Annotated in this window: 47 protein-coding genes, 2 pseudogenes and 1 riboswitch (2 of these 50 running past the window's edge); of the genes and pseudogenes, 28 read left to right on the top strand and 21 right to left on the bottom strand. The window is 54.3% G+C overall.

Features of this window, described 5'->3' with window-relative positions:
• The 3 genes in view from pdxA to lptD are tightly spaced (at most 53 nt apart) and all read right to left on the bottom strand, a layout consistent with a single transcriptional unit that may run on beyond the window.
• Window positions 1-80, bottom strand: partial view of a 4-hydroxythreonine-4-phosphate dehydrogenase PdxA gene (gene pdxA, locus K8W53_RS18765; RefSeq protein ID WP_000093001.1) — the start only. 910 nt of this gene lie to the left of the window's left edge; 80 of the gene's 990 nt are visible here — the first part of the coding sequence; it begins with the start codon at window positions 78-80; its stop codon lies beyond the left edge, outside the window.
• On the bottom strand, window positions 80-1,366 hold the full coding sequence (surA, locus tag K8W53_RS18760) for a peptidylprolyl isomerase SurA (RefSeq protein ID WP_000800482.1): 1,287 nt from the start codon (window positions 1,364-1,366) through the stop codon (window positions 80-82). Before surA ends, pdxA begins: the two co-directional genes overlap by 1 nt.
• A 53-nt stretch (window positions 1,367-1,419) precedes the next feature.
• Entirely contained in the window at window positions 1,420-3,780 is a 2,361-nt protein-coding gene (gene lptD, locus K8W53_RS18755) for an LPS assembly protein LptD (protein ID WP_000746119.1), read from the bottom strand.
• 253 nt (window positions 3,781-4,033) lie between these two features.
• On the opposite strand from lptD, the gene djlA reads away from it, so the two are divergent.
• Window positions 4,034-4,846 carry a co-chaperone DjlA gene (gene djlA, locus K8W53_RS18750; RefSeq protein ID WP_001200595.1) on the top strand — a complete coding sequence of 271 codons (813 nt, stop codon included), beginning with the start codon at window positions 4,034-4,036 and terminating at the stop codon, window positions 4,844-4,846.
• Window positions 4,847-4,940: 94 nt separating this feature from the next.
• Here the strand turns inward: djlA and rluA are convergent, their stop codons facing one another.
• From rluA to tnpA, 5 genes and pseudogenes are all read right to left on the bottom strand, one after another.
• Entirely contained in the window at window positions 4,941-5,600 is a 660-nt protein-coding gene (gene rluA / locus K8W53_RS18745; RefSeq protein ID WP_000525196.1) for a bifunctional tRNA pseudouridine(32) synthase/23S rRNA pseudouridine(746) synthase RluA, read from the bottom strand.
• A gap of 11 nt (window positions 5,601-5,611) precedes the next feature.
• Entirely contained in the window at window positions 5,612-8,518 is a 2,907-nt protein-coding gene (gene rapA / locus K8W53_RS18740; protein WP_001116966.1) for an RNA polymerase-associated protein RapA, read from the bottom strand.
• Between the two features lie 173 nt (window positions 8,519-8,691).
• Entirely contained in the window at window positions 8,692-11,043 is a 2,352-nt protein-coding gene (polB, locus tag K8W53_RS18735) for a DNA polymerase II (protein ID WP_052939495.1), read from the bottom strand.
• A 43-nt stretch (window positions 11,044-11,086) separates the two neighbouring features.
• A pseudogene (locus tag K8W53_RS18730) lies at window positions 11,087-11,308 on the bottom strand (YdcF family protein); the annotation flags it as partial.
• A gap of 74 nt (window positions 11,309-11,382) precedes the next feature.
• Entirely contained in the window at window positions 11,383-11,787 is a 405-nt protein-coding gene (tnpA, locus tag K8W53_RS18725; protein ID WP_023224438.1) for an IS200/IS605 family transposase, read from the bottom strand.
• Window positions 11,788-11,845: 58 nt separating this feature from the next.
• Here tnpA and K8W53_RS18720 point away from each other — a divergent pair, with 58 nt between their 5' ends.
• On the top strand, window positions 11,846-13,051 hold the full coding sequence (locus K8W53_RS18720) for an RNA-guided endonuclease InsQ/TnpB family protein (protein WP_058654851.1): 1,206 nt from the start codon (window positions 11,846-11,848) through the stop codon (window positions 13,049-13,051).
• A 75-nt stretch (window positions 13,052-13,126) separates the two neighbouring features.
• Here the strand turns inward: K8W53_RS18720 and K8W53_RS18715 are convergent.
• Window positions 13,127-13,525 (bottom strand): annotated as a pseudogene (locus tag K8W53_RS18715) (YdcF family protein); the annotation flags it as partial.
• Between the two features lie 517 nt (window positions 13,526-14,042).
• Here K8W53_RS18715 and K8W53_RS18710 point away from each other — a divergent pair.
• Window positions 14,043-14,462 carry a DUF4751 family protein gene (locus K8W53_RS18710; RefSeq protein WP_024138156.1) on the top strand — a complete coding sequence of 140 codons (420 nt, stop codon included), beginning with the start codon at window positions 14,043-14,045 and terminating at the stop codon, window positions 14,460-14,462.
• A 5-nt stretch (window positions 14,463-14,467) separates the two neighbouring features.
• On the opposite strand, the gene araD is transcribed toward K8W53_RS18710, so the two are convergent.
• The 3 genes from araD to araB all read right to left on the bottom strand — a co-directional run bounded on the left by araD (window position 14,468) and on the right by araB (window position 18,526).
• Window positions 14,468-15,163 carry an L-ribulose-5-phosphate 4-epimerase gene (araD, locus tag K8W53_RS18705; protein ID WP_000888690.1) on the bottom strand — a complete coding sequence of 232 codons (696 nt, stop codon included), beginning with the start codon at window positions 15,161-15,163 and terminating at the stop codon, window positions 14,468-14,470.
• A 140-nt stretch (window positions 15,164-15,303) separates the two neighbouring features.
• Window positions 15,304-16,806, bottom strand: coding sequence for an L-arabinose isomerase (araA, locus tag K8W53_RS18700; RefSeq protein WP_000151692.1), 1,503 nt, complete (start codon window positions 16,804-16,806; stop codon window positions 15,304-15,306).
• Between the two features lie 10 nt (window positions 16,807-16,816).
• Window positions 16,817-18,526, bottom strand: coding sequence for a ribulokinase (gene araB / locus K8W53_RS18695; RefSeq protein ID WP_052939479.1), 1,710 nt, complete (start codon window positions 18,524-18,526; stop codon window positions 16,817-16,819).
• A gap of 340 nt (window positions 18,527-18,866) precedes the next feature.
• On the opposite strand from araB, the gene araC reads away from it, so the two are divergent.
• Together araC and K8W53_RS18685 are read left to right on the top strand one after the other, a co-directional pair.
• Window positions 18,867-19,712 carry an arabinose operon transcriptional regulator AraC gene (gene araC, locus K8W53_RS18690; RefSeq protein ID WP_000852385.1) on the top strand — a complete coding sequence of 282 codons (846 nt, stop codon included), beginning with the start codon at window positions 18,867-18,869 and terminating at the stop codon, window positions 19,710-19,712.
• A gap of 118 nt (window positions 19,713-19,830) precedes the next feature.
• The gene (locus K8W53_RS18685) at window positions 19,831-20,598 is read left to right on the top strand and encodes a DedA family protein (protein WP_001148369.1); all 768 of its coding nucleotides are present in this window, start codon (window positions 19,831-19,833) and stop codon (window positions 20,596-20,598) included.
• A gap of 38 nt (window positions 20,599-20,636) precedes the next feature.
• Here K8W53_RS18685 and thiQ read toward each other — a convergent pair whose 3' ends face one another.
• The 4 genes from thiQ to sgrR all read right to left on the bottom strand — a co-directional run bounded on the left by thiQ (window position 20,637) and on the right by sgrR (window position 25,733).
• Window positions 20,637-21,344, bottom strand: coding sequence for a thiamine ABC transporter ATP-binding protein ThiQ (gene thiQ, locus K8W53_RS18680; RefSeq protein WP_000915973.1), 708 nt, complete (start codon window positions 21,342-21,344; stop codon window positions 20,637-20,639).
• Entirely contained in the window at window positions 21,328-22,938 is a 1,611-nt protein-coding gene (gene thiP, locus K8W53_RS18675) for a thiamine/thiamine pyrophosphate ABC transporter permease ThiP (RefSeq protein ID WP_052939480.1), read from the bottom strand. Before thiP ends, thiQ begins: the two co-directional genes overlap by 17 nt.
• Window positions 22,914-23,897, bottom strand: coding sequence for a thiamine ABC transporter substrate binding subunit (gene thiB / locus K8W53_RS18670; RefSeq protein ID WP_023224435.1), 984 nt, complete (start codon window positions 23,895-23,897; stop codon window positions 22,914-22,916). Before thiB ends, thiP begins: the two co-directional genes overlap by 25 nt.
• 31 nt (window positions 23,898-23,928) lie before the next feature.
• Window positions 23,929-24,028, bottom strand: a riboswitch (TPP riboswitch).
• 46 nt (window positions 24,029-24,074) lie between these two features.
• The gene (gene sgrR, locus K8W53_RS18665; protein ID WP_023232756.1) at window positions 24,075-25,733 is read right to left on the bottom strand and encodes an HTH-type transcriptional regulator SgrR; all 1,659 of its coding nucleotides are present in this window, start codon (window positions 25,731-25,733) and stop codon (window positions 24,075-24,077) included.
• A gap of 92 nt (window positions 25,734-25,825) precedes the next feature.
• On the opposite strand from sgrR, the gene sgrT reads away from it, so the two are divergent.
• Window positions 25,826-25,948 (top strand): glucose uptake inhibitor SgrT, encoded by a 123-nt coding sequence (gene sgrT / locus K8W53_RS18660; RefSeq protein ID WP_001248755.1) that lies wholly within the window; start codon window positions 25,826-25,828, stop codon window positions 25,946-25,948.
• Window positions 25,949-26,233: 285 nt separating this feature from the next.
• Here the strand turns inward: sgrT and leuD are convergent, their stop codons facing one another.
• The 5 genes from leuD to leuL form a co-directional block, all read right to left on the bottom strand.
• The gene (leuD, locus tag K8W53_RS18655) at window positions 26,234-26,839 is read right to left on the bottom strand and encodes a 3-isopropylmalate dehydratase small subunit (protein ID WP_000818267.1); all 606 of its coding nucleotides are present in this window, start codon (window positions 26,837-26,839) and stop codon (window positions 26,234-26,236) included.
• 10 nt (window positions 26,840-26,849) lie between these two features.
• Window positions 26,850-28,250: a 3-isopropylmalate dehydratase large subunit gene (gene leuC, locus K8W53_RS18650; RefSeq protein ID WP_001140632.1), complete on the bottom strand. Its 1,401-nt coding sequence runs from the start codon at window positions 28,248-28,250 to the stop codon at window positions 26,850-26,852.
• Between the two features lie 2 nt (window positions 28,251-28,252).
• Window positions 28,253-29,344 (bottom strand): 3-isopropylmalate dehydrogenase, encoded by a 1,092-nt coding sequence (gene leuB / locus K8W53_RS18645; RefSeq protein ID WP_000042325.1) that lies wholly within the window; start codon window positions 29,342-29,344, stop codon window positions 28,253-28,255.
• Window positions 29,344-30,915: a 2-isopropylmalate synthase gene (gene leuA, locus K8W53_RS18640; RefSeq protein ID WP_000082819.1), complete on the bottom strand. Its 1,572-nt coding sequence runs from the start codon at window positions 30,913-30,915 to the stop codon at window positions 29,344-29,346. Before leuA ends, leuB begins: the two co-directional genes overlap by 1 nt.
• An 87-nt stretch (window positions 30,916-31,002) precedes the next feature.
• Window positions 31,003-31,089, bottom strand: a complete 87-nt coding sequence (leuL, locus tag K8W53_RS18635) for a leu operon leader peptide (RefSeq protein ID WP_001575587.1) — start codon at window positions 31,087-31,089, stop codon at window positions 31,003-31,005.
• Window positions 31,090-31,745: 656 nt separating this feature from the next.
• Between leuL and leuO the strand changes: the two genes are divergently transcribed.
• The 22 genes from leuO to secA all read left to right on the top strand — a co-directional run.
• Window positions 31,746-32,690 carry a transcriptional regulator LeuO gene (gene leuO, locus K8W53_RS18630; protein WP_001115420.1) on the top strand — a complete coding sequence of 315 codons (945 nt, stop codon included), beginning with the start codon at window positions 31,746-31,748 and terminating at the stop codon, window positions 32,688-32,690.
• 321 nt (window positions 32,691-33,011) lie between these two features.
• Window positions 33,012-34,736 (top strand): acetolactate synthase 3 large subunit, encoded by a 1,725-nt coding sequence (gene ilvI, locus K8W53_RS18625; RefSeq protein ID WP_000425620.1) that lies wholly within the window; start codon window positions 33,012-33,014, stop codon window positions 34,734-34,736.
• A 2-nt stretch (window positions 34,737-34,738) separates the two neighbouring features.
• Complete coding sequence (gene ilvN, locus K8W53_RS18620) at window positions 34,739-35,230, top strand: acetolactate synthase small subunit (RefSeq protein ID WP_001563086.1); 492 nt, start codon at window positions 34,739-34,741, stop codon at window positions 35,228-35,230.
• Window positions 35,231-35,513: 283 nt separating this feature from the next.
• On the top strand, window positions 35,514-36,518 hold the full coding sequence (gene cra, locus K8W53_RS18615; protein ID WP_000762406.1) for a catabolite repressor/activator: 1,005 nt from the start codon (window positions 35,514-35,516) through the stop codon (window positions 36,516-36,518).
• Window positions 36,519-37,123: 605 nt separating this feature from the next.
• On the top strand, window positions 37,124-37,582 hold the full coding sequence (mraZ, locus tag K8W53_RS18610; RefSeq protein WP_000488294.1) for a division/cell wall cluster transcriptional repressor MraZ: 459 nt from the start codon (window positions 37,124-37,126) through the stop codon (window positions 37,580-37,582).
• Between the two features lies 1 nt (window position 37,583).
• Entirely contained in the window at window positions 37,584-38,525 is a 942-nt protein-coding gene (gene rsmH, locus K8W53_RS18605; RefSeq protein ID WP_000970433.1) for a 16S rRNA (cytosine(1402)-N(4))-methyltransferase RsmH, read from the top strand.
• Complete coding sequence (gene ftsL / locus K8W53_RS18600; protein ID WP_000625651.1) at window positions 38,522-38,887, top strand: cell division protein FtsL; 366 nt, start codon at window positions 38,522-38,524, stop codon at window positions 38,885-38,887. The genes rsmH and ftsL overlap by 4 nt, the downstream gene beginning before the upstream one ends.
• 15 nt (window positions 38,888-38,902) lie before the next feature.
• Window positions 38,903-40,669, top strand: a complete 1,767-nt coding sequence (gene ftsI / locus K8W53_RS18595) for a peptidoglycan glycosyltransferase FtsI (protein WP_000642235.1) — start codon at window positions 38,903-38,905, stop codon at window positions 40,667-40,669.
• The gene (gene murE / locus K8W53_RS18590; RefSeq protein WP_000775073.1) at window positions 40,656-42,143 is read left to right on the top strand and encodes a UDP-N-acetylmuramoyl-L-alanyl-D-glutamate--2,6-diaminopimelate ligase; all 1,488 of its coding nucleotides are present in this window, start codon (window positions 40,656-40,658) and stop codon (window positions 42,141-42,143) included. Before ftsI ends, murE begins: the two co-directional genes overlap by 14 nt.
• On the top strand, window positions 42,140-43,498 hold the full coding sequence (gene murF / locus K8W53_RS18585; RefSeq protein ID WP_000626633.1) for a UDP-N-acetylmuramoyl-tripeptide--D-alanyl-D-alanine ligase: 1,359 nt from the start codon (window positions 42,140-42,142) through the stop codon (window positions 43,496-43,498). Before murE ends, murF begins: the two co-directional genes overlap by 4 nt.
• A complete protein-coding gene (gene mraY, locus K8W53_RS18580) occupies window positions 43,492-44,574 on the top strand; it encodes a phospho-N-acetylmuramoyl-pentapeptide-transferase (protein WP_000964138.1) in 1,083 nt (360 codons plus the stop codon). Before murF ends, mraY begins: the two co-directional genes overlap by 7 nt.
• Before the next feature lie 2 nt (window positions 44,575-44,576).
• A complete protein-coding gene (gene murD, locus K8W53_RS18575; RefSeq protein ID WP_058654848.1) occupies window positions 44,577-45,893 on the top strand; it encodes a UDP-N-acetylmuramoyl-L-alanine--D-glutamate ligase in 1,317 nt (438 codons plus the stop codon).
• Window positions 45,893-47,137, top strand: a complete 1,245-nt coding sequence (ftsW, locus tag K8W53_RS18570) for a cell division protein FtsW (RefSeq protein ID WP_001239803.1) — start codon at window positions 45,893-45,895, stop codon at window positions 47,135-47,137. The genes murD and ftsW overlap by 1 nt, the downstream gene beginning before the upstream one ends.
• Complete coding sequence (murG, locus tag K8W53_RS18565; RefSeq protein WP_000016613.1) at window positions 47,134-48,201, top strand: undecaprenyldiphospho-muramoylpentapeptide beta-N-acetylglucosaminyltransferase; 1,068 nt, start codon at window positions 47,134-47,136, stop codon at window positions 48,199-48,201. The genes ftsW and murG overlap by 4 nt, the downstream gene beginning before the upstream one ends.
• A gap of 118 nt (window positions 48,202-48,319) precedes the next feature.
• Entirely contained in the window at window positions 48,320-49,795 is a 1,476-nt protein-coding gene (gene murC, locus K8W53_RS18560; protein ID WP_001096072.1) for a UDP-N-acetylmuramate--L-alanine ligase, read from the top strand.
• The gene (locus tag K8W53_RS18555) at window positions 49,788-50,708 is read left to right on the top strand and encodes a D-alanine--D-alanine ligase (RefSeq protein WP_000763895.1); all 921 of its coding nucleotides are present in this window, start codon (window positions 49,788-49,790) and stop codon (window positions 50,706-50,708) included. The genes murC and K8W53_RS18555 overlap by 8 nt, the downstream gene beginning before the upstream one ends.
• A gap of 1 nt (window position 50,709) precedes the next feature.
• Window positions 50,710-51,540 carry a cell division protein FtsQ gene (gene ftsQ, locus K8W53_RS18550; RefSeq protein WP_000075728.1) on the top strand — a complete coding sequence of 277 codons (831 nt, stop codon included), beginning with the start codon at window positions 50,710-50,712 and terminating at the stop codon, window positions 51,538-51,540.
• On the top strand, window positions 51,537-52,799 hold the full coding sequence (gene ftsA, locus K8W53_RS18545) for a cell division protein FtsA (RefSeq protein ID WP_000588463.1): 1,263 nt from the start codon (window positions 51,537-51,539) through the stop codon (window positions 52,797-52,799). The genes ftsQ and ftsA overlap by 4 nt, the downstream gene beginning before the upstream one ends.
• Window positions 52,800-52,859: 60 nt before the next feature.
• On the top strand, window positions 52,860-54,011 hold the full coding sequence (ftsZ, locus tag K8W53_RS18540) for a cell division protein FtsZ (protein WP_000462785.1): 1,152 nt from the start codon (window positions 52,860-52,862) through the stop codon (window positions 54,009-54,011).
• A 100-nt stretch (window positions 54,012-54,111) separates the two neighbouring features.
• On the top strand, window positions 54,112-55,029 hold the full coding sequence (gene lpxC / locus K8W53_RS18535; protein WP_000595487.1) for a UDP-3-O-acyl-N-acetylglucosamine deacetylase: 918 nt from the start codon (window positions 54,112-54,114) through the stop codon (window positions 55,027-55,029).
• Window positions 55,030-55,307: 278 nt separating this feature from the next.
• Window positions 55,308-55,805, top strand: a complete 498-nt coding sequence (gene secM, locus K8W53_RS18530; protein WP_000014336.1) for a secA translation cis-regulator SecM — start codon at window positions 55,308-55,310, stop codon at window positions 55,803-55,805.
• 61 nt (window positions 55,806-55,866) lie between these two features.
• Window positions 55,867-57,671: the 5' portion of a preprotein translocase subunit SecA gene (gene secA / locus K8W53_RS18525; RefSeq protein WP_000905756.1), read on the top strand. Its footprint extends 901 nt past the window's final position; the window shows 1,805 of its 2,706 coding nt (coding positions 1-1,805); its start codon is at window positions 55,867-55,869; its stop codon lies beyond the right edge, outside the window.

Here is a 57,671-nt window from a genome sequence, read left to right as displayed (position 1 = left end):
TGCGCCAGTTGGACGACAAGATCGGGGCCAATCCCGGCGGGTTCGCCGGGAGTGATAACAACGCGTTGCGCACTGCTCATTAGTTACTCAAAATCTTAACGTAAGCGCTGGCGCGCTGTTCTTGCATCCAGGTCGCCGCTTCTTCTGAGAACTTACGGTTCATCAGCATACGATAAGCGCGATCTTTCTGCGCCGCATCGGTTTTGTCTACCTTACGCGTATCCAGCAATTCGATCAGATGCCAGCCGAAAGAGGAGTGTACCGGCGCGCTTATTTGGCCTTTATGCAGCTTCGTCAGCGCGTCGCGGAACGCCGGATCGAAAATATCTGGCGTAGCCCAACCCAAATCACCGCCCTGGTTAGCGGAGCCTGGGTCCTGAGAGTACTCTTTCGCCGCAGCGGCAAATGTGGTTTTACCACTCTTAATGTCAGCCGCGATTTCTTCCAGCTTCAGGCGCGCCTGCTGATCGTTCATGATCGGCGACGGCTTAAGCAGAATGTGACGAGCGTGAACTTCGGTCACGGAGATACTCTGGCTCTGACCGCGCAGGTCGTTTACTTTCAGAATGTGGAAACCGACGCCGGAGCGAATCGGGCCGACAATGTCGCCTTTCTTCGCGGTGCTCAGCGCCTGGGCGAAAATCCCCGGCAGCTCCTGGATACGGCCCCAGCCCATCTGACCACCTTTTAGCGCCTGCTGGTCGGCAGAGTAGGTAATCGCCAGTTTGCCGAAATCTGCGCCGTTACGCGCTTCTTCAACAATGCTTTCCGCCTGGCGCTGCGCGTCGTTAACCTGCTCGGAGGTTGGGTTTTCCGGCAGAGCAATCAGGATATGGCTCAGGTTCAGCTCGGTGCTGGCGTCGTTTTGGGTGCCAATCTGTTTTGCCAGCGCGTCAACTTCTTGCGGCAAAACGGTGATACGGCGACGAACCTCGTTGTTGCGCACTTCAGAGATAATCATCTCTTTACGAATCTGGTTACGGTAGGTTGAATAGTTCAGCCCATCGTAAGCCAGACGGCTGCGCATCTGATCCATCGTCATATTGTTTTGTTTGGCGATGTTGGCGATGGCCTGATCCAACTGCTCATCCGTGATCTTCACCCCCATCTTCTGACCCATCTGCAGGATAATTTGATCCATAATCAAACGTTCCAGGATCTGGTGACGCAGCGTGGCGTCGTCCGGAAGCTGCTGACCTGCCTGACCCGCGTTGAGTTTGACTGATTGCATTAAGCCATCAACGTCGCTTTCCAGCACGACGCCATTATTGACGACGGCTGCGACTTTATCGACTACCTGGGGGGCAGCGAAACTGGTATTCGCGATCATGGCGATACCGAGAAGCAGCGTTTTCCAGTTCTTCATACTTTTTCCATTTCAATTAACCGCAATGCGGATTACGTTGTAAATCAATCAGATTACATAGAGCTTTGGTACGGCAGAATGTTCGAACGCAACATTTCTTGCGTGCCGAGGCCGTAGTTAGAGCTCAAACCGCGCAGCTCAATGTTGAAGCCAATCGCGTTATCATAAATCGCGTGTTGTTTATCGTTATCCCAACCGTTCAGCTTACGTTCGTATCCGACGCGGATCGCATAGCAGCAAGAGTTGTACTGCAAGCCGAGCATCTGGTCTGCAGGTTTGCTCGAATTGGTATCGAAGTAGTACGCGCCGACAATCGACCAGCGATCGGCAATCGGCCAACTTGCCACCGCGCCCACCTGGTTGATGCCGTTTTTATACTGCTCTGCCGTGGAATAATACGAAGGCAACGTAGCCTGAATATATTCCGGGCTGGCATAGCGGTAGTTCAACTGTACCAGACGATCCTGATCCCGACGGTATTCGAGGCTGCTGCTGCTGGTAGCGACGCTATCCAGACGGGTATCGTACTGCACTCCGCTACGCAGCCCCCAGCGTTCTGAAATACGCCAGTAAGTGTCGCCTGCCCAAACTAGCGAACCGGTTTTGTCGTCATTCTCCCATTTAATGTTGTCATCGCCGGTGCGAGACTCCGTGAAATAGTAGATTTGACCAACAGAAACGTTAAAACGTTCAACGGCGGCATCATCATAAATGCGTGTTGTGACGCCTGTCGTGACCTGGTTGGCGGAAGCAATACGGTCGAGACCGCCATAAGTGCGGTCGCGGAACAGGCCGTTATAGTCGGATTGCAGCAAAGAAGAATCGTAGTTATAGATGCCGCTCTGGTCGCGGTACGGCACATACAGGTACTGCACGCGTGGTTCCAGCGTCTGGGTATACCCCGGCGCCAGCATCGCCATATCGCGTTCGAAGATGAGCTTACCGTCGACTTTAAACTGCGGCATGACGCGGTTAACCGAATCTTCCAGCTTATTTTTATTGTTTGGATCGCTGTTATAGCTGTCCAGATTCGTTTGCTGATAGTGCGTCGCCATCAGCTTCGCTTCGGTGTTCAGGCTGCCCCAGCGGTTGGAGAGCGGCAAATTAATGGTTGGCTCCAGGTGGACGCGGGTCGCTTCCGGCATATTGTCTTTGGTGTTAACAAAGTGCACCGCCTGGCCGTAAATCCGGGTATCAAACGGCCCGAGATCGTTATGGTAGTAGTTAACGTCTAACTGCGGCTCCGCAGAGTAGCTGCTGGTGTTCTGATCGTTAAAGACTTGGAATTGTTTGGTCGACACCGTAGCGTCAAAGTTCTGTACGGCGTAGCCGACGCTGAATTTCTGCGTTGCGTAGCCGTCGGTACTGGAACCGTACTTACTGTCGAAATCGTTAAAGTAGCTGGAGTCGCTGACTTTGGTGTAATCGACGTTAAAACGCCACACCTGATCCATCACGCCTGAGTGCTGCCAGTAGAATAACCAGCGGTGCTTATCGCCCTCTTTGGGATGTTCGTCCTCGTAGACTTTATCAGAAGGCAGATAATCTAATTCCATCAACCCGGCGCCTGCCTGCGTGAGATAACGGAATTCGTTCTCCCACATAATATTGCCGCGGCGGTGCATATAGTGCGGGGTGATGGTGGCGTCCATATTGGGCGCGATGTTCCAGTAATACGGTAAGTAGAACTCGAAATAGTTCTTGGTCGTGTATTTCGCGTTCGGGATCAGGAAACCTGAGCGACGTTTGTCACCGACGGGTAGCTGTAAATAGGGGCTATAAAAGATCGGAACCGGACCTACTTTAAACCGGGCGTTCCAGATCTCCGCAACCTGTTCTTCACGGTCATGGATGACTTCACTCCCCACCACGCTCCAGGTATCGGAGCCAGGCAGACAGGAGGTAAAGCTGCCGTTTTCCAGAATGGTATAGCGGTTTTCGCCGCGCTGCTTCATGAGATCGGCTTTACCGCGCCCCTGACGGCCCACCATCTGGTAATCGCCTTCCCAGACGTTCGTGTCTTTGGTGTTCAGGTTCGCCCAGCCCTTCGGCCCTTTAAGGATGACCTGATTGTCATCATAATGCACATTACCCAGCGCATCGACGGTGCGTACAGGTTCCGGCTGACCTTCCGCCTGCTTCTGATGAAGCTGCACTTCATCCGCTTGCAGGCGGCTATTCCCCTGCATAATGTCCACGTTGCCGGTAAAAACGGCATCGTCCGGGTAGTTACCTTTAGCGTTATCGGCATTGATAGTAACCGGCAGATCGTTGGTATCGCCTTTTACCAGAGGACGATCGTAGCTCGGCACGCCCAACATACACTGTGAGGCGAGATCGGCTGCCAGCCCCTGATGACTATAAAGGGCGCTGGCGATCATGGTGGCCAGAAGAGTGGGAATACGTTTTTTCATACGTTGTATTTATTGTTCCATCATCGGTAGCGTTGCGCGTGACAAACGGTCACAGCCTAACTTACTCATCTTCGCTGCGCCAGTGTTAATCCTGCCGTTTAGCGTCTGTGGTGTTAGGCACGGCATTGAATGACAGGTATGATAATGCAAATTATAGGCGATGTCCCACAATTGACCGTAGCCTTCATTCGCAGAAAAGCACCTTATTTTGTGGGAGATAGCCTCACCGATAGCGTAACGTTTTGGGGAGTCTATGCAGTACTGGGGAAAGATAATTGGCGTCGCCGTAGCCCTGATGATGGGCGGCGGCTTTTGGGGCGTGGTCCTGGGTCTGCTGGTGGGCCATATGTTCGACAAAGCCCGCAGCCGAAAAATGGCGTGGTTTGCCAACCAGCGGGAACGGCAGGCGCTGTTTTTTGCCACCACCTTTGAGGTGATGGGCCACTTAACCAAATCAAAAGGACGGGTGACGGAAGCGGATATTCATATCGCCAGTCAGTTGATGGATCGTATGAATTTACACGGCGATTCACGTACAGCCGCGCAGAACGCCTTTCGGGTCGGAAAAGCGGATAATTACCCATTACGTGAAAAGATGCGGCAGTTTCGTAGCGTCTGCTTCGGGCGTTTTGATCTGATCCGGATGTTTCTGGAAATTCAGATCCAGGCGGCGTTTGCCGATGGCTCGCTACACCCTAATGAGCGGGAAGTGCTGTATGTGATTGCGGAAGAGCTAGGTATTTCCCGCGTACAGTTCGATCAGTTTCTGCGCATGATGCAGGGCGGCGCGCAGTTTGGCGGCGGTTATCATCAACAGTCCGGCGGCGGCTGGCAGCAGGCGCAGCGCGGCCCGACGCTGGAAGATGCCTGTAATGTGCTGGGGGTTAAAACCACCGACGATGCAACCACCATTAAACGCGCTTATCGCAAACTGATGAGCGAGCATCATCCTGATAAGCTGGTGGCCAAAGGGTTGCCGCCGGAAATGATGGAGATGGCGAAGCAAAAAGCGCAGGAAATTCAGAAAGCGTATGAGCTAATCAAAGAACAGAAAGGCTTCAAGTGATTGAATTGCCGGATGCGGCTAGCGCCTTATCCGGCCTACGTTAATGAATGTAGGCCGGGCAAGCGAAGCGCTCCGGCATAAATTGGCTCAGAATTTAAAAATCTGCCGGGACTTTAAACGTCATGCTGTTACCGTAAGCGGGGTGGGTAATGGTCAGCATTTCGGCGTGTAACTGCAAACGCGGCGCCAGCGACAACGCTTCCGGCGAGGCGTAAAACCGATCGCCTAAAATCGGGTGGCCTAACGCCAGCATATGCACACGAAGCTGATGCGAACGCCCGGTGATCGGTTTGAGCACCACGCGGGCGGTATTATCCGCCGCAAACTCCACCACGTTATATTCCGTTTGCGCCGGTTTGCCGGTTTCATAACACACTTTCTGCTTTGGCCGGTTCGGCCAGTCGCAGATGAGTGGTAAGTCAACCAGCCCTTCCGCCGGGGAGGGGTGACCCCATACGCGCGCCACATACTGCTTTTTCGGCTCACGTTCGCGGAACTGGCGTTTTAGCTCCCGCTCCGCGGCTTTGGTCAGCGCCACTACAATCACGCCGCTGGTAGCCATATCCAGACGATGCACCGACTCTGCCTGCGGGTAGTCGCGCTGGATACGCGTCATAATGCTGTCTTTGTGCGCTTCCAGACGCCCCGGCACGGACAACAGGCCGCTGGGCTTATTGACCACCATAATGTGCTCATCCTGATACAGGATAACCAGCCAGGGTTCCTGCGGCGGATTGTAGTTTTCCATCCCCATGTACGGCTCCGTTATTGGTGCGTGACGACGATAAGACGCAGCGCGTCCAGACGCCAGCCTGCCTGATTCAGGCTTTCCAGTACCTGCTGACGGTTACTGTCGATAGCGGCAAGTTCGTCGTCGCGAATGTTCGGGTTGACGGCGCGCAGCGCTTCCAGACGCGACAGTTCCCCGGACAGTTTTTCATCCGCCTCGCGACGCGCGTTATCAATCAGCGCTCTGGCGGACTTTTCAATCTGCGTCTCGCCCAGTTGCAAAATGGCGTGGACGTCCTGTTGCACGGCGTTAACCAGTTTGCTGCCGGTGTGGCGATTCACGGCGCTGAGCTGACGGTTGAAGGTTTCAAACTCGACCTGGGCGGCCAGATTGTTGCCGTTTTTATCTAACAGCATACGTACCGGCGTCGGCGGCAGGAAGCGGTTCAGTTGTAGCTGTTTCGGCGCCTGCGCTTCCACGACGTAAACCAGTTCGACCAGCAGCGTGCCGACGGGCAGCGCTTTATTTTTCAACAGCGAAATGGTGCTGCTGCCGGTATCGCCGGAGAGGATCAGATCCAGCCCGTTACGGATGAGCGGATGTTCCCAGGTAATAAACTGCGCATCTTCGCGAGACAGGGCTACGTCACGTTCAAACGTGATAGTACAGCCGTCTTCCGGCAGGCCGGGGAAATCCGGCACCAACATGTGGTCGGACGGCGTCAGCACGATCAGGTTGTCGCCGCGATCGTCCTGGTTAATGCCGACGATATCGAACAGGTTCATGGCGAACGCGATCAGGTTGGTGTCGTCGTCCTGTTCTTCAATGCTTTGTGCGAGCTGTTGGGCTTTTTCTCCGCCGTTGGAGTGGATCTCCAGCAGGCGGTCGCGGCCCTGTTCTAACTGGGCTTTTAGCGCTTCATGTTGCTCGCGGCAGGATTTGATCAGATCGTCAAACCCGTCGGTTTCTTCAGGCGCGGCCAGATAGTTAATCAGACTGGCGTAGGCTGAATCATAAATCGCGCGACCGGTCGGGCAGGTGTGCTCAAAGGCGTCCAGCCCTTCGTGATACCAGCGAACCAGCACCGACTGGGCGGTTTTTTCCAGGTACGGGACGTGGATCTGGATATCATGCGCCTGGCCGATGCGATCCAGACGACCAATACGCTGTTCCAGCAGATCCGGGTTAAACGGCAAGTCGAACATCACCAGATTGCTGGCAAACTGGAAGTTACGTCCTTCGGAGCCGATTTCGGAACATAACAGCACCTGCGCGCCGGTATCTTCTTCGGCGAACCAGGCGGCGGCGCGGTCGCGTTCGATAATCGACATGCCCTCATGGAACACGGCGGCGCGGATGCCTTCGCGTTCGCGCAGCACCTGCTCCAGCTGTAACGCGGTGGTCGCTTTGGCGCAGATCACCAGCACTTTTTGCGAACGATGGCTGGTCAGATAGCCCATCAGCCACTCAACGCGTGGGTCGAAGTTCCACCAGGTGCCGGTATCGCCTTCGAACTCCTGATAAATTTGTTCCGGATAGAGCATATCGCGGGCGCGATCTTCCGCGCTTTTACGCGCGCCCATAATGCCGGAGACCTTAATGGCGGTCTGATACTGGGTCGGCAGCGGCAGTTTTACCGTATGCAGTTCACGTTTCGGGAACCCCTTGACGCCGTTACGGGTGTTGCGGAACAGAACGCGGCTGGTGCCGTGGCGATCCATCAGCATCGACACCAGCTCATCACGGGCGGCCTGCGCGTCGTCGCGATCGCTATTAGCGGCCTGCAACAGCGGTTCAATATCCTGTTCGCCGATCAGATCGCCCAGCCTGTTCAGTTCGTCGTTGCTGAGTTTATTGCCCGCCAGCAGCATGGCCACCGCATCGGCGACAGGGCGGTAGTTTTTCTGTTCTTCGACAAATTGTTCGAAATCGTGGAAACGGTTCGGATCGAGCAGGCGCAGACGGGCGAAATGGCTTTCCATCCCCAGCTGTTCTGGCGTGGCGGTCAGCAGTAGCACGCCCGGTACGCGTTCAGCTAACTGTTCGATGGCCATATATTCACGGCTCGGCGCATCGGTGCTCCACACCAGATGATGTGCTTCGTCGACCACCAGCAAATCCCACTCGGCGTCGCACAAATGTTCCAGACGCTGCTTATTGCGGCGGGCGAAATCCAGCGAGCAGATCACCAGTTGTTCGGTTTCAAACGGGTTATACGCGTCGTGTTGCGCTTCGGTATAGCGTTCGTCATCGAACAGCGCGAAGCGCAGGTTGAAACGGCGCAGCATTTCTACCAGCCACTGGTGTTGCAGGGTTTCCGGCACGATGATCAATACGCGTTCCGCCGCGCCGGATAATAACTGTTGATGCAGAATCATCCCGGCTTCAATGGTTTTACCTAAGCCCACTTCATCCGCCAGCAGTACGCGCGGCGCGTGGCGACGACCCACATCATGAGCGATATTAAGCTGATGCGGGATCAGATTGGTCCGCTGACCGCGCAGGCCGCTGTATGGCATCCGGTACTGCTCGCTCTGAAATTTACGGGCGCGATAGCGCAGCGCGAACCGATCCATTCGATCGATTTGACCGGCGAACAGACGATCCTGGGGCTTACTGAAAACCAACTTGCTGTCGAGCAGAACTTCGCGCAACGTCACATTGGTCTCTTCGGTATCCAGGCGGGTGCCGACATAAACAAGCAGGCCATTTTCTTCTTTTACTTCATCGATATGTAGCTGCCAGCCTTCATGGCTTGTAATCGTATCGCCAGGGTTGAACATGACGCGGGTCACGGGAGAATCACTGCGCGCATACAGGCGGTTTTCCCCCGTGGACGGGAAAAGTAAGGTGACGGTTCGCGCATCCATCGCAACAACGGTTCCAAGTCCCAGCTCGCTTTCTGTATCGCTGATCCAGCGTTGACCAAGTGTAAAAGGCATATGTGTTCGGCTCTATATCTTTAATTGCAGGCATTACTCGCCATTCCCAGGCGACAGCACTGGATAATTGCGAGTATACGACCCCGCTACCAGGCTAATGTGGTAGTGGCGTTAATTAGGTCCAGGAATGGAAAGGGCGCTATGGTACTGGAAGGCGGCGCTTTCGTCACGCGTCAAAATAGCCCCAGTTGCCCGGTCAGTAGTGTAGCAAAATTATCTTCAACGAAGGGAAGAATTCCTTCCGCCACGGGTTGTAGCTGGCGGGTAAGATAGTGTTCGTAATCCAGCGGCGACTGCTGGTAATCCACGGGCTCGGGGCCGTTAACAGTCCAGACATATTTTATGGCGCCGCGATTCTGATACTGCGCCGGACGACCCCGCTTCAGGTTTTGTTCATCCGCCAACCGGGCGGCGCGAACGTGCGGCGGGATGTTACGTTGGTACTCATGTAAAGGGCGACGCAGACGCTTGCGATAAACCAGCTGCGCGTCCAGTTCGCCCGCCATCAGTTTATCAATAGTCTCGCGCACATAGTCTTGATAAGGTTCATTGCGAAAAACGCGCAGATACAGCTCCTGTTGAAAGCGCTGCGCCAGCGGCGTCCAGTCGGTCCGCACCGTTTCCAGACCTTTAAATACCATGCGCTGGCTGTCGCCTTCCTGAATCAGGCCCGCGTAGCGTTTTTTACTGCCAGTATCCGCGCCGCGGATGGTCGGCATCAGAAAACGGCAAAAGTGGGTTTCAAACTCCAGTTCTAGCGCGCTGGTCAAATTTTGCTGTTGTAACGTCTGCGCCCACCATTCGTTCACGTGACGCACTAGCCTGTGCCCGATTTCCGCCGCGTCGGCTTCTGAATGCGCGCGCCGGAGCCAGACGAAAGTGGAATCGGTATCGCCATAAATCACGTCATAACCCTGCGCCTCAATCAGCGCTTTGGTCTGGCGCATAATCGCATGACCGCGCATGGTGATTGACGACGCCAGACGGGGATCGAAAAAGCGACAGGCCGTGGTGCCGAGTACGCCATAAAAGGCGTTCATAATGATTTTAAGCGCCTGCGAGAGCGGTTTATTGCCCTGACGTTTGGCTTCATCGCGCCCGTGCCAGATTTGGCTAACAATTTCCGGCAGGCAGTGCTTTTCTCGTGAAAACCAGGCGTCAAGGAAACCTTCGGTACTGTGTTCCGGATCCGGCTGCGCCATGCCTTCGACCAGCCCGACGGGATCAATCAAAAACGTGCGGATAATCGACGGGTACAGGCTTTTATAATCCAGCACCAGTACTGAATCGTATAATCCGGGTTGTGAATCCATTACGTAGCCGCCGGGACTTGCCAGCGGCGGCACTTCGCCGAGATTGGGCGCGACATAGCCGGCGCGGTGCATTCGCGGAAAGTAAAGATGCCCGAATGCGGCGACCGAACCGCCGTGGCGATCGACCGGCAGGCCGTTGATCGTCGCGCGTTCCAGCAAAAACGGCATGATCTCGGTTTTATGGAAAATGCGCGTGACCAGCTCGCAGTCTTTCAGGTTGTAGGTGGCGAGGGCGGGTTTATCCTGGGCAAAGCGGCGATCGATCTCATCCATACGATCCCAGGGATTATCAATGGATTTTCCTTCGCCGAGCAGTTCCTGCGAGACGGCTTCCAGCGAAAAAGACGAAAAATTCCAGAACGCGGATTTAAGCGCGTCGATACCATCGATAATGACTCGCCCTCTGGCCTGGGCGAAAAAAACGCCGTTTTTGAAGCCATGTTCGCGCCACTCCAGTTCGCTATTGTCTCGCCCCAGCCGTAAAGGGATACGGTAGCGTTCGGCATGTTTTTGCAGCATACGCAGGTCGAACTGCACCACGTTCCAGCCGATGATGACGTCGGGATCATGCTCGGCAAACCAGGCGTTGAGTTTTTCCAGCAACTGCGGGCGGCTGGCGACATACACAAGCTCGAAGTCCAGTTGGCGGTCATCGCCATTCGCCGGGCCCAGCATATAAACGGTACGCTGGCCGCAGCCTTCCAGACCAATGCAATACAGTTCGCCGTGTCGCGTGGTTTCGATATCCAGCGAGACCCATTTTAGCGGCGGTCGATAGTCGGGGTGGGGTTTAAGACGCGCATTGCGGATAACGCCGTTGCGCATCTCGCCGTCTACCCAAACGGGCGACGTAATAAAACGTTCCATCAGGTAACGTTCCGGTGGGCGTACATCCGCTTCATAAACGGTGACGCCGTTTTCGCGCAGCAGTTTCTCCATCCGCATAAGCTGGCGGTGAGTACGGCAATACAGACCGGATACCGGCTGACGATGAAAGTCTCGCAGCTGGAGCGGCGTCAGGCGATAGTTTTTTTCCGCCTGTAGCAGCGAGGCGGCGCGGGAGGTCTGGCTGGTCGGAATAAACGCCACGGACTCTTGCGGCGCCAGCGTCGCCTGCACAGGGCCGTTGTCTGTCGCCAGCCAGAAAGAGACCTCCGTCCCTTGCGGCGTATCCCGCCAGTGCCGGGTTAAAATGAAACCTGCCTGCGCCACGATGATTACCTGTCTAAAAAATTCACGCTAATTATAACCTGTTTTAGGGGGTAATACTGTTATTTTGTACAGGCATATAACGTAAAAGCCGATATCCGCTGTAATAAAAAGTTTCGCGCAGTAAGAAGCGGGTTTGCGCCCACCAGGATTTATAGCGGGTGGATCGCGTGGGTGATGAGCGGCTATCGATACCATTATCCTGAGCGATAGTTTTCAGACGCAGCATATGCAGCGGATCGCTGACCAGTAACGCTGTGCGCCATCTTAACTCCAAAGGGTACTCCCGCCGACATAAGGCGGGAGGGGAATTTGGACGGGCTTGAAAAGCCCGAAGGATCATCAGCCACGCTGTTGTTGAATGTATTGCTTCACAACTTCCAGCGGCGCACCTCCGCACGAGCCAGCAAAGTATGACCTCGACCAGAGCACGGCTTTTCCGTATGCTCCCCGCAAATCAATAAATTCGTTTCGCAGACGGCGGGATGTCACAGCTTTCAGTGAGTTAACCAGTACCGAAAGCTGCACTGTTGGTGGGTATTCGATCAGCATGTGGACATGATCGACGTCTCCGTTACTTTCTTTAAGTTCTGCACCAAAATCATGGCAGACTTCTGCTGCATACTGATGGAATGCAGCATAGTGTGACTCACCCAGTATCTTTCGACGGTATTTTGTTACAAAGACAAGATGAACATGCAAAAGGAAGGCGGCATGTCTTGAACGATTAATATTATGTTTTTGCATTGAAGTTGACCGTAAAAACAGTAACATAGCAAACAAATCTTCTACACACTGAGTGATGATGCTAATCCTGAAAGCCTACAAATTCAGACTGGAACCAATGCCTGAACAGTCGCAGCGTTTGCGGCAGTTATGTGGTTGCGCCCGTTTTGTCTGGAATTTAGGTCTTGCGGAGACAAAGCGCATCCTTGGCTCAGGCGAAAAGTTACCTTCGGCTTTCGAGTTGAACAGGATGCTTACAGTGTGGAAAAAAATGCCGGAACACATCTTTTTACAGGATGCTTATACCGACAATCTGCAGCAAAAGTTGAAAGACCTGCATGCTGCATGGAAACGTTGCTTTGATAAAAAGCTCGCAGCTAAGGCCCCGGTATGGAAACGAAAAAATGAGGGCAGAGACTCAATCCGTTTTGTGAACTTTGAGAAATATTGCCGCCTTGAAAATCGCAGAGTGAAGCTACCGTCAGGTCTTGGGTGGGTAAAATTCCGGCAATCTCAACGTGTGAACGGTAAAATCAAAAATGCGACAATCAGTCAGTTAGCGGGACAGTGGTATATCTCGTTTCAGGTTGAAGTTGAAACGGCAGAACCCAATCACACAAGCACAACGATAGTCGGTCTGGACGCAGGAGTAACAAAACTCGCCACGCTTTCAGACGGTACGGTATACCAACCAGTCAACAGTTTTAAAGCAAGTCAGCGCAAGCTGGCAACACTCCAGCGGCAGTTAAGCCGTAAAGTCAAATTCAGCAGTAACTGGCAGAAACAAAAGCGAAAAGTCCAGCGCCTGCACTCGCACATAGCCAATATCCGGCGCGACTACCTTCATAAAGTTACCAGTGAAATCAGCAAAAACCACGCGATGATAGTCATTGAGGATTTGAAGGTTAGTAACATGTCGAAATCGGCAAAAGGTACAGCAGAACAGCACGGACGAAACGTCAAGGCCAAATCAGGTCTAAACCGTTCGATACTGGATCAGGGCTGGTATGAAATGCGCCGCCAGCTTGAGTACAAACAGCTCTGGCGTGGCGGTCAGGTGCTTGCGGTTCCGCCAGCATACACAAGCCAGCGTTGCGCGTGCTGTGGTCATACCGCGAAAGAAAATCGCCTGTCACAAAGTAAATTTGTGTGTCAGGCATGCGGATATACAGCGAACGCTGATGTAAATGGCGCTCGTAACATTTTAGCGGCGGGGCACGTCGTTCTTGCCTGTGGAGGGATGGTGCAGTCAGGCCGCCCGTCTGAAACAGGAACCAGACGCTGAGCAATCAGTCGTCACCCACTAATGGGAATCCCCCACCTGAGTCACGAAGTGCGAAGGTGGGGGAGGATGTCAATGTTGTTGTCGCAGTATCTGTTTTGCGTAACGAATATTTTCGCGCGTCACGGTAGAGCGCTCTTCAATAAAAATCGCCTTAGCCGGAATCCCTTTTTCCAGAACGTATTGACGGGCTATCGCCGCGTCGGAAACTGTTGCGCCAGCGCCGTAGCCGCCGGTTAATACCAACGCGCGGACAATGTGTTGTTGGTAAAGCCAGATGGCATGATCCAGTCTGGCCTGAAAAACGGGAGAAGGCGTTTTTCCGCTAACGCCTGCTCCTGCGACAATCGCGCAGTCAGCTACGCGCGTCTGGTTTTGCTGACTGAACTGATAAATAGCGATGGCATTATGGATAAACACCGTAGCCATAATGAGAATTATGCCTGCCGCGATTCTGATGATGTAGCGATATTTCATGAATGAGTTCGTTCCCCGTGACGGGTGTAATGGATATTTTAACGATAAAATGGCTTTTAGCGTCAGATATTTTTGCTGACGTATATTTATCAATATAATGATGCCAGTATATACAGCAGATATAATTATCCTATAACTGCTAATTTTGAATCATGTTTATTTACCATTTTTACCCATGTATTAGCTGTTTTGTGTCAAGTCTGTTTTCATACATTAAGTATTTTTCAGAAAGGCGCTTGTTCGAATCTGTTACTTATTTCTCGGATTAACAAAAAAGCGATATTTTTTGTTTGTTTTACTTAATGAAAAGTGTAACAATTTCATTTGGAACATCCGCACCGTCAGGTAGAAATATAATATTCCAATTGGCCGCTATGGTTAAATAAAAATGGATTACAGTGCGAATTCGTCGGGAACTCTCTGCATAATTTAATTTTTATTTTAGAATATAATTTTATTTTGACTTTCAGGTGCGGGTGTTTTTATTAAAATGTGTGGTATTCGGGAATTATCTTTTATGAATGTGAGTATGCAGGCGCGTCTGGTAGGGAGCGACCGTTATCTTTTCGTCAATACTCAACGCGCTAACCCTTCCATAAAAACCGTGAGTCGATTTTTTGAGTATAAAACATGGACAGAACAAATTTGGCGTACCGAGATTATTGAAAACGGCAATGCTTTTTTTCACTGGCAAGGACACGACAGAAAAAACGGACATCGGGATACCATTATTAACTATCTGTTAAATGGGCAACGCTGGCAGTCAACAATCGAAGATTATATTTTCTTCCATGCGCTGGAAGGAAAAGCGTGGCAGGGACATTATGATAATATTATTGAATATGTGAGTTCTGATCATTACGTCTATCAAAGCGCATTTGCTGAATATATCACCGACCAGACTCATCAACGCGCCCCCAATGGGACGCGTTTTTAGAGGCATTACTGCCCGTAATAGGCTTTTGCGCCATGTTTGCGTAGATAGTGTTTATCCAGCAGGGATTGCTGCATGTCGGGCAACTGCGGCGCAAGCTGGCGGCAGAAGATCCCCATATAGGCCACTTCTTCCAGCACGATGGCGTTATGCACGGCATCCTCGGCATTTTTACCCCAGGCAAACGGGCCGTGCGAATGGACAAGCACGCCGGGCATTTGAGCGGCGTCAATACCTTGTTTTTCAAAGGCTTCAACAATAACATTGCCCGTTTCCCATTCATACTCGCCATTAATTTCCGCCTCGGTCATTTTGCGAGTGCAGGGAATCGTACCGTAGAAATAGTCGGCATGGGTGGTTCCCGTCGCCGGAATCGGCTGACCCGCCTGCGCCCAGATAGTCGCGTGGCGCGAATGGGTGTGTACGATGCCGCCGATAGTCGGAAATGCCTGATATAACAAACGGTGGGTTGGCGTATCGGACGACGGTTTCTTATGACCTTCAACGACTTCACCGGTCTCCAGGCTGACCACCACCATATCCTCAGCGGTCATGACGCTATAATCGACGCCGGACGGCTTAATCACCAGTACGCCGCGTTCGCGATCGACGGCGCTAACGTTACCCCAGGTGAGGGTGACTAGGTTGTGTTTTGGCAGCGCCAGATTGGCTTCCAGTACCTGGCGTTTGAGATCTTCTAACATTGTTTTCTCCCTGCCGGATGGCGCTTCGCTTATCCGGCCTACGAGCGACGGTGTGCCGGATGGCGACATAAATGCCTTATTCGGCCTACAGGACCGTAGGCCCGGTAAACGCAGTGCCACCGGGCAATCCGTTTCACCAATTAACGTTTGAAACCGTAATACACCTCGTTCCAGCGCAGCGCGTCCTTAAAGGCCGGCAGACGGGTATCATTATCAATTACCGCGATTTCGATATCGTGTATTTCTGCGAACTGGCGCATATCGTTCAGATCCAGCGCGTGGCTGAAGACGGTATGGTGCGCGCCGCCAGCCAGAATCCACGCTTCGGAGGCGGTCGGCAGATCCGGCTGCGCCTTCCACAGCGCGTTAGCCACCGGCAGTTTCGGCAGGGAGTGCGGCGTTTTTACGGTGTCAATGCAGTTGACCAGCAGGCGATAACGATCGCCGAGGTCGATCAGGCTGGCGACGATCGCCGGGCCGGTTTGGGTATTGAAAATCAAACGCGCCGGATCTTCCTTGCCGCCAATGCCGAGGTGCTGGACGTCGAGGATCGGTTTCTCTTCCACCGCGATGGACGGACACACTTCCAGCATGTGCGAGCCGAGCACCAGATCGTTGCCTTTCTCGAAGTGGTAGGTGTAATCCTCCATAAATGAGGTGCCGCCCTGCAGACCGGTTGACATCACTTTCATAATGCGAAGCAGAGCGGCGGTTTTCCAGTCGCCTTCGCCCGCAAAGCCGTAGCCCTGTTGCATAAGACGCTGTACGGCCAGACCCGGAAGCTGTTTCAGGCCGTGCAAATCTTCAAATGTCGTCGTAAAGGCGTGAAAGCCGCCCTGTTCCAGGAAACGCTTCATACCGAGTTCAATACGCGCCGCCTCCCGCACGTTCTGGCGTTTATCGCCGTGGATTTGGGTGGCGGGCGTCAGGGTATAGCTGCTTTCATACTCGTCAATCAGAGCGTTGATATCGCCGTCGCCGATAGAATTCACCACCTGCACCAGATCGCCGACCGCCCAGGTATTGACCGAAAAGCCAAATTTGATTTGCGCGGCCACTTTATCACCGTCAGTCACTGCGACTTCACGCATATTGTCGCCGAAGCGGCAGACTTTTAGCTGGCGAGTATCCTGTTTAGAGACCGCCTGGCGCATCCAGGCGCCGATACGCGTATGGGCCTCTTTATCCTGCCAGTGGCCAGTGACGACCGCGTGCTGCTGGCGCATCCGCGCGCCGATAAAACCGAACTCACGACCGCCGTGCGCAGTCTGGTTCAGGTTCATAAAGTCCATATCGATGCTGTCCCACGGCAGGGCGGCGTTAAATTGGGTATGGAATTGCAGTAGTGGTTTGTTAAGAATACTCAGCCCGTTGATCCACATTTTGGCCGGGGAGAAGGTGTGCAGCCAGACCACCAGCCCTGCGCAGCGATCGTCATAATTGGCGTCACGACAAATGGCGGTAATCTCATCCGGCGAGGTGCCCAGCGGTTTTAATACCAGTTTACATGGCAGTTTGGCTTCGGTATTCAGCGCGTTGACCACATGCTCGGCATGTTGAGTGACCTGACGCAGGGTTTCTGCGCCATACAAATGCTGGCTGCCAATCACAAACCATACTTCATAATTATCAAAAATCGTCATTGTCGTGTCCTTAATGAGTCAGGATTGCCTGATTGGCCGGGGTCGTTGGCGCCGGCGCGGCAGTCGGAAGATAATGTTGTTCTGCGCTTAGCGCCCACTGCTGGTAGCGGCGGTAAAGCTGTTCGAAGCGTTGCGCCTGTTCAGGGTGGGGACGCAGAGTGCGTTCTACCGCGCTCGCCATGCTTTGCTGGGCGGCAGGAATATCGGCATGGACTTTCGCAGCAACGGCGGCAAAGATAGCGGCGCCTAATGCGCAACACTGGTCGGAAGCGACGATCTGCAACGGACGATTCAGTACGTCGCAGCAGACCTGCATAATGACCTGATTTTTACGGGCGATGCCGCCAAGCGCCATCACGTTATTGACCGCGATACCCTGATCGGTAAAACACTCCTGAATGGCGCGCGCGCCGAAGGCGGTCGAAGCGACCAGGCCACCAAACAGCGCTGGCGCGTCGGTGGCGAGATTGAGATCGGTAATGACGCCTTTCAGACGCTGATTAGCATTGGGCGTGCGGCGACCGTTAAACCAGTCGAGCACCACCGGCAGGTGATCCAGGGACGGATTTTTCGCCCAGGCGTCGGTGAGCGCTGGCAGTAGCTGCTTCTGGCTGGCGTTAATCTGGGTTTTCAGTTCCGGGTGCTGCGCGGCAAGTTGTTCCAGCGGCCAGCTCAACACGCGGCTAAACCAGGCGTAGATGTCGCCGAAAGCAGATTGGCCCGCTTCCAGACCGATAAAGTTCGGCACCACGCTGCCGTCAACCTGACCGCAAATGCCTTTCACGGCGCGATCCCCGACGCTCTGTTTATCCGCAATCAGAATGTCGCAGGTAGACGTGCCGATGACTTTTACCAGCGTATTGGGCTGTGCGCCCGCGCCGACCGCGCCCATGTGACAGTCGAACGCGCCGCCGGAAATCACCACGCTTTCCGGTAAGCCGAGGCGCTGCGCCCATTCGGCGCACAGGGTGCCCACGGGCAGATCGGCGGTGAAGGTTTCGCTAAATAACGGGTAGCGCAGATGACGGTTAATGCACGGATCGAGTTCATCAAAAAAGCTCGCGGGCGGCAGACCGCCCCAGCTTTCATGCCACAGCGTTTTGTGCCCGGCGCTGCAGCGGCCACGGCGGATATCTTGCGGGCGAGTGGTGCCGGAAAGCAGCGCCGGCACCCAGTCACACAGTTCAATCCACGAGACGGCGGCCTGCGCGACGGCGCTATCCTGGCGGGTGACGTGCAGAATCTTCGCCCAGAACCATTCGCTGGAGTAAATGCCGCCAATATAGCGGGAGTAGTCGACCTTGCCTGGCTTATGGCACAGACGAGTGATTTCGTCGGCCTCTTCCACGGCGGTGTGATCTTTCCACAGCACAAACATCGCATTCGGGTTCTCGGCGAACTCCGGACGCAGCGCCAGGACGTTACCGTCGGCGTCAATCGGCGCTGGCGTAGAACCGGTGCTGTCAACGCCAATGCCAACGATATTTGCGCGTTGCGCGGCGCTTAATTGTGCCAGAACGGCTTTCAGCGCGGCCTCCATTGACTCCATGTAGTCGCGCGGATGATGACGGAACTGGTTGTTCGGGCCGTCGCAATAACGGCCTTCTTGCCAGCGCGGATACCACTCTACGCTGGTGGCGATCTCGTCGCCGGTGGCGCAGTCCACTGCCAGAGCGCGCACTGAATCACTGCCAAAATCGAGGCCAATTGCAATTGCCATCGTCTTACTCCATCCAGAAAAACAGGTATGGAGAAACAGTAGAGAGTCGCGGCAAAAACCGTCAGGCAGGATCCGCTAATCTTATGGACAAAAATGCTAATGCTTTGCAAAGTGTGACGCTGTGCAAATATTCAATGTGGACATTCCAGCCATAGTTATAGACACTTCTGTTACTTAATTTTATCGCCTGAACTGTACGCTTTTGTTACAAAGCGCTTTTCACAAGCGGGGTTGATACGTGCTTTCATCAAGCGCAAGGTCTTGCGGAGACGTAAGCACTGTCGTCCTGGTCAATATGGACAATTTGTTTCTTCTCTGAACATCGGGGGGTAGAGAAATCATGGCTGAAACGCAAAATGATCCGCTATTGCCGGGATATTCATTTAATGCCCATCTGGTCGCCGGACTGACGCCAATTGAAGCGAATGGATATCTGGATTTTTTTATCGATCGTCCGTTGGGCATGAAGGGATATATTCTTAACCTGACCATCCGCGGAGAGGGCGTCATTAATAATAATGGCGAGCAGTTTGTCTGTCGGCCTGGCGATATATTATTGTTTCCGCCGGGCGAGATTCATCACTATGGACGGCACCCGGACGCCAGCGAGTGGTATCATCAGTGGGTTTATTTCCGGCCTCGCGCCTACTGGCAGGAGTGGCTGACCTGGCCGACAATCTTTGCCCAGACAGGATTTTTCCGCCCGGACGAGGCGCGCCAGCCGCATTTCAGCGAACTGTTCGGGCAGATCATCAGCGCCGGGCAAGGGGAAGGCCGCTATTCTGAGCTACTGGCGATCAATCTGCTGGAGCAGCTGTTGCTCAGACGTATGGCGGTAATTAATGAGTCGTTGCATCCGCCGATGGATAGCCGTGTGCGCGATGCCTGCCAGTATATCAGCGACCATCTGGCGGACAGTCATTTTGATATCGCCAGCGTCGCCCAGCATGTCTGCCTGTCGCCCTCCCGGTTATCGCATCTGTTCCGCCAGCAGTTAGGCATTAGCGTATTGAGCTGGCGCGAAGATCAGCGTATCAGCCAGGCGAAACTTCTGCTTAGCACTACGCGAATGCCGATAGCGTCCGTTGGGCGCAATGTTGGATTTGACGATCAGCTCTATTTTTCACGGGTATTTAAAAAATGCACCGGGGCAAGTCCTAGCGAGTTCAGGGCCGGATGTGAATAAAAAGTGAATGATGTGTCCACAAAGATGTCATAAGCCGTAACTATTCGGATAATTGACGGCTTGACGAAGGGGGACGGGGTAAGCAGAATCCCTGCTTCATCACGCTGACGGACACACTATGCAAGCACTGCTGGAACACTTTATCACCCAATCCACTCTGTATTCGCTTATCGCCGTGTTGCTGGTCGCCTTCCTGGAATCGCTGGCGCTGGTGGGGTTGATTTTACCCGGCACGGTACTGATGGCGGGGCTGGGCGCGCTTATCGGCAGCGGCGAGCTCAATTTTTGGCATGCCTGGCTGGTGGGTATTATCGGCTGTCTGATGGGCGACTGGATTTCGTTCTGGCTGGGGTGGCGCTTTAAAAAGCCGCTACACCGCTGGTCTTTTATGAAAAAGAACAAGTCGCTGCTGGATAAAACCGAACACGCGCTGCATCAGCACAGTATGTTCACGATCCTGGTCGGACGTTTTGTCGGTCCGACGAGGCCGCTGGTGCCGATGGTGGCAGGGATGCTGGATCTTCCCGTAGCGAAATTTATTGGGCCGAACTTGATTGGCTGTTTGCTGTGGCCGCCGTTTTATTTCCTGCCGGGCATTCTGGCGGGAGCGGCAATCGATATTCCTTCCGATATGCAGAGCGGAGATTTCAAATGGCTGCTGCTGGCGACGGCGTTGCTGCTGTGGGTCGGAGGCTGGCTATGCTGGCGGCTGTGGCGCAGCGGCAAAGCGGCAGTCGATCGTTTAACCGCGTATTTCCCCCGCAGCCGTTTGCTGTATCTGGCGCCGTTGACGCTCGGGATTGGCGTGGTCGCGCTGGTGGTGCTGGTTCGCCACCCGCTGATGCCGGTATATATCGATATTCTGCGCAAAGTTGTGGGTTACTAACGATTCCTTTGCCGGATGGCGGCTTCGCCTTATCCGGCCTACAAAATATGGGATTTGATGCCCAATAGCGCTGAGGCGCTGGCCTGACCGCTTAGTAGCTCGTCTGTTTTGCCTTGCCACGCAATGCGTCCGTCGGCGACGACGATTGACCGGGGCGCAATTCGCGCCGCATCTTCCACGCTGTGCGAGACCATCAACAGCGTGAGCTGTCGCTCGCGGCAGATATCGCTGACCAACGTCAGCATCTCCTGGCGCAGCGCGGGATCGAGCGCGGAGAACGGTTCATCCAGCAGCAGTACCGGCTGTTCACGTACCAGGCAGCGCGCCAGCGCTACCCGCTGACGCTGGCCGCCGGACAGTTCGCCCGGTAAACGCGCCATCAGGCTCTCAATGCCCATCTGACGTGCGATAGCGTCCCGTTTTTCCCGCTGGCTGGCGTTGAGCGTTAACCCAGGGTTTAGCCCCAGACCGATATTTTGCTGCACATTCAGGTGGCTGAATAAATTATTCTCCTGAAACAGCATTGAGACCGGACGGCGTGAGGGCGGCGTAAGCGTATGATCTTCACCGGCAATCAGTAACGTACCGCTGGCAGGCGCAAGAAAACCGGCAATTAAATTCAACAACGTGCTTTTCCCCGCGCCGCTGGGGCCAAGAATCGCCACCTGCTCGCCGCGTTCTACCGCCAGCGTAAAACGCATCGGCAAATGATGGTAAAGCCAGGTGATATCAATCAGTTTTAGCATGTCGGCCCGGTAGTTTCTCTATGAGGGTAAATAACGTAAAGCAGAGCAGCAGCAGTATCAGCGCGGTCACCGCGCCGTCCTGGCTGCGGTAGGAGCCGATCTGCTGATACAGATAAAACGGCAGCGTGCGGAAATTGTCATTGCCGAAAAGCGCGACGACGCCAAAATCACCGATAGAAAGTACGCAGGCAAACGCCAGCGCCTGCGCCAGCGGACGTTTCAGCGCCCGCAGTTCCACGACCTTTAGCCGCGACCAGCCTTCAATTCCTAATGACTGGCACAGCATTCCATAACGGGCGGTAATATCGCGCATTGGGTTTTCCAGGACTTTTAGCGCGTAGGGGATTGCCATCAGCGCATTGGTGAAAATCACGATGCCGTCGGCGGATTCCGGTAAGCCAACGCTGTTATTGAGCAGTAAAAAGAAGCCTGTCGCCAGCACGATCCCCGGCATCGCGAGGATCAACATCCCGCTGAGTTCCAGCGTTTGTCCGGCGAATAGTTGCTGGCGTTGGCGTAGCTCGCGGCTACTCCACAGCAGCATCATGGTCAGCACCACACACAGAACGCCCGCCGCCAGCGCAATGCGTAGCGATGTCCAGACAGCCTGCCACAGAATGGGTTGCGCCAGCACCTCCGGCAGGCTGCGGTTGACGCCATCGACCACCACGGCGACCAGCGGCGGAAGCAGCAGCAGCAGCGCCAGCACGATTAATAAGGCGTCAGTCAGACGGCTGTGGAGACGATCGTCAGGATCGCGCCAGCCCTGCGTCAGCGTCATCCCCGGCGCAATCGCTTTGCTCAACCGTTGGCTAAGCATTACCAGCGCCAGGCAGCAGACCATCTGGATTAATGCCAGCATCGCCGCGCGGGCGGGATCGTAGTCATAACTGAGCGCCTGAAAGATAGCCAGTTCGATAGTGGTGGCCTGCGGGCCGCCGCCGAGCGACAGAACCGTTGCGAAACTGGCGAAGCAGAGCATAAAAATCAGCGCCGCGACGGGCGGAATTTGGCGGCGCAGCCACGGCCATTCGACAAAACGGAAAAAATGCCAGCCGCGCATACCGAGCTGGGCGGCGAGCTGGCGCTGCTCGCCGGGAATGCTTTCCAAAGATTGCAGCAACAAACGGCTCGCCATTGGCAGGTTAAAAAAGACGTGCGCCAGTAAAATGCCCTGCAAGCCGTAGGGGGAGAATGTCCACTGAAGCCCCAGCATCTGCCACAGCGAGGCCAGCCAGCCCTGACGGCCATACACGCTAAGAATGCCGAACACGGCAACCAGTACCGGCAGAATCAGCGTCATGGCGCACAGACGCAGCAGCGCCAGACGTCCAGGAAAACGGCGTCGATAAAGCGCGCGGGCGAGAAAAACCGCCGGGACCACAGACAGCACTGCGGACAGAAACGCCTGCCAGAATGAGAAGCGCACCACATGCCACAGATAGCTATCCCGCCAGATTGTCGACCACGCGCCCGACGGCGCGTTCAGCCAAAGCGCCAGAAAGGCCGCCAGCGAGACGGTTATCATCAGCGCGGCGGCGCACAGCCCCGGAATCAGCCAGCCGGGAATTAACGGCTGACGGCGCGTTGCCATTCGCTAATCCATGCCTGGCGTTGTGCTGCCACCTGTTGCGGCGTGAATTCCAGCGTTGTGGCGGGTTTGGCCAATGATTCAAACCCTGCTGGTAGGGAGACGTCCGCTACCGGGTACATCCAGTTGCCGGTGGGTATGGCGTTCTGAAACGCCGGAGAAACCATAAATTTGAGGAATTTCTCCGCCAGTTCCGGCTGCTTACTGGCGACGGTACGCGCCGCGACTTCTACCTGTAAGTAATGGCCTTCGCTGAAGTTCGCGGCGGCGTAATTGTCCTTCTTCTCTTCAATAATGTGATACGCCGGAGAGGTGGTGTAACTGAGTACCAAATCGCTTTCACCTTTCAGAAATAAACCGTAGGCCTCGCTCCAGCCTTTCGTCACCGTCACCGTTTTGGCCGCCAGTTTTTGCCAGGCCTGCGGCGCGTTATCGCCATAGACTTTGCGCATCCACAGTAACAGCCCCAGCCCTGGCGTACTGGTACGCGGGTCCTGATAAATCACCCGCCATTTTTGATCGCTCTCGACCAGTTCTTTCAGGCTTTTTGGCGGATTTTTCAGCTTACTTTTATCATAGATAAAGGCGAAATAGCCGTAATCGAACGGCACAAATGTGTCGTTTTCCCAGCCGCCGGGCACCTTGACCGCCTCATTCGCCACGCCGCTTTTGGCAAAGAGTTTAGTTTGCGTGGCCGCTTCCAGCAGATTATTGTCCAGCCCCAACACCACATCGGCTTTGCTGTTCTTTCCCTCCATCCGCAGGCGGTTGAGCAGTGAAACGCCATCCTCCAGCGCCACCAGTTTCAGCTCGCAGTTGCAATCGGCTTCAAACGCTTTTTTCACCGCCGGGCCTGGCCCCCAGTCGGCGGCGAACGAGTCGTAGGTATAGACGGTGAGAACGGGTTTGGCGAAAGCAGGCGCCGCGCACAGGAGTAAAAGCGGAAGATATTTTTTTAACACTTTGCACCTCAGTGAAAGAGTGGCAAAGGACTTGAGAGGTAGCCTCAAATCCCTTCGCCGGCATTATCCGGATCAGGTTCGACGGGTATTTTCTCAGCGCGCGCATGAGCGCGGCACCCCGTTGAGTTCGGCGTTAGTGTAGTGATTTTGTTGCCGGGCAGCAATCAAGAGCTGGCGTTAAGGATCCGGCGGCGCAAACCACGCCGATTTAAAATCAAACCAGCCGAGGGTATTCATGCGCAGCCCGCGCATACTGCGCTGTCCCTGGATAATCAGCCAGTGGTGGATCAGCGGCACAATCGCTTTGTTGGTCAGCAGCTGCTGGCACCAGTTCGCCAGGTTCATCTCGCCAGCGCGCCACTGCGCGGCGTCGCCCTGCCAGTCGCGCGGAATGCAGTTCTGCAAGAGCGGTACTTCGCACAGGTGCGCGAACAGCGAGAAATCCAGCGGCAGCGTAAAGTTAGCGCTATTGAGCCAGATATCGCTTTCGATCTCGCCGGCGTGCCATTGATCGTAGTCGATCTCCTGAATATGCAGATGCACCTGATGTTCAGCCAGAAGCGCGCTCATGATACGGGCGATAACCCGGTGCTCAATGTGTTCGCGATAGAAGGTCAGCGTGAGGGTTTCCAGCCCGGCGGGTTTTTCGCCCGGGCCTGGACGGGCGTGATGCCAGCGCGGTAAAAGCCCATAGGCCGGGAACCAGAGCTGCTGTAGCGGTTCATCGGCATGATAGAGTAAATTGGTGGGGGAGAGGACGTGGCTTACCCATTCTCTGACCTGCGGATGCGCGCCGCGCGGCGTTCTGGCGTCGAATAGCAGGTAATAGCACCCCTCTTCCAGTCGGCTTTCTATCGCTTTTTCACCGCCTTGTATCGGCCCTTCCAGCATCAAGCCGCAGGCCGGTTCTTCACTGATATCCGGCAGTACCCAGACGTTCACTTCGTCTATCAACGCCCGATAGCCGAAGTAGTCATCAAAGGCGAGTATCTTGAGTTGGTTCGGCGTATTACGCCGCACGGCATAAGGCCCGGTGCCGATAGGGTGGCTGGCGAAATTAGCCAGCGTTTCCCACTCCCGCGGCAAAATCATCGCCGGGACCTGGCCCAGCAGCCACGGCAACCAGCGATCCGGCTGGGAAAGATGAATATCCAGCGTCCACGCGGTAGGGGAATCTATTTTTGTGATGTGCGAGTAAAGCGGAAGCGTATTGATACGCGTCAGCGAGGCGATGACATCTTCCATCTCCAGCTCGCGGCCATGATGAAAATGAATGCCGGGGCGCAGGTAGAAGCGCCACAGTAAAGGGGAAATTTGCTGCCAGTGGTGCGCAATGTCCGCTTCCAGTTCCCCGTTTTCCTCATTTACCCGCGTGAGCGAACTGAAAATTTGCCGGGCAATATGAGTTTCCGAGCGACGTAATGCGGTTCCCGGCAGGAGATTGTGCATCGGACGGTAGTAAAGAACCCGCAGAATATGCCGCCCCTGGCGGAAGCTGCGTCCCAGATGGGAAATCAGCATTTGCCTGACAGCGCTTTTATCGCCGACCAGTTGTACCAGTTGATCGATTCGATCTTGTTCCAGCAGGTCTTCCGCCCGCTGCTGTTGCAGCGCCAGTCCGGTATACAGGAACGTCAGACGCGAACGCTTTCCGCGTCCAACCTCGGCCTCCCATGTTAGCCAACCGCGCGCCTGCATCGTATTTAGCAGCGTACGCATATGGCGACGCGAACAGTTCAGCAGATCCGCCAGCTCATTAAGCGTGGTGTCTTGCGTTTTACCGTCACAACATTGCCAGAGACGGATAAATTGTTGTTGCAGGCGACCTGAGGGCATAAAAGGGGAACTCCGATGAAAAACTCAGCAATTTTATTATCCCTATATTAGGCCAATAATATCTTTCGATGAAGCAAGAGGAAGAGGTCACTATGCGCCAGTTCTGGTTGAGATATTTTGCCGCGACGGAAAAAACGTCCTGGCTGGCTTGCCTGAGCGCGCCGCAGCGCTTAAAAATGCTCGCGGAACTGATGCAGTGGGAGGCGACCGATTGAAGCCAATTGCAGACATCATGTGTGACTGAGTATTGGTGTAGGCGATAGCCTAAAATCACCCGCCAGCAGATAATACCTGCTGGCTTTTTTTATTTCGGCTGTTTCTGTGGTCACGCAGGTGGTGACCGGGCGAGTAAAAATCGTATAAAAAATGCCGGAATATCCCCGGCATGAGCGACTGATGAGTAACCCGGAGCTTGATGGCGCTACGCTTATCAGGCCTACAGGATATAGTGGCAACCTGGTGATATTGCATAACCTGTAGGCCCGGTAAGGCGTCAAGGGTTACCGCATAAATGCCGGTTGTTTATTTTCGTAGGCGGCAATCGCGTCTTCGTGCTGCAGCGTCAGCCCAATGCTGTCCAGACCGTTCAACATGCAGTGGCGGCGGAAGTCGTCGATTTTAAAGCTGTAGGTCTTATCGCCTGCTTTCACCACCTGTGCTTCCAGATCCACTTCAAATTTAATGCCCGGATTGGCTTTCACCAGGGCAAACAGCTCATCGACCTGTGCGTCGCTCAGGGTTACCGGCAGCAGTTGATTATTGAAACTGTTGCCGTAGAAGATGTCGGCGAAGCTTGGCGCGATCACCACTTTAAAGCCGTAATCGGTCAACGCCCACGGCGCGTGCTCGCGTGACGAGCCGCAGCCAAAGTTTTCCCGCGCCAACAGTATCGACGCGCCTTGATATTCCGGAAAGTTCAACACGAATTCCGGATTTGGCTGTTGGCCCTTTTCGTCCAGGAAGCGCCAGTCGTTAAACAGATGGGCGCCAAAACCGGTGCGCGTAACCTTCTGCAAAAACTGTTTAGGGATAATTGCATCGGTATCGACGTTGGCGGCATCCAGTGGGACAACCAGGCCGGTATGCTGGGTAAATTTCTCTGCCATGGTAGTTTCCTTATTTGATGCTGCGAATATCGGCGAAGTGGCCGGTAACGGCGGCAGCGGCGGCCATCGCCGGGCTGACTAAATGCGTGCGACCCCCGCGGCCCTGACGACCTTCAAAGTTACGGTTGCTGGTGGAGGCGCAGCGCTCGCCCGGGTTCAGGCGGTCATTATTCATGGCCAGGCACATGGAACAGCCCGGTAAGCGCCATTCAAATCCTGCTTCGATAAAGATCTTGTCCAGACCCTCCGCTTCCGCCTGCGCTTTCACCGGACCTGAACCCGGCACCACCAGCGCCTGCACGCCCGGCGCAACTTTGCGCCCTTTGGCGACTTCCGCCGCCGCGCGCAAATCTTCAATGCGCGAATTGGTACAAGAGCCGATAAAGACTTTATCGATAGCAACGTCCGTTAACGGTACGCCCGGCTGTAAGCCCATATAAGCCAGCGCTTTTTCGGCGCTGGCGCGCTCAACCGGATCGCTAAAGGAGGCGGGATCGGGGATGATGTCGGTGACGGAAATCACCTGGCCCGGATTCGTGCCCCAGGTCACCTGCGGCGCGATCTCTTCTGCTCGCAGGGTGACGACAGTATCAAAAGTCGCGCCGTCATCGGTTTTCAGCGTTTTCCAGTACTCGACGGCTTCGTCAAAATCGCGGCCCTTCGGCGCGTGCAAACGCCCTTTTACGTAGTTGAAAGTGGTTTCATCCGGGGCGACCAGACCGGCTTTGGCGCCCATCTCAATCGCCATATTGCACAGAGTCATGCGGCCTTCCATACTCAGCGCGCGGATAGCGTCGCCGCAAAATTCAACCACGTGCCCGGTGCCGCCGGCGCTGCCGGTTTTACCGATGATCGCCAGCACGATGTCTTTGGCGGTAATGCCCGGCGCGGCGTTGCCCGTGACTTCAATCTTCATGGTTTTAGCGCGCCCCTGTTTCAGAGTTTGCGTCGCCAGTACATGTTCTACCTCAGAAGTGCCGATGCCGAAGGCCAGCGCGCCAAACGCGCCGTGGGTGGCGGTGTGGGAGTCGCCGCAGACGATGGTCATGCCCGGCAGGGTGACGCCCTGTTCCGGCCCCATCACATGGACGATGCCCTGATACGGGTGATTCAGGTCATACAGCTCGACGCCGAACTCGTTACAGTTCTTAATCAGCTCCTGCATCTGGATACGCGCCATTTCACCAGAAGCATTAATGTCTTTAGTCTGCGTCGAGACGTTGTGATCCATCGTGGCGAAGGTTTTCCCTGGCTGACGTACCGGACGATGGTGCGCGCGCAGACCGTCAAACGCCTGCGGAGAGGTGACTTCATGCACCAGGTGGCGGTCGATGTACAGCAGCGGCGTTTCGTTTGGCGCCTCAAAGACCACGTGGGCATCAAATAATTTTTCGTATAACGTTTTGGCCATGATTACACCCCTTCTGCGACATAGCGGGCGATAATATCGCCCATCTCATCGGTACTGACTGCGGCAGCGCCCCTGGCTAAATCGCCGGTGCGAACGCCCTCTTCTAATGCGCGATTGATCGCCTGTTCAATGGCTGTTGCCGCATCGTTGGCATCCAGGCTGTAGCGCAGCAGCAGCGCCAGCGACAGGATCTGCGCAATTGGATTGGCGATATTTTTCCCGGCGATATCCGGCGCGGAGCCGCCAGCCGGTTCATACAGGCCAAACCCTTGCTCGTTCAGGCTGGCGGAGGGCAACATCCCCATTGAGCCGGTGATCATGGCGCATTCGTCGGACAGAATGTCGCCGAACAGGTTAGAACACAGCAGTACGTCAAACTGCGACGGGTCTTTAATCAACTGCATGGTGGCGTTATCGATATACATGTGCGCGAGTTCCACATCGGGATACGTTTTCGCGACATCATTGACGATTTCACGCCACAGGATAGAGCTTTGCAGTACGTTGGCTTTATCTATAGAGGTGACTTTACGGCGGCGTTTACGCGCCGATTCAAAGGCGATACGGGCAATGCGCTCGATCTCAAAGCGGTGATAAACTTCGGTATCAAAGGCTTTTTCGTACTGACCGCTGCCTTCGCGGCCTTTTGGCTGTCCGAAATAGATCCCGCCGGTCAGCTCGCGCACGCACAGGATATCGAAACCGTTAGCGGCGATATCGGCGCGCAACGGGCAAAATGCTTCCAGTCCCTGATACAGTTTCGCCGGACGCAGGTTACTGAATAATTTGAAATGTTTGCGCAGCGGCAGCAGAGCGCCGCGCTCTGGCTGGCTTTCCGGGGGCAAATTTTCCCATTTCGGGCCGCCGACGGAGCCAAACAGAATGGCATCCGCCTGCTCGCACCCTTCAACGGTGGCTTTCGGCAGTGGATGACCATGATTGTCGATAGCAATACCGCCGACGTCATAGTGGCTGGTGGTGATACGCATATCAAAACGGCTGCGTACCGCATCCATAACTTTCAGGGCTTGCGCCATGACTTCCGGGCCGATACCGTCGCCCGGCAGTACGGCAATATGATAGTTCTTCGACATTACACGGTTTCCTTGTTGTTCTCTTTATTTTGAGCTTTGCGTTGCAATTCTTTTTCAACTTCGGCGGCGCGCCAGATATTGTTCAGTACGTGCACCATCGCTTTGGCGGAGGATTCGACGATATCCGTCGCCAGCCCGACGCCGTGGAAGCGGCGACCATGATGGTTCACGACGATATCGACCTGACCCAGCGCGTCTTTGCCCTGGCCTTTGGCGTTCAGGTCGTATTTAACCAACTCAACGTCGTAGCCAGTGATGCGGTTAATCGCCTGATAGATGGCGTCGACCGGGCCGTTGCCGTTCGCCGCTTCGGCCTTGATCTCTTCACCACAGGCCAGCTTCACGGAAGCGGTGGCGATATCGCTGGAGCCGGACTGCACGCTGAAGTAATCCAGACGGAAATGCTCTGGTTCTTCTTGCTGTTTATTAATAAAGGCCAGCGCTTCCAGGTCATAGTCGAACACCTGGCCTTTTTTGTCCGCCAGCTTCAGGAACGCGTCGTACAGGTGGTCCATGTTGTAGTCTGTGTCCTTGTAACCCATCTCTTCCATGCGATGCTTCACGGCGGCACGGCCAGAGCGGGAGGTCAGGTTCAGCTGTATCTGATTCAGACCGATGGACTCTGGCGTCATGATTTCATAGTTTTCGCGGTTCTTGAGGACGCCATCCTGGTGGATGCCGGAAGAGTGGGCGAAAGCGCCGCTGCCGACAATCGCTTTGTTGGCCGGGATCGGCATGTTACAGATCTGGCTGACGGTCTGGCTGGTGCGCCAGATTTCGTGGTGATTGATGTTGGTGTGTACGTTCATGATGTCTTTGCGCACTTTAATCGCCATGATCACTTCTTCCAGTGCGCAGTTACCGGCACGTTCTCCGATACCGTTCATCGCGCCTTCAACCTGACGCGCGCCCGCATGTACTGCCGCCAGCGAGTTGCCTACTGCTATCCCTAAATCGTCGTGGGTATGAACGGAGATGATAGCTTTGTCGATATTGGGGACACGTTCATACAGGCCGGAAATGATTCCCGCAAACTCAAACGGCATGGTATAGCCCACGGTATCGGGAATATTAATGGTTCTCGCGCCGGCGTTTATAGCGGCTTCCACCACGCGCGCCAGATCGTCAACAGGCGTCCGGCCAGCATCTTCGCAGGAGAACTCTACGTCATCAGTGTAATTACGCGCCCGCTTAACCATGTATACCGCGCGTTCGATGACCTCATCCAGCGTGCTGCGCAGCTTGGTGGCGATGTGCATTGGCGAGGTGGCGATAAAAGTATGGATGCGAAACGCGTCGGCGACCTTCAGCGCCTGTGCCGCGACGTCGATGTCTTTTTCTACACAACGCGCCAGGGCGCAAACGCGGCTGTTTTTGATGGTGCGGGCGATGGTTTGGACAGATTCAAAATCACCCGGAGAAGAGACCGGGAAGCCTACTTCCATGACATCAACACCCATGCGCTCAAGGGCCAGGGCAATCTGCAGCTTCTCTTTCGCGCTCAGGCTGGCCTGTAACGCTTGTTCGCCGTCGCGTAAGGTCGTATCAAAAATAATGACTTGCTGGCTCATGATGTGGTCCTTGTCTCCAGGGGCGCCTTGCGTCAGGCATAAAAAAACCCGCGCAACGGCGCGGGTTTTGTTTGACTTCGAGCTGACTTAATGTTGAATGCCGCCCACCGGTCTACCGCGCACAATAAATGCGTTGAGTAGTAGTAGCCCAGTGAAACGAACGATATGTGACATTAATTCAGCTCCAGCGAATGCGTTATGCTTTTAGTGGTACTGGATATGCCGTTTAATGTCAACTCTATTTTCTGTCGCCATTGCATTTTGTTGACGATATCCGGATACGTACTTTAGCTAATTGTGCTGGGCTGCGCGTCCAATAAAGGATAAAAGAACGAGTGGACATTCATACTTTTCATTGTTTGAAATATTTAGGCATTTTTGTTTGCAAATTGGTTAGGGGAATGGACTGTTAAAGGTATGCTAAAGGTTTGGTTTATCTTTTTGATTTGTTTTATATTTTAACAAATAACCTTGTTTACTTAATGGATAAGGATAAAGTTATTGATAAATTAATGTTAACTTTTTAGCTATTAATAATATAAACATTTAATTGAAACTTAAATGATCATTCACTTGGTGTATGATTGTGTATTCGCCATAGTTATGGTTATATTGCTTGCGTAATTTAAACATTATGAATCGCAATGGTGTGACTCAGGACACATTACGCTTGCGCTGGCATTCTATTTGTCTCTGTCAGCGTCTTTATGTTTTCCGAATTTTAACGCTTTCCCTTTTTCTTATTTTATATGCATGGTAAATCATATTTTCAGGAATTATTTCTGCCTTCAGCCAGAAAAAGGGAGTTAAGCGTGACAGTGGAGTTAAATATGCCAGAGGTCAAAACCGAAAAGCCGCATCTTTTAGATATGGGCAAACCACAGCTTCGCATGGTTGATTTGAACCTATTGACCGTGTTCGATGCGGTAATGCAAGAGCAGAATATTACGCGCGCCGCCCACACGCTGGGAATGTCGCAGCCTGCGGTCAGTAACGCCGTAGCGCGTCTGAAGGTTATGTTTAATGACGAACTTTTTGTTCGATATGGACGAGGAATTCAGCCGACTGCCCGTGCATTTCAGTTATTTGGTTCAGTCCGTCAGGCGTTGCAATTGGTGCAAAATGAATTGCCGGGATCGGGGTTTGAGCCGACCAGCAGCGAACGTGTATTCAATCTTTGCGTGTGCAGTCCGCTGGATAATATCCTGACGTCACAGATTTATAATCGTGTAGAAAAAATTGCGCCAAATATTCATGTCGTTTTTAAAGCGTCGTTGAATCAGAATACTGAGCATCAGTTACGCTATCAGGAAACCGAGTTCGTTATTAGTTATGAAGAATTCCGTCGTCCTGAGTTTACCAGCGTACCGCTATTTAAAGATGAAATGGTTTTAGTCGCCAGCCGAAAACACCCGCGTATTAGCGGCCCGCTACTGGAAGGCGATGTTTATAATGAACAACATGCGGTTGTTTCTCTCGATCGTTATGCGTCATTTAGTCAGCCGTGGTATGACACGCCGGATAAACAGTCGAGCGTGGCTTATCAGGGCATGGCGCTTATCAGCGTTCTGAACGTGGTTTCGCAGACGCATTTGGTCGCTATTGCCCCGCGCTGGCTGGCGGAAGAGTTTGCGGAATCGCTGGATCTGCAAATATTGCCGTTGCCTTTAAAACTGAATAGCCGGACATGCTACCTTTCCTGGCATGAAGCGGCTGGGCGTGATAAAGGGCACCAATGGATGGAAGATTTATTAGTTTCTGTTTGTAAGCGATAAAACCGGGCAGAATAAATCAGAAACAAATTCTGGTTTATTCTGCTTTTTAGCGTATATAAAAAATTTTATGCTGAATTAACGGTGAGCGATTCTTTTCGTCGTTGTGAAAAATAGATGAATTGCTGTAAGTCTGCATTTATAAGCGATTATTTATTACCTGGTGTGATTCAGACGGAGTATTTCTCCATTTCTTCTCTTCTTGCCTCCTGATTATTCTAACCTTCCCCATCTTTACGTCATTCCACCCAATTGCCAGTCGTGATAGCGAGCGGTTAAGGTGTCCGTCAAACCGTGATGACAGGTATAAAGTGGAGGCAAGCCGTGGAGATGTTGTCTGGAGCCGAGATGGTCGTCCGATCGCTTATCGATCAAGGCGTAAAGCAGGTGTTCGGCTATCCTGGAGGCGCAGTGCTTGATATTTATGATGCGCTACATACCGTTGGAGGGATCGATCATGTGCTGGTGCGTCATGAGCAGGCCGCGGTGCATATGGCGGATGGCCTGGCGCGAGCCACTGGCGACGTTGGCGTGGTGCTGGTGACTTCCGGACCGGGAGCGACCAATGCGATTACCGGGATTGCTACGGCCTATATGGATTCCATTCCGCTGGTGATTCTTTCCGGCCAGGTCGCCACCTCATTGATTGGCTATGATGCCTTTCAGGAGTGCGACATGGTGGGGATTTCCCGACCGGTGGTCAAACATAGCTTCCTGGTCAAACAGACGGAAGATATTCCCCAGGTGCTTAAAAAGGCCTTCTGGCTGGCGGCAAGCGGACGTCCTGGGCCGGTGGTCGTGGATTTGCCGAAAGATATTTTGAATCCGGCGAAAAAAATGCCGTATGTCTGGCCGGAAACGGTCAGTATGCGCTCTTACAATCCCACAACATCAGGACATAAAGGACAAATTAAGCGTGCCTTGCAAACGCTGGCGTCGGCAAAAAAGCCGGTGGTCTACGTTGGGGGAGGGGCGATAAGCGCGGCCTGCTATGTGCCGCTGCGCCACATCATTGAAACCTTTAACCTGCCGGTGGTCTCTTCATTAATGGGACTGGGCGCGTTTCCTGCTACTCATCGCCAGTCGTTAGGAATGCTGGGAATGCATGGCACTTATGAAGCCAATATGACCATGCATAACGCCGACGTGATTTTCGCTGTTGGCGTACGATTTGACGACCGCACGACGAATAATCTCGCTAAATATTGTCCGAACGCGACGGTATTACACATCGACATTGACCCGACGTCCATATCCAAAACGGTTAACGCTGATATCCCGGTGGTGGGCGATGCCCGCCTGGTACTGGAACAAATGCTGGAGCTACTGGCGCAGGATGCGCCGTCTCAGCCGCAGGATGATATTCGCGACTGGTGGCAGCAGATAGAGAGCTGGCGCGCCCGTCAGTGCCTGAAATATGACGCGGAAAGCGAAAGCATTAAACCCCAGGCGGTGATTGAAACCCTCTGGCGTCTGACGAAGGGCGACGCGTACGTGACGTCCGATGTAGGACAACATCAGATGTTTGCCGCTCTCTATTACCCGTTCGATAAACCACGTCGCTGGATTAATTCCGGCGGGCTCGGCACGATGGGTTTTGGCCTACCGGCTGCGCTGGGCGTTAAAATGGCCCTGCCGAAAGAAATGGTGGTCTGCGTGACCGGCGATGGCAGTATACAGATGAACATTCAGGAGCTATCGACAGCCTTACAGTATGAACTGCCGGTACTGGTTCTGAATCTGAACAACCGTTATCTGGGGATGGTGAAACAGTGGCAGGATATGATCTATTCCGGTCGCCATTCTCAGTCTTATATGCAGTCGTTACCGGATTTTGTGCGCCTGGCGGAAGCATATGGCCATGTCGGGCTGCAGATTAACCGTCCGGATGAGCTGGAAAGTAAACTCAGCGAAGCCCTTGAGCATGTGCGTAATAACCGACTGGTGTTCGTCGATGTCACCGTTGATGGCAGCGAGCATGTCTATCCAATGCAGATTCGCGGGGGCGGGATGGACGAAATGTGGTTAAGCAAAACGGAGAGGACCTGATGATGCGCCGGATTTTATCGGTATTACTGGAAAACGAATCTGGGGCGTTATCGCGGGTTATCGGCCTCTTTTCGCAACGCGGATATAATATTGAAAGCCTGACCGTCGCGCCGACAGACGATCCGACGTTGTCGCGCATGACTATCCAGACGGTAGGCGATGAAAAAGTGCTTGAGCAAATTGAAAAGCAACTGCACAAGCTGGTTGATGTGCTGCGCGTCAGCGAACTGGGACAGGGAGCGCACGTTGAGCGGGAAATCATGCTGGTGAAAATCCAGGCCAGCGGCTACGGACGGGAAGAGGTGAAGCGTAATACGGAAATTTTCCGTGGTCAGATTATTGACGTTACGCCAACGCTGTATACCGTTCAACTGGCGGGCACCAGCGATAAACTGGATGCTTTTCTGGCCTCGCTGCGCGACGTGGCGAAAATTGTTGAAGTGGCGCGTTCAGGCGTCGTCGGGCTTTCGCGCGGCGATAAGATTATGCGCTGAGCAGATTCGCCGGATGACGACGCGCTTGCGTTTTATCCGGCCTGCAGGCTGATATCTGGCCCAGATCCTATAAGCGTAGCGCCATCAGGCAGGTTTGCCGGATATCAGCCAACAGGAATTATCGCCCAACCCAATATCACCGGTTGGGCTTTTTTTTGCGAAATCCGTGGTAACCCGGAATAAAAGCGGTTGCCGGAGTGATCAAACTGCGCTTAGATGTTAACGATTTTAACCCATGCCGACATAAAGGTTATGGTTTGTACAATTTACACAAGGGGCAATTGTGAAACTGGATGAAATCGCTCGGCTGGCCGGTGTCTCGCGCACAACTGCAAGCTACGTTATAAACGGTAAAGCAAAGCAATACCGCGTGAGCGACAAAACCGTAGAAAAAGTCATGGCGGTAGTGCGTGAGCACAATTACCATCCTAACGCTGTGGCTGCCGGGCTGCGTGCTGGACGCACACGTTCCATTGGTCTGGTGATCCCGGACCTTGAAAACACGAGCTACACCCGTATCGCAAACTATCTTGAGCGCCAGGCACGCCAGCGTGGCTACCAACTGCTGATCGCCTGTTCTGAAGATCAGCCCGATAACGAAATGCGCTGCATTGAGCACCTTTTGCAACGCCAGGTGGATGCAATCATTGTTTCAACTTCGTTACCACCGGAGCATCCCTTCTATCAGCGCTGGGCCAACGATCCGTTCCCCATCGTCGCGCTCGACCGCGCGCTGGATCGCGAACATTTCACCAGCGTGGTCGGCGCCGATCAGGATGATGCCGAGATGCTGGCGGAAGAGCTGCGTAAATTCCCGGCGGAAACGGTGCTTTATTTGGGCGCGCTGCCGGAGTTGTCCGTCAGTTTCCTGCGCGAGCAGGGGTTCCGCACCGCATGGAAAGACGATCCGCGGGAGGTGAATTTCTTATATGCCAACAGCTATGAGCGCGAAGCCGCCGCGCAGCTGTTTGAGAAATGGCTGGAAACGCATCCTATGCCGCAGGCGCTCTTTACGACATCATTCGCGCTATTACAGGGCGTGATGGACGTTACGCTGCGGCGCGATGGAAAACTGCCCTCGGATTTGGCGATTGCGACCTTCGGCGATCATGAGCTGCTGGATTTTCTGCAATGCCCGGTACTGGCGGTGGCGCAGCGTCATCGTGATGTCGCGGAACGCGTGCTGGAGATTGTGCTGGCAAGTCTTGATGAACCGCGTAAACCGAAACCTGGCTTAACGCGTATTCGGCGAAACCTGTATCGTCGCGGCATTCTGAGCCGTAGCTAAAGGACCGGCGGTAAAAGACTCTCTCTTCTGCCGCCGTCAAACAAATGCGTATCAGTAAAAATATCCCTTAAATAATTAAGATTATTCCTTAAAATTATCCGAAAATTCTTTTTTATTACCTTTCTTTTGTCCGAAATCGTCCACATTCCACTAATTAAGACGTAACGAGTCTTTTCCTTTGTATTGTTTTGTTACAAGCAGGCAAGAAATCGTCGAATTAACAGCCACTTTTTGTCTTTGGCGCGACAGTCGCTCGTAGGCGCTGGTATAGCAGGCACCGCACACGTTAAACAGGCACTGTTAACACGGTGCAATATGTCCTAAAATGCCGCTCGCGTCGCAAACTGACACTTTATATTTTTCTCGGATTATATTGAGTCCGTTTTAAACGGCGGTGGGTCTTTGGTTTTTTTCTTACAAATATTCATAACGTTAATTTGACTTGCACGCTGGGTGGAAATTAATCAACGCAGATATTCGCCGTAAACATTGGCTTTTTTACTTAGGTAAGCGTTGTGACTTGCTTGACAAGCTTTTCCTCCGCTCCGTAAACTCCTTCGAGTGGGAATTTGTGGGATAAAGTGGTAAGAAGGGGTGAGACTGGCATGTTCCGGGGGGCAACGTTAGTCAATCTCGACAGTAAAGGGCGCCTGACCGTGCCGACCCGTTATCGGGAGCAACTGATCGAGAGCGCTACCGGTCAAATGGTATGTACCATTGACATCCATCACCCATGCCTGCTGCTTTACCCCCTGCCTGAATGGGAAATTATTGAGCAAAAGTTATCTCGTCTGTCGAGCATGAACCCGGTAGAACGTCGCGTACAGCGTTTACTGTTGGGCCATGCCAGCGAATGTCAGATGGATGGTGCAGGTCGATTACTGATCGCGCCAGTTCTGCGGCAACATGCCGGACTGACGAAAGAAGTGATGCTGGTTGGACAGTTCAACAAATTTGAGCTGTGGGATGAAACGACCTGGTATCAACAGGTCAAGGAAGATATCGACGCTGAACAGTCAGCTACCGAAACGTTATCGGAGCGGCTGCAGGACTTGTCTCTATAAGATGATGGAAAATTTTAAACACACTACGGTACTGTTGGATGAAGCCGTTAATGGGCTGAATATTCGTCCGGATGGTATCTATATTGATGGCACATTTGGTCGCGGCGGCCACTCGCGCCTGATCCTCTCGCAACTGGGCGAAGAGGGGCGCTTGCTGGCGATCGATCGCGATCCGCAGGCGATCGCCGTTGCGCAGGCCATCAATGATCCTCGCTTCTCCATCATTCATGGACCTTTTTCCGCGCTGGCTGATTATGTCGCCGAGCGCGAGCTTACCGGCAAGATTGACGGGATCCTTCTCGATCTTGGCGTCTCTTCTCCGCAGCTTGACGATGCGGAGCGCGGTTTTTCATTTATGCGCGACGGTCCGCTGGATATGCGAATGGACCCGACGCGCGGCCAGTCTGCCGCCGAGTGGTTACAAACGGCGGAGGAGGCGGATATCGCCTGGGTGCTGAAAACATTCGGCGAGGAGCGTTTTGCCAAACGTATTGCTCGCGCCATTGTTGAGCGCAATCGCGAACAGCCGATGACCCGCACCAAAGAGCTGGCGGAGGTGGTTGCGGCGGCGACCCCGGTAAAAGACAAATTCAAACATCCCGCGACCCGTACCTTCCAGGCGGTGCGCATCTGGGTAAACAGTGAACTGGAGGAGATAGAGCAGGCGCTAAAAAGCTCGCTCAGCGTACTGGCCCCAGGCGGGCGGCTTTCAATCATCAGTTTCCACTCGCTGGAAGACCGTATTGTGAAACGCTTTATGCGTGAGCAAAGCCGCGGTCCGCAGGTACCGGCGGGATTACCGATGACGGAAGCGCAGCTCAAAAAACTGGGCGGTCGTGAGTTACGAGCGTTAGGCAAGTTGATGCCGGGTGAAAAAGAGGTAGCTGAAAATCCTCGGGCCCGTAGTTCAGTTCTGCGTATCGCAGAGAGGACGAACGCATGATCAGCAGAGTGACAGAAGCCCTAAGCAAAGTGAAGGGATCGATAGGAAGCAACGAGCGCCATGCCTTGCCTGGCGTGATCGGTGACGATCTTTTGCGGTTCGGGAAGCTGCCACTCTGCTTGTTCATTTGCATCATTTTAACGGCGGTGACGGTGGTCACGACGGCGCACCATACTCGTTTACTCACCGCGCAGCGTGAACAACTGGTTCTGGAGCGCGATGCATTGGACATTGAATGGCGCAACCTGATCCTTGAAGAAAATGCGCTCGGCGATCACAGCCGGGTGGAGCGGATCGCAACGGAAAAGCTGCAAATGCAGCATGTTGATCCGTCCCAAGAAAATATCGTAGTGCAAAAATAAGGATAAACGCGACGCATGAAAGCAGCGGCAAAAACGCAAAAATCGAAGCGCCAGGAAGAACAGACCAACTTCATCAGTTGGCGTTTTGCGTTGCTGTGCGGCTGTATTTTACTGGCGCTGGTTTTTTTACTTGGACGCGCGGCGTGGCTACAGATTATCGCCCCGGATATGCTGGTGCGTCAGGGCGATATGCGTTCGCTGCGTGTTCAGGAAGTCTCCACCTCACGCGGTATGATTACCGACCGTTCCGGGCGTCCACTGGCGGTCAGCGTACCGGTTAAGGCGATTTGGGCCGACCCGAAAGAAGTTCATGACGCCGGCGGCATCAGCGTCGGCGATCGCTGGAAAGCGCTTTCTACTGCGCTAAATATCCCGCTCGATCAGCTCTCCGCCCGTATCAACGCCAACCCGAAAGGGCGTTTTATTTATCTGGCGCGCCAGGTAAATCCTGACATGGCGGACTACATCAAAAAACTCAAACTGCCGGGGATTCATTTGCGTGAAGAATCACGCCGCTACTACCCGTCAGGAGAAGTAACCGCTCACCTCATCGGTTTTACCAACGTCGACAGTCAGGGGATTGAAGGCGTTGAAAAGAGCTTTGATAAGTGGCTTACCGGTCAGCCTGGCGAGCGAATCGTGCGTAAAGACCGCTATGGTCGCGTGATTGAGGATATCTCCTCCACTGACAGTCAGGCAGCGCACAACCTGGCGTTAAGCATTGATGAACGCTTACAGGCGCTGGTTTACCGCGAACTGAACAACGCGGTGGCGTTTAACAAGGCGGAATCCGGTAGCGCGGTGCTGGTCGATGTCAATACCGGTGAAGTACTGGCGATGGCGAATAGCCCTTCCTATAACCCCAACAACCTTGCCGGTACGCCGAAAGACGCGATGCGTAACCGTACCATCACCGACGTGTTTGAACCGGGTTCTACGGTTAAGCCGATGGTGGTGATGACTGCGCTTCAGCGCGGTATCGTCAACGAAAATACGGTGTTGAATACCGTTCCATACCGAATTAACGGCCACGAAATTAAAGACGTGGCGCGCTACAGCGAATTAACCCTGACCGGGGTTCTACAGAAGTCGAGTAACGTCGGTGTATCCAAACTGGCGTTAGCGATGCCGTCCTCAGCGTTAGTAGATACTTACTCACGTTTTGGGCTAGGAAAGGCGACCAATTTGGGGTTGGTCGGAGAACGCAGTGGCTTATATCCTCAAAAACAACGGTGGTCCGACATAGAGAGGGCCACCTTCTCTTTCGGCTACGGGCTAATGGTAACGCCGTTACAGTTAGCGCGAGTCTATGCAACGATCGGCAGCTATGGCATTTATCGCCCGCTGTCGATTACCAAAGTTGATCCGCCTGTACCCGGCGAACGCATCTTCCCTGAATCCACCGTACGCACCGTGGTGCATATGATGGAAAGCGTAGCGCTGCCGGGCGGCGGCGGCGTGAAGGCGGCAATTAAAGGCTACCGTATCGCGATTAAAACCGGTACGGCGAAAAAAGTGGGGCCGGACGGTCGCTACATCAACAAATACATTGCTTACACCGCAGGCGTCGCGCCTGCGAGTCAGCCGCGCTTCGCGCTGGTGGTTGTCATCAACGATCCGCAGGCGGGTAAATACTACGGCGGCGCCGTTTCCGCGCCGGTATTTGGTGCCATCATGGGCGGCGTTCTGCGCACCATGAACATCGAACCGGACGCGCTGGCAACGGGCGAAAAAAATGAATTCGTAATTAATCAAGGCGAGGGAACAGGTGGCAGATCGTAATTTGCGCGACCTTCTTGCTCCGTGGGTGGCTGGACTACCCGCGCGAGAACTGCGAGAGATGACGCTCGACAGCCGTGTGGCTGCGGCGGGCGATCTCTTTGTGGCAGTGGTGGGTCATCAGGCGGACGGGCGTCGATATATCCCGCAGGCGATAGCGCAAGGCGTAGCTGCCATTATTGCAGAGGCGAAAGACGAGGCGAGCGACGGTGAGATTCGCGAAATGCACGGCGTACCGGTCGTCTATCTCAGCCAGCTCAATGAGCGTTTATCTGCGCTGGCGGGCCGCTTTTACCATGAGCCATCTGAAAACATGCGTCTGGTGGCGGTGACCGGCACCAATGGCAAGACCACCACCACCCAACTACTGGCGCAGTGGAGCCAGTTGCTCGGCGAAACCAGCGCAGTGATGGGGACGGTAGGCAACGGACTGTTGGGTAAAGTGATCCCGACGGAGAACACAACCGGTTCCGCAGTGGATGTTCAGCATGTGCTGGCCAGTCTGGTTGCGCAGGGCGCGACCTTCGGCGCGATGGAAGTCTCTTCTCACGGCCTGGTGCAGCATCGCGTGGCAGCGCTGAAATTTGCCGCCTCCGTGTTTACTAATTTGAGCCGCGACCATCTCGACTATCATGGCGATATGGCGCATTACGAGGCGGCAAAATGGATGCTTTATTCCACCCACCATCACGGTCAGGCAATCGTCAACGCCGATGATGAAGTTGGACGCCGCTGGCTGGCGTCGCTACCCGATGCGGTCGCGGTATCAATGGAAGGGCATATCAACCCTAACTGTCACGGTCGTTGGCTGAAAGCGGAGGCGGTGGAGTACCACGACCGCGGAGCGACGATTCGTTTTGCTTCAAGCTGGGGTGAAGGCGAAATCGAAAGCCGCCTGATGGGCGCGTTTAACGTCAGCAACTTACTGCTGGCATTGGCGACGCTGCTGGCGCTGGGCTATCCGTTAACGGATTTGCTGAAAACCGCCGCGCGTTTGCAGCCGGTTTGCGGGCGTATGGAAGTGTTCACTGCGCCTGGCAAACCGACGGTGGTGGTGGATTACGCGCACACGCCGGATGCGCTGGAAAAAGCGTTGCAGGCGGCGCGCCTGCACTGCGCCGGAAAATTGTGGTGCGTCTTTGGCTGTGGCGGGGATCGTGACAAAGGTAAGCGCCCACTCATGGGGGCCATTGCCGAAGAATTCGCGGATATCGTCGTGGTGACTGACGATAACCCGCGTACCGAGGAGCCGCGCGCCATTATCAACGATATTCTGGCCGGAATGCTGGACGCCGGGCAGGTCAGGGTAATGGAAGGCCGCGCTGAGGCGGTAACCAATGCCATTATGCAGGCAAAAGACAATGACGTCGTGCTGATTGCAGGTAAAGGGCACGAGGATTACCAGATTGTCGGCACGCAGCGTCTTGATTATTCAGACCGCGTGACCGCAGCGCGTTTGCTGGGGGTGATCGCATGATTAGCGTAACGCTCAGCAAAATTGCCGATGTCCTTGGCGCCGAACACCGCGGGGCGGATCTCACGCTCGATACGGTCATTACCGACACACGGAAAGTGACGCCGGGATGCCTGTTCGTGGCGCTGAAAGGGGAACGCTTTGATGCGCATGATTTTGCTGATAAAGCAAAAGCGAACGGCGCTGGCGCCCTGCTGGTCAGTCGTCCTCTGGATATCGATCTTCCGCAGGTGATTGTAAAAGACACGCGTCAGGCATTTGGCCAACTGGCCGCCTGGGTACGTATGCAGGTACCGGCGCGGGTGGTGGCGTTAACCGGTTCGTCCGGCAAAACCTCGGTCAAAGAGATGACAGCCGCGATTCTTAGCCAGTGCGGAAATACTCTGTATACCGCAGGCAATTTTAACAACGACATCGGCGTGCCGATAACGCTGCTGCGCTTAAACCATGATTATGACTATGCGGTAATCGAGTTAGGCGCTAATCACCAGGGAGAAATCGCCTGGACCGTTAGCCTGACGCGCCCGGAAGCGGCGCTGGTCAATAACCTGGCGGCGGCGCATCTGGAAGGTTTCGGCTCGTTGGCCGGCGTGGCGAAAGCGAAAGGCGAAATCTATACCGGTTTGCCTGAGAACGGTATCGCGATTATGAATGCCGATAATAATGACTGGCTGAACTGGCAAAGCATTATTGGCGATCGTCAGGTGTGGCGCTTTTCGCCGAATGCGGCAAACAGCGACTTTACCGCTGCGAATATCCACGTGACGTCACACGGTACCGAATTTACCCTGCAAACGCCGATGGGCAGCATTGATGTGCTGCTGCCGTTGCCGGGGCGGCACAATATTGCCAACGCGCTGGCGGCCGCTGCTTTATCAATGGCGGTGGGGGCGACGCTGGCGGCGGTTAAAGCAGGGCTGGCGGCGTTAAAAGCCGTACCCGGGCGTCTGTTCCCGATTCAACTAAGTGAAAACCAACTGGTACTGGATGACGCTTATAACGCCAACGTCGGTTCGATGACCGCCGCAGTGCAGGTCCTTTCTGAAATGCCCGGATACCGCGTGCTGGTGGTAGGCGATATGGCCGAGCTGGGCGCAGAAAGCGAAGCGTGCCACATCCAGGTTGGCGAGGCCGCAAAAGCGGCGGGTATTGATCGCGTGTTAAGCACCGGAAAACTCAGTCAGGCTATCAGCCACGCCAGCGGCGTCGGCGAACATTTTGCCGATAAAGCCGCGCTCATTGCGCGTTTACACGCTCTGCTTCAGGAGCAACCAATGATGACTATTTTAGTGAAAGGATCACGCAGCGCCGCGATGGAAGATGTGGTTCATGCGTTACAGGAGAAAGGTTCATGTTAGTTTGGCTGGCCGAGCATTTGGTCAAATATTATTCCGGCTTTAACGTCTTTTCTTATCTGACGTTTCGCGCCATCGTCAGCCTGTTGACCGCGCTGTTCATCTCTTTATGGATGGGCCCGCGTATGATCGCTCGTCTGCAAAAACTCTCTTTTGGCCAGGTGGTACGTAACGATGGCCCGGAATCGCACTTCAGTAAACGCGGTACGCCGACGATGGGTGGCATCATGATCCTGACGGCGATTGTGATTTCCGTTCTGTTATGGGCTTACCCGTCTAACCCGTACGTCTGGTGCGTGCTGGTGGTATTGATTGGCTACGGCATTATCGGTTTTGTCGATGATTACCGCAAAGTGGTGCGGAAAGATACCAAAGGGCTGATTGCGCGCTGGAAATATTTCTGGATGTCGGTTATCGCGCTCGGCGTGGCCTTTGCGCTTTATCTCGTCGGGAAAGACACGCCCGCGACCCAACTGGTGGTGCCGTTCTTTAAAGATGTTATGCCGCAATTGGGGCTGTTTTACATTCTGCTGTCCTACTTTGTCATCGTCGGTACGGGTAATGCCGTAAACCTGACCGACGGGCTTGATGGTCTGGCGATTATGCCGACTGTTTTCGTTGCCGCCGGCTTTGCGCTGGTGGCCTGGGCGACCGGGAACATGAACTTCGCCAATTACCTGCATATTCCGTATTTACGCCATGCGGGCGAGCTGGTGATTGTCTGTACGGCGATTGTCGGCGCGGGATTAGGATTCTTGTGGTTTAACACCTATCCGGCGCAGGTTTTTATGGGCGATGTCGGATCGCTGGCGTTGGGCGGCGCGTTGGGCATTATCGCCGTGCTGCTGCGTCAGGAATTTCTGCTGGTGATCATGGGCGGCGTCTTTGTGGTGGAAACTCTGTCGGTCATCCTGCAGGTAGGTTCCTTTAAACTACGCGGACAGCGTATTTTCCGTATGGCGCCTATCCATCACCACTATGAACTGAAAGGCTGGCCGGAACCGCGCGTGATTGTGCGCTTCTGGATTATTTCGCTGATGCTGGTGCTGATTGGCCTGGCAACGCTGAAGGTACGTTAATCATGGCTGATTACCAGGACAAAAACGTCGTCATTATTGGTCTGGGCTTAACCGGACTCTCTTGCGTGGACTTTTTTCTCGCCCGCGGCGTGACGCCGCGGGTGATGGATACTCGCGTGACGCCGCCGGGTCTGGATAAGCTGCCGCAAGAGGTTGAGCGTCACGTTGGCGGCCTGAACGACGAGTGGCTCTTAGCGGCGGATTTAATCGTCGCCAGCCCTGGTATTGCTCTGGCGCACCCTTCGCTGAGCGCTGCCGCCAGCGCTGGAGTAGAAATTGTCGGCGATATCGAACTGTTTTGCCGCGAAGCGCAAGCGCCGATTGTAGCCATCACCGGCTCAAACGGCAAAAGCACCGTGACCACCTTAGTGGGCGAGATGGCGAAAGCGGCGGGCGTCAATGTCGGCGTTGGCGGCAATATCGGTCTTCCGGCGCTGATGCTGCTGGATGCCGATCGCGAATTGTACGTGCTGGAATTATCCAGTTTCCAACTGGAAACCACGTCAAGTTTGCAAGCGGCGGCGGCAACGGTGCTCAACGTCACTGAAGATCATATGGACCGGTATCCGTTTGGTTTGCAACAGTACCGGGCGGCGAAACTGCGCGTCTACGAGAAGGCTAAAGTGTGCGTGGTGAATGCCGATGACGCGTTGACGATGCCGGTACGCGGGGCCGATGAGCGCTGCGTCAGCTTTGGCGTCAATATGGGTGATTATCACCTTAATCGTCAGCAGGGCGAAACCTGGCTGCGAGTCAAAGGCGAGAAGGTGCTGAACGTGAAAGAGATGAAGCTTCCCGGGCAGCATAACTATACCAATGCGTTAGCGGCGCTGGCGCTGGCGGATGCCGTAGGTCTGCCGCGCGCCAGCAGTTTGAAGGCGTTGACGACATTTACCGGTCTGGCGCATCGCTTCCAGCTGGCGTTGGAGCATAACGGCGTACGTTGGATCAACGACTCGAAAGCGACCAATGTCGGCAGTACCGAAGCGGCGCTAAACGGTTTGCATGTGGACGGTACGCTGCATCTGCTGCTGGGCGGCGACGGTAAGTCGGCAGACTTTTCTCCGCTGGCGCGCTATCTGACCGGCGATCGTATCCGCCTGTATTGCTTTGGGCGCGATGGCGCGCAGCTTGCCGCGCTGCGTCCGGAAATCGCCCAACAGACTGAGACGATGGAAGAGGCGATGCGTTTGCTGGCGCCGCGTGTTCAGCCGGGTGATATGGTGCTGCTGTCGCCCGCCTGCGCCAGCCTCGATCAGTTTAAAAATTTTGAGCAACGGGGCGATGTCTTTACCCGTCTGGCGAAGGAGTTAGGTTGATGCGTTTATCTCTCCCCCGTCTGAGAATGCCGCGCGTACCAGGCTTTGGCCTCCTGGCCTGGCTGTTTGCGGCGCTTAAAGGCTGGGTGATGGCTTCGCGCGATAAAGACGCCGACAGTCTGATCATGTATGACCGCACGCTGCTATGGCTGACCTTCGGGCTGGCGGCGATTGGTTTTGTCATGGTGACGTCGGCCTCCATGCCAGTCGGGCAGCGCCTGGCGAACGATCCGTTTTTGTTTGCCAAACGTGATGCGCTCTATATCTTCCTGGCATTTTGTCTGGCGATGGTCACGCTACGTTTGCCCATGACCTTCTGGCAAAAATACAGCACGACGATGCTGATTGCGTCGATCATTATGCTGCTTATCGTGCTGGTCGTCGGGAGCTCGGTTAACGGGGCGTCGCGCTGGATTGCGCTGGGGCCGCTGCGTATTCAGCCTGCGGAGTTTACCAAGCTGTCGCTGTTCTGCTACCTCGCGAACTATCTGGTGCGTAAGGTTGATGAAGTGCGAAATAACCTGCGCGGCTTTTTAAAACCAATGGGCGTGATTCTGGTGCTGGCGGTGTTACTGCTGGCGCAGCCTGACCTCGGGACGGTGGTCGTACTGTTTGTCACCACGCTGGCGATGCTGTTTCTTGCCGGGGCGAAATTATGGCAGTTCATCGCCATTATCGGGATGGGCATCTCGGCGGTGATTCTGTTAATCCTCGCCGAACCGTATCGTATTCGCCGCGTTACCTCGTTCTGGAACCCCTGGGAAGATCCGTTCGGCAGCGGTTATCAGCTGACGCAGTCGCTGATGGCTTTTGGTCGCGGTGAGATATGGGGGCAAGGGCTGGGGAATTCGGTGCAGAAACTGGAGTATTTGCCGGAGGCGCACACCGATTTCATCTTCGCCATTATTGGGGAAGAACTGGGTTATATCGGTGTGGTATTGGCGCTTTTAATGGTATTCTTCGTCGCTTTTCGCGCGATGTCGATTGGCCGTAAGGCATTGGAGATTGACCACCGTTTTTCCGGATTTTTAGCGTGTTCTATCGGTATCTGGTTTAGTTTCCAGGCGCTGGTAAACGTTGGCGCGGCTGCGGGGATGCTGCCGACCAAAGGCCTTACGCTGCCGCTGATCAGTTATGGCGGGTCGAGTCTGTTGATTATGTCGACGGCCATTATGTTTTTATTACGTATTGATTATGAAACGCGTCTGGAAAAAGCGCAGGCGTTTACACGAGGTTCTCGATGAGTGGTCAACCGAAGCGGTTAATGGTGATGGCGGGCGGTACCGGCGGGCACGTGTTCCCGGGACTGGCCGTTGCGCATCATTTAATGGCCCAGGGCTGGCAGGTTCGCTGGCTGGGTACCGCCGATCGTATGGAAGCGGATTTAGTGCCGAAGCATGGCATCGACATTGACTTTATTCGGATCTCCGGTCTGCGCGGTAAGGGCGTAAAAGCGCTTCTGGCGGCGCCGCTGCGGATTTTTAACGCCTGGCGGCAGGCTCGGGCGATCATGAAGCGGTTTAAGCCGGATGTCGTGCTGGGAATGGGCGGTTATGTTTCCGGCCCCGGCGGTCTTGCCGCCTGGTCATTGGGTATTCCGGTCGTCTTGCATGAGCAAAACGGTATCGCCGGGCTAACCAATCAGTGGCTGGCCAAAATCGCGACCACAGTGATGCAGGCGTTTCCCGGTGCGTTTCCGAACGCGGAAGTGGTGGGTAACCCGGTGCGTACCGACGTACTGGCGTTGCCGTTGCCGCAGGTGCGTCTGGCCGGTCGTGACGGCCCGATTCGCGTGTTGGTGGTCGGCGGTTCTCAGGGGGCGCGAGTCCTGAACCAGACGATGCCGCAGGTTGCCGCCAGACTGGGCGATACGGTTACAATCTGGCATCAAAGCGGAAAAGGCGCGCAGCTCACGGTAGAGCAGGCATATGCCGGGGCGGGACAACCGCAACATAAGGTAACGGAATTTATCGATGACATGGCCGCCGCCTATGCGTGGGCGGATGTGGTGGTATGTCGTTCCGGCGCTTTAACGGTGAGCGAGATCGCCGCCGCCGGATTACCGGCGATATTCGTGCCGTTTCAGCATAAAGACAGGCAGCAGTACTGGAATGCGCTACCGTTAGAAAACGCCGGCGCAGCTAAGATTTTTGAGCAGCCGCAGTTTACTGTAGAGGCTGTCGCCGACACCCTGGCGGGGTGGTCGCGCGAGGCGTTGTTAACCATGGCGGAGCGTGCCCGCGCGGTATCCATTCCGGATGCTACCGAGCGCGTCGCCAGTGAAGTCAGCCGGGTTGCCCGGACATAATTTGTGGCGGTGCCTTTTGCATCGCAGGGTTTTTCTACCCTCAATAATTTGGGTTGCAGGCAAGCCAACGCATCTGCAATTTGAAGTATGGCGGGTATTGGAGTTAATGGCGTAAAGAATGAATACACAACAACTGGCAAAACTGCGTTCCATCGTGCCCGAAATGCGTCGCGTTCGGCACATTCACTTTGTCGGCATCGGTGGTGCTGGTATGGGCGGTATTGCCGAAGTTCTGGCCAATGAAGGGTATCAGATCAGTGGTTCCGATTTAGCGCCGAATCCGGTGACCCAGCAGTTGACGAGCCTGGGGGCGACGATTTTCTTTAACCATCGTCCGGAAAATGTGCGTGATGCCAGCGTGGTCGTCGTTTCCAGCGCAATTTCCGCGGATAACCCGGAAATTGTCGCGGCGCATGAAGCGCGTATTCCGGTTATTCGCCGTGCGGAAATGCTGGCGGAACTGATGCGTTTTCGCCACGGCATCGCCATTGCCGGGACGCACGGAAAAACCACAACGACCGCGATGGTGTCCAGTATTTATGCCGAAGCGGGGCTGGACCCGACTTTCGTGAATGGCGGACTGGTGAAAGCCGCAGGCGTTCATGCGCGTCTGGGCCATAGTCGTTACCTGATTGCCGAGGCAGATGAGAGCGACGCGTCCTTCCTGCATTTGCAGCCGATGGTCGCGATCGTCACCAACATCGAAGCCGACCATATGGATACCTATCATGGCGACTTTGAAAATTTAAAGCAGACGTTTATTAACTTCCTGCATAACCTGCCGTTCTACGGTCGCGCGGTAATGTGCGTCGACGATCCGGTCATCCGCGAGCTGCTGCCGCGGGTGGGGCGTCAGACCACGACGTATGGCTTTAGCGAGGATGCTGACGTCCGCGTAGAAGATTATCAGCAGATAGGGCCGCAGGGGCACTTTACGCTGTTGCGCCAGGGAATGCCGGATCTGCATGTCACGTTGAATGCGCCGGGTCGCCACAATGCCCTGAATGCCGCCGCGGCAGTGGCGGTAGCGACCGAAGAAGGCATCGACGATGACGCTATCCTGCGCGCGCTGGAAAGCTTCCAGGGGACCGGGCGTCGTTTTGACTTCCTCGGCGAGTTCCCGCTTGAGCCGGTGAATGGTAAAGCCGGGACGGCGATGCTGGTGGATGATTATGGCCATCATCCGACTGAAGTAGACGCCACCATTAAAGCTGCGCGAGCAGGGTGGCCGGATAAAAACCTGGTGATGCTGTTTCAGCCGCACCGTTACACGCGCACGCGCGATCTGTATGACGATTTCGCCAATGTGCTGACCCAGGTCGATGCGCTGCTGATGCTGGACGTTTACCCGGCGGGCGAAGCGCCGATTCCGGGCGCGGATAGCCGTTCTTTATGTCGCACGATTCGTAATCGGGGAAAAATTGACCCGATTCTGGTTTCCGATCCGGCTCAGGTTGCGACAATGTTAGCGCCGGTGCTGACGGGTAACGACTTGATATTAGTGCAAGGCGCAGGAAATGTTGGCAAAATTGCGCGTTACTTATCTGAAATCAAGCTGAAGCCGCAAATCCAGGAGGAAGAGCAACATGGCTGATAAAATCGCGGTCCTGTTGGGCGGAACCTCTGCGGAGCGGGACGTTTCGTTAAATTCCGGCGCGGCAGTGTTGGCCGGGTTACGTGAAGGCGGCATTGATGCGCATCCCGTCGATCCGCAAGAGGTCGATGTCGCGCAGCTTAAAGCAATGGGCTTTCAGAAGGTCTTTATTGCGTTGCATGGCCGTGGCGGTGAAGATGGCACCTTACAGGGAATGCTTGAACTGCTCGGCCTGCCTTATACCGGTAGCGGCGTGATGGCCTCGGCGCTTTCCATGGATAAACTGCGCAGTAAATTGCTGTGGCAGGGCGCAGGCTTACCAGTTGCGCCGTGGGTCGCGCTGACGCGCGCTGAGTTTGAAAAAGGCCTTAGCGAAGAACAAAAAGCGCGAATTTCGGCGCTGGGTTTACCGCTGATCGTCAAACCCAGCCGTGAAGGCTCCAGCGTCGGTATGACGAAAGTAGTAGAAGAAAATGCTTTACAGGGTGCGTTATCATTGGCTTTTCAGCATGATGACGAAATACTGATTGAAAAATGGCTGTGCGGTCCGGAATTTACGGTGGCGATAGTTGGCGAAGAAATTTTACCGTCAATTCGTATCCAACCGGCAGGAACCTTCTATGATTATGAGGCGAAGTATCTCTCTGATGAGACTCAGTATTTCTGCCCTGCCGGTTTAGAAGCGTCCCAGGAAGCCGCGCTACAGTCTCTCGTCCTGCAGGCATGGAAAGCTTTAGGCTGCACGGGATGGGGGCGTATTGACGTCATGCTGGACAGCGATGGTCAGTTTTATCTGCTGGAAGCCAATACTTCTCCGGGGATGACCAGCCATAGTCTGGTGCCGATGGCGGCGCGTCAGGCGGGAATGAGCTTCTCGCAGTTAGTGGTACGAATTCTGGAGTTGGCGGACTGATATGTCGCAGGCTGCGCTGAACACGCGAAACAGTGATGAAGAGACGCCTTCTTCACGCCGCAATAATGGAACGCGTCTTGCAGGAATTTTATTCCTGCTGACGGTACTGTGCACCGTGTTTGTTAGCGGGTGGGTCGTGTTAGGGTGGATGGAAGATGCGCAGCGTTTACCGTTATCAAAGCTGGTATTAACCGGCGAGCGTCACTACACGCGTAACGATGATATCCGTCAGGCGATACTGGCTCTGGGCGCGCCGGGAACCTTCATGACGCAGGATGTGAACATTATCCAGAGCCAGATTGAGCGTTTGCCGTGGATTAAACAGGCCAGCGTCAGAAAACAGTGGCCTGATGAATTGAAGATTCATCTGGTTGAATATGTGCCGATTGCGCGTTGGAATGATCAACATATGGTCGATGCTGAAGGGAACACCTTCAGCGTGCCGTCAGACCGCATCGGCAAACAGGTTTTACCCATGTTGTATGGCCCGGAAGGCAGCGCGAGTGAAGTGTTGCAGGGATACCGCGAGATGGGGCAGGTGCTGGCTAAGGATAAATTCACTCTAAAGGAAGCGGCGATGACCGCACGTCGCTCCTGGCAATTGACGCTTAATAACGGCATTAAGCTCAATCTCGGCAGGGGCGATACGATGAAAAGGTTGGCTCGCTTTGTAGAACTCTATCCGGTTTTACAGCAGCAGGCGCAAACCGATGGCAAACGGATTAGCTACGTTGATTTGCGTTATGACTCAGGTGCGGCAGTTGGCTGGGCGCCGCTCCCCCCTGAGGAATCTAATCAGCAACAGAATCAGGCACAGGCAGAACAACAATGATCAAGGCGACGGACAGAAAACTGGTAGTAGGACTGGAGATTGGCACCGCGAAGGTTGCCGCTTTAGTAGGGGAAGTTCTGCCCGACGGTATGGTCAATATCATTGGCGTGGGCAGTTGCCCATCGCGGGGTATGGATAAAGGCGGGGTGAATGACCTTGAGTCAGTGGTGAAATGCGTTCAGCGCGCCATTGACCAGGCGGAATTGATGGCCGATTGCCAGATCTCCTCGGTATATCTGGCGCTTTCCGGCAAACATATTAGCTGTCAGAATGAAATTGGTATGGTGCCCATTTCCGAAGAGGAAGTGACGCAAGAAGATGTGGAAAACGTCGTGCATACTGCGAAGTCAGTGCGCGTGCGCGATGAACATCGCGTGCTGCATGTGATTCCTCAGGAGTACGCCATTGACTACCAGGAAGGCATTAAAAATCCGGTCGGTCTTTCCGGCGTGCGTATGCAGGCGAAAGTACATTTGATTACCTGCCACAACGATATGGCAAAAAACATTGTCAAAGCTGTTGAACGTTGTGGTCTGAAAGTTGACCAACTGATATTTGCCGGACTGGCGGCCAGTTATTCCGTGTTAACGGAAGATGAACGTGAACTGGGCGTCTGTGTCGTGGATATCGGCGGTGGTACAATGGATATCGCCGTTTATACTGGCGGCGCGCTGCGTCATACCAAAGTGATCCCTTACGCGGGGAACGTGGTGACCAGCGATATCGCTTATGCCTTTGGTACGCCGCCGAGCGATGCTGAAGCCATTAAAGTCCGCCACGGTTGCGCGCTGGGTTCCATCGTCGGTAAAGACGAAAGCGTTGAAGTACCGAGCGTAGGCGGGCGTCCGCCGCGCAGCCTGCAACGTCAGACGCTGGCGGAAGTGATTGAGCCGCGTTACACCGAGCTGCTCAATCTGGTCAACGAAGAGATATTGCAATTACAGGAACAGCTTCGCCAACAAGGGGTAAAACATCACCTGGCGGCGGGGATTGTGTTAACCGGCGGCGCGGCGCAAATCGAAGGGCTTGCTGCTTGCGCTCAGCGCGTGTTTCATACGCAGGTGCGTATCGGCGCGCCGCTGAATATCACCGGTCTGACGGATTATGCCCAGGAGCCGTATTACTCAACGGCGGTGGGATTGCTTCACTACGGGAAAGAGTCCCACTTAAACGGTGAAGCAGAAGTGGAAAAACGTGTTACGGCATCAGTTGGCTCGTGGATCAAGCGACTTAATAGCTGGCTGCGAAAAGAGTTTTAATTTTTATGAGGCCGCCAGATATTACGGCCTCAGGCGACAGGCACATGACGGAGAGAGATTATGTTTGAACCTATGGAACTAACCAACGACGCGGTGATTAAAGTCATCGGCGTCGGTGGTGGCGGCGGTAACGCTGTTGAACACATGGTGCGCGAGCGCATCGAAGGTGTTGAATTCTTCGCGGTGAATACCGACGCTCAGGCGTTGCGTAAAACGGCGGTTGGCCAGACCATTCAAATTGGTAGCGGCATTACCAAAGGTCTGGGCGCTGGCGCTAACCCGGAAGTCGGTCGTAACGCGGCGGACGAAGACCGTGAAGCGCTGCGTGCGGCGCTTGAAGGCGCAGACATGGTATTTATCGCGGCAGGCATGGGCGGCGGTACCGGAACCGGCGCGGCGCCAGTGGTTGCTGAAGTGGCAAAAGATTTAGGTATTCTGACCGTTGCCGTGGTGACTAAGCCTTTCAATTTTGAAGGCAAAAAGCGCATGGCATTTGCGGAGCAGGGTATCACCGAGCTGTCCAAGCATGTGGACTCGTTGATCACCATCCCGAACGACAAGCTGCTGAAAGTGCTGGGCCGTGGTATCTCCCTACTCGACGCGTTCGGCGCGGCTAACGACGTGCTGAAAGGCGCGGTTCAGGGTATCGCAGAGCTGATCACCCGCCCGGGCCTGATGAACGTCGACTTTGCTGACGTGCGTACCGTGATGTCTGAAATGGGCTACGCAATGATGGGCTCCGGCGTGGCGAGCGGTGAAGACCGTGCGGAAGAAGCGGCTGAAATGGCTATTTCCTCTCCGCTGCTGGAAGATATCGACCTGTCCGGCGCGCGCGGCGTGTTGGTCAACATTACTGCGGGCTTCGACCTGCGTCTGGATGAGTTCGAAACCGTCGGTAACACTATTCGCGCGTTTGCGTCGGATAACGCCACCGTGGTTATCGGTACCTCTCTGGACCCGGATATGAATGATGAACTGCGCGTGACGGTAGTGGCGACCGGTATTGGTATGGACAAACGTCCGGAAATCACCCTGGTCACCAATAAACAGGTGCAGCAGCCGGTGTTGGATCGTTATCAGCAGCACGGTATGGCGCCGCTGACGCAGGAGCAAAAAACGGTCGCGAAAGTGGTTAACGACAATACACCACAGGCGGCGAAAGAGCCGGATTATCTGGATATCCCCGCATTCCTGCGTAAGCAAGCTGATTAAGAATTAGCTGGAATTTGGGATTCTGGGCTCTTTGTGCTAAACTGGCCCGCCGAATGTATAGTACACTTCGGTTGGATAGGTAATTTGGCGAGATTATACGATGATCAAACAAAGGACACTTAAACGTATCGTTCAGGCGACTGGCGTCGGTTTACACACCGGCAAAAAAGTCACCCTGACATTACGCCCTGCGCCGGCCAATACCGGGGTCATCTATCGTCGCACCGACTTGAATCCACCGGTAGATTTCCCGGCCGATGCCAAATCTGTGCGTGATACCATGCTCTGTACATGTCTGGTGAATGAGCATGATGTACGGATTTCAACCGTTGAGCACCTGAACGCTGCTCTGGCGGGCTTAGGTATCGATAACATCGTTATTGAGGTTAATGCCCCGGAAATCCCGATCATGGATGGCAGTGCCGCTCCGTTTGTCTACCTGCTGCTTGATGCCGGTATTGATGAACTGAACTGCGCCAAAAAATTCGTACGCATCAAAGAGACAGTTCGGGTTGAAGATGGCGATAAATGGGCTGAATTCAGACCGTACAATGGTTTTACGTTGGATTTCACCATCGACTTTAACCATCCGGCGATCGATTCCAGCAGCCAGCGCTACGCGATGAACTTCTCTGCGGATGCGTTCATGCGCCAGATCAGCCGTGCGCGTACCTTCGGTTTTATGCGTGATATCGAATATCTGCAGTCCCGCGGCCTGTGCCTGGGCGGCAGCTTCGATTGTGCCATCGTTGTTGACGATTATCGCGTATTGAACGAAGACGGCCTGCGTTTTGAAGATGAATTCGTTCGTCACAAAATGCTCGACGCGATCGGTGACTTGTTCATGTGTGGTCACAATATTATTGGTGCGTTTACCGCGTATAAATCCGGTCACGCATTGAATAACAAATTGTTACAGGCAGTCCTGGCAAAACAGGAAGCCTGGGAATTTGTGACCTTCCAGGACGACGCAGAACTGCCGTTGGCTTTCAAAGCGCCTTCGACGGTACTGGCATAACGACATACGCTGTCGTATAAAATTCGACTGGTTAACCTGGCACTCTCTCCGGCCAGGCGAGCCAGTCGTTTTTTTTACTATCCTTTATCTGCGCTTTCCTTAATACAGCCATTTTGACAGGGTTAAATGGAAACACGGCGCGTTCGCTGTTTTCTTAGCCGATTTTCACCTTAGCTTCTCGTCATTACTGCTGTAGCGCGTACGCTTTAATGATAAGATTTGTGCGCAAATTGTTTTGATTCCGTAAGCCCATGAGGGGCATATCAGGTGGCAATGACGTGAGTGGAATACTGACGCGCTGGCGACAGTTAGGCAGACGATACTTCTGGCCGCATCTCTTATTAGGGATGGTCGCGGCGAGTTTTGGTTTGCCCGCGCTCAGTAACGCTGCTGAAACCAATACGCCTGCAAGGACGACCGCCAGCACCGCGTCTAAAGTTAACTTTAGCCATCTTGCGCTGTTAGAAGCCTCTAACCGTCGTCCCAATTTCACCGTAGATTACTGGCATCAGCACGCTATTCGCACGGTGATTCGCCACCTTTCTTTTGCAATGGCGCCGCAAACGCTGCCCGTTGCCGACGCGCCGTCGCCATTACAGGCGCATCATATCGCCTTACTGAATACGCTCAGCGCGATGCTCACGCAGGAGGGCACGCCGCCGGCGATTGTTCGCCGCCTCTCCCTGGCGTATTTTGCGCCACAAACCGCATTTAGCATCCCGGCCTGGATAAGTCAGGCGCAGGGTATCCGCGCTGGTCCGCAACGTCTCAGCTAACGAAAAAAGACCCTTTTACTTTATTTGTAGCTCCGCGGCGCGGGGCATTTGAGACTTTATTATGCTAATCAAATTATTAACCAAAGTATTCGGTAGCCGTAACGATCGTACGCTGCGTCGTATGCGTAAGGCCGTCAGCCTTATTAATGCGATGGAACCGGAGATGGAAAAACTCTCCGATGACGAACTGAAAGCGAAAACCAACGAATTTCGCGCCCGTATTGAAAAAGGCGAAAGTGTAGAGAGCCTGATTCCGGAAGCGTTCGCGGTGGTGCGTGAAGCCAGTAAACGCGTCTTTGGGATGCGTCACTTCGACGTTCAGCTATTGGGTGGTATGGTGCTCAACGATCGCTGTATCGCCGAAATGCGTACTGGTGAAGGTAAAACGCTGACCGCAACGCTGCCAGCCTACCTGAACGCGCTGTCCGGCAAAGGCGTTCATGTGGTAACCGTGAACGACTATCTGGCGCAGCGTGACGCCGAAAACAACCGCCCGCTATTCGAATTCCTCGGTATGTCCGTTGGTATCAACCTGCCAGGTATGCCTGCGCCCGCCAAACGTGAAGCTTACGCTGCCGACATCACTTACGGCACTAACAACGAATACGGTTTTGACTACCTGCGCGACAACATGGCGTTCAGCCCGGAAGAGCGCGTGCAGCGTAAACTGCATTATGCGCTGGTGGATGAGGTTGACTCCATCCTGATCGATGAAGCGCGTACGCCGCTGATTATTTCCGGCCCGGCGGAAGATAGCTCGGAAATGTACAAAAAAGTGAACAAAATCATTCCGCACCTGATTCGTCAGGAGAAAGAAGATTCTGACACTTTCCAGGGCGAAGGCCACTTCTCCGTTGATGAGAAAGCGCGCCAGGTTAACCTGACCGAACGCGGTCTGGTGCTGATCGAAGAGCTACTGGTGCAAGAAGGCATTATGGATGAAGGCGAGTCGCTCTACTCGCCTGGCAATATTATGTTGATGCATCACGTCACCGCCGCGCTGCGCGCGCACGCGCTGTTTACCCGTGACGTGGATTACATTGTGAAAGACGGCGAAGTCATCATTGTTGATGAACATACCGGTCGTACCATGCAGGGGCGTCGCTGGTCTGACGGTCTGCACCAGGCGGTAGAAGCGAAAGAAGGCGTTGAAATTCAGAATGAAAACCAGACGCTGGCGTCTATTACCTTCCAGAACTACTTCCGTCTGTATGAAAAGCTGGCCGGTATGACCGGTACGGCGGATACTGAAGCCTTCGAATTTAGTTCTATCTATAAGCTGGACACCGTCGTTGTTCCGACCAACCGTCCGATGATCCGTAAAGATTTGCCGGATCTGGTCTACATGACCGAAGCGGAAAAAATCCAGGCCATTATCGAAGATATTAAAGAACGTACCGCGAACGGTCAGCCAGTGCTGGTCGGGACGATTTCTATCGAGAAATCTGAAGTGGTCTCCAGAGAGCTGACCAAAGCGGGCATCAAACATAACGTCCTGAACGCAAAATTCCACGCCAACGAAGCAGGCATCGTTGCGCAGGCTGGTTATCCAGCGGCGGTCACTATCGCTACCAACATGGCGGGGCGTGGTACCGATATTATGCTGGGCGGTAGCTGGCAGGCGGAAGTCGCCGCGCTGGAAGCGCCGACGGAAGAACAGATTGCGCAGATTAAAGCGGACTGGCAGGTACGCCATGACGCGGTTCTGGCTGCCGGCGGTCTGCATATCATTGGCACCGAGCGCCATGAATCCCGCCGTATCGACAACCAGCTGCGTGGCCGTTCCGGTCGCCAGGGCGATCCGGGTTCTTCCCGTTTCTACCTGTCGATGGAAGATGCGCTGATGCGTATTTTCGCCTCCGATCG

The organism is Salmonella sp. A29-2 (assembly GCF_020150755.1).
Lineage (GTDB): Bacteria > Pseudomonadota > Gammaproteobacteria > Enterobacterales > Enterobacteriaceae > Salmonella > Salmonella enterica.
This window is presented reverse-complemented; position numbering and strand designations above follow the sequence as displayed.

What these genes read in the sequence shown, in the direction of transcription:
- leuA (WP_000082819.1), bottom strand. Translation starts at nt 30,915, where the DNA reads ATGAGCCAGCAAGTCATTATTTTTGATACGACCTTACGCGACGGCGAA.
- leuL (WP_001575587.1), bottom strand. Translation starts at nt 31,089, where the DNA reads ATGTCACATATCGTTCGTTTCACTGGGCTACTACTACTCAACGCATTT.
- leuD (WP_000818267.1), bottom strand. Translation starts at nt 26,839, where the DNA reads ATGGCAGAGAAATTTACCCAGCATACCGGCCTGGTTGTCCCACTGGAT.
- ftsL (WP_000625651.1), top strand. Translation starts at nt 38,522, where the DNA reads ATGATCAGCAGAGTGACAGAAGCCCTAAGCAAAGTGAAGGGATCGATA.
- mraY (WP_000964138.1), top strand. Translation starts at nt 43,492, where the DNA reads ATGTTAGTTTGGCTGGCCGAGCATTTGGTCAAATATTATTCCGGCTTT.
- rsmH (WP_000970433.1), top strand. Translation starts at nt 37,584, where the DNA reads ATGATGGAAAATTTTAAACACACTACGGTACTGTTGGATGAAGCCGTT.
- murC (WP_001096072.1), top strand. Translation starts at nt 48,320, where the DNA reads ATGAATACACAACAACTGGCAAAACTGCGTTCCATCGTGCCCGAAATG.
- thiQ (WP_000915973.1), bottom strand. Translation starts at nt 21,344, where the DNA reads ATGCTAAAACTGATTGATATCACCTGGCTTTACCATCATTTGCCGATG.
- leuC (WP_001140632.1), bottom strand. Translation starts at nt 28,250, where the DNA reads ATGGCCAAAACGTTATACGAAAAATTATTTGATGCCCACGTGGTCTTT.
- ftsA (WP_000588463.1), top strand. Translation starts at nt 51,537, where the DNA reads ATGATCAAGGCGACGGACAGAAAACTGGTAGTAGGACTGGAGATTGGC.
- ftsQ (WP_000075728.1), top strand. Translation starts at nt 50,710, where the DNA reads ATGTCGCAGGCTGCGCTGAACACGCGAAACAGTGATGAAGAGACGCCT.
- leuB (WP_000042325.1), bottom strand. Translation starts at nt 29,344, where the DNA reads ATGTCGAAGAACTATCATATTGCCGTACTGCCGGGCGACGGTATCGGC.
- araA (WP_000151692.1), bottom strand. Translation starts at nt 16,806, where the DNA reads ATGACGATTTTTGATAATTATGAAGTATGGTTTGTGATTGGCAGCCAG.
- sgrT (WP_001248755.1), top strand. Translation starts at nt 25,826, where the DNA reads ATGCGCCAGTTCTGGTTGAGATATTTTGCCGCGACGGAAAAAACGTCC.
- araB (WP_052939479.1), bottom strand. Translation starts at nt 18,526, where the DNA reads ATGGCAATTGCAATTGGCCTCGATTTTGGCAGTGATTCAGTGCGCGCT.
- murF (WP_000626633.1), top strand. Translation starts at nt 42,140, where the DNA reads ATGATTAGCGTAACGCTCAGCAAAATTGCCGATGTCCTTGGCGCCGAA.
- ftsW (WP_001239803.1), top strand. Translation starts at nt 45,893, where the DNA reads ATGCGTTTATCTCTCCCCCGTCTGAGAATGCCGCGCGTACCAGGCTTT.
- lpxC (WP_000595487.1), top strand. Translation starts at nt 54,112, where the DNA reads ATGATCAAACAAAGGACACTTAAACGTATCGTTCAGGCGACTGGCGTC.
- djlA (WP_001200595.1), top strand. Translation starts at nt 4,034, where the DNA reads ATGCAGTACTGGGGAAAGATAATTGGCGTCGCCGTAGCCCTGATGATG.
- K8W53_RS18555 (WP_000763895.1), top strand. Translation starts at nt 49,788, where the DNA reads ATGGCTGATAAAATCGCGGTCCTGTTGGGCGGAACCTCTGCGGAGCGG.
- rapA (WP_001116966.1), bottom strand. Translation starts at nt 8,518, where the DNA reads ATGCCTTTTACACTTGGTCAACGCTGGATCAGCGATACAGAAAGCGAG.
- K8W53_RS18720 (WP_058654851.1), top strand. Translation starts at nt 11,846, where the DNA reads ATGCTAATCCTGAAAGCCTACAAATTCAGACTGGAACCAATGCCTGAA.
- rluA (WP_000525196.1), bottom strand. Translation starts at nt 5,600, where the DNA reads ATGGGGATGGAAAACTACAATCCGCCGCAGGAACCCTGGCTGGTTATC.
- surA (WP_000800482.1), bottom strand. Translation starts at nt 1,366, where the DNA reads ATGAAGAACTGGAAAACGCTGCTTCTCGGTATCGCCATGATCGCGAAT.
- K8W53_RS18685 (WP_001148369.1), top strand. Translation starts at nt 19,831, where the DNA reads ATGCAAGCACTGCTGGAACACTTTATCACCCAATCCACTCTGTATTCG.
- thiP (WP_052939480.1), bottom strand. Translation starts at nt 22,938, where the DNA reads ATGGCAACGCGCCGTCAGCCGTTAATTCCCGGCTGGCTGATTCCGGGG.
- ilvN (WP_001563086.1), top strand. Translation starts at nt 34,739, where the DNA reads ATGCGCCGGATTTTATCGGTATTACTGGAAAACGAATCTGGGGCGTTA.
- leuO (WP_001115420.1), top strand. Translation starts at nt 31,746, where the DNA reads ATGCCAGAGGTCAAAACCGAAAAGCCGCATCTTTTAGATATGGGCAAA.
- tnpA (WP_023224438.1), bottom strand. Translation starts at nt 11,787, where the DNA reads ATGCAAAAACATAATATTAATCGTTCAAGACATGCCGCCTTCCTTTTG.
- mraZ (WP_000488294.1), top strand. Translation starts at nt 37,124, where the DNA reads ATGTTCCGGGGGGCAACGTTAGTCAATCTCGACAGTAAAGGGCGCCTG.
- ftsI (WP_000642235.1), top strand. Translation starts at nt 38,903, where the DNA reads ATGAAAGCAGCGGCAAAAACGCAAAAATCGAAGCGCCAGGAAGAACAG.
- araD (WP_000888690.1), bottom strand. Translation starts at nt 15,163, where the DNA reads ATGTTAGAAGATCTCAAACGCCAGGTACTGGAAGCCAATCTGGCGCTG.
- lptD (WP_000746119.1), bottom strand. Translation starts at nt 3,780, where the DNA reads ATGAAAAAACGTATTCCCACTCTTCTGGCCACCATGATCGCCAGCGCC.
- ftsZ (WP_000462785.1), top strand. Translation starts at nt 52,860, where the DNA reads ATGTTTGAACCTATGGAACTAACCAACGACGCGGTGATTAAAGTCATC.
- araC (WP_000852385.1), top strand. Translation starts at nt 18,867, where the DNA reads ATGGCTGAAACGCAAAATGATCCGCTATTGCCGGGATATTCATTTAAT.
- murD (WP_058654848.1), top strand. Translation starts at nt 44,577, where the DNA reads ATGGCTGATTACCAGGACAAAAACGTCGTCATTATTGGTCTGGGCTTA.
- murG (WP_000016613.1), top strand. Translation starts at nt 47,134, where the DNA reads ATGAGTGGTCAACCGAAGCGGTTAATGGTGATGGCGGGCGGTACCGGC.
- sgrR (WP_023232756.1), bottom strand. Translation starts at nt 25,733, where the DNA reads ATGCCCTCAGGTCGCCTGCAACAACAATTTATCCGTCTCTGGCAATGT.
- K8W53_RS18710 (WP_024138156.1), top strand. Translation starts at nt 14,043, where the DNA reads ATGAATGTGAGTATGCAGGCGCGTCTGGTAGGGAGCGACCGTTATCTT.